The sequence below is a fragment of the Pedobacter fastidiosus genome (genome assembly GCF_014306625.1).
GTDB lineage: Bacteria > Bacteroidota > Bacteroidia > Sphingobacteriales > Sphingobacteriaceae > Pedobacter > Pedobacter fastidiosus.
The window spans coordinates 1-57,671 of the sequence record NZ_JACRYL010000025.1 but is presented as its reverse complement, the minus strand read 5'-3'; the positions used below and the strand labels follow the sequence as shown (position 1 = coordinate 57,671).

The window sequence follows — 57,671 nt, the reverse complement described above, 5'->3', positions numbered from 1 at the left end:
AATGCAGGAGATGCATATCAGATGATTAAGCTTTTATCTGATTACGGCGTAGAACCCCAAGCCATAGAACAACCTTTGGATATTACCATTCCTGAAAATAAAATGATGCTAGCATTTTATCTGGCTGCTCCGGAGGTGGAGAATGATAGAAGGGCACTCAATACGTTTCACGGCATGAGAAGGGCAAGAAAGGAAGGGCGATGGATGGGGCCCGCACCAATCGGCTATGCAAATAAAGTGACAGAGGAGGGCAGAAAATATATCTGTCCGGTCGAACCACAAGCCTCTCTGATGAGGTGGGTCTATGAAGAATTATCGACGGGCAAGTGGTACATAGATCAAATTTGGAAAGAAGCATTTGATAAGGGGTTAAAAACTGGGCGGAAGAATTTTTGGCAGGTGATACGCAATCCTATCTATTGCGGTAGGATCCCGATTGCTAAATTTAAAGATGAAGAGGCGCATACAGTAAAAGGTCAACATGAGGGAATAGTCTCTGAAGCTATTTTTTATAAAGCCATGGATGTTCTGGATGGACGTAACAAACCTAAGAAAACAACGATTGCTTCTTTAGAAATGTTGCCATTGAGGGGCTTTCTAATTTGCCCAAAATGCGGTTACATGCTTTCTGGAAGTGCCTCTAAAGGGTCCAAAAAGCATTATCACTATTACCACTGCTTTTCCAAATGTGGAATAAGATATAATGCGGAAAAAGTTAAGGGCCTCTTTATTAAAGAATTAGAAAAATACTCTATCGATCCAGTCCTTAACGAAGCTTATTGCACGATTTTAAAACAAGTTTACCAGGCGATTGCTGGAGAAGATAACGACCAGATATGGAATGTGAAAAAACAATTGGAAGAGTTTAATCTAAGAATCACAAAAGCAAGAGATAAGATGCTTAATGATGTAATTCTTGATTTCGAATACAGAAAAATAAAATCTGAATGTGAGAAAAATATATCAATTTTAGAAGGAAAATTAATTGATTTATCTCGTGGAAAAGAGAATGTCGGCGATTTAATTGGAAAAGCAACCAAAATGATAACTAACCTGTCAGAAACCTATTTAAACGCAGATTCTGAAGGAAAACGGCGAATAATTAGTTCGATTTACCCTCAAAATCTCACTTTTGATGGGGTACAACATCGAACTATTCGAATGAATGAGGCAATCCGCGTTCTAGGTGCTTTAAAGACGGTTTTCGAGGGCAAAAAAAAGGGGCAAATCAAACAAAAATTTGATTTGCCCACTATGGTAGCGGGGAATGGGACCGAACTTCGGAACTGCCAGAGAAATAGCTTCACTTAGTTATTTGTTCACCCTGCCCACCGTTTTATAGTCATTAGTTTGTTCTTAGGTTTTTTGCTCTTGCTAAGCTCCATCAAGATTCATTTCCTCAGGCCTGGGTTAAGGTGCATATATGCGCAATAGAAAACTCAGGCTTAAGCTTTAGACCGGCTAATCAAGCAGTGTCCAGGTTTTTCGGGCCTGTACCTGCTGAACGACCTGTTGCTCGGCGACCACAATATTTTCCTTGCGCTGGCCAATGTACTCCAGGCCACTGAGTTTGTTCCACAGCGCTGCCAGTACTTTTATGAACTCACTGGCCATAACCATACTGTTGTTGATTTGTTTATGGTCGTAAACCAGTTCGATGGTTTTGGCCAAAAGTTCTTCAAAGTTGCCGGGGGTTACGTCTTTCCATTCATAGAAATATTTCAGTAGTTCCTCCCTTTCGCGGGGATCAATAAGTTTGATCGCTGTAAAAAAAATATGTGCCAAACTGGAAAAATACCCTATTAAAATAACCGGCGATTCGCGGTGTGCCAGATTTCTATAGGCATAAAACAAGCCTGCAATATAATCTGCAATCTTCTCAGAGATGGAGCGAATGTTTTTTCCCAAAGGCGTAACGTTATCCCGACCGCCTGTTTTATCAATAATTTTAAAAGCAGATAACTGCAATTCATTCAATAGAACACTGAAAGATTCGTAGTATCTTATTAATGCTGGATGACTTGTTATCGTTGTGCTAGGTGGAATATAGTTGTTGTTTATGCTCAACCTGCCATTTTCATAATACACCTGGCCAATGGTGAGGAAATAGCTGTCTACGGTATTTGAACCGAGCTCACTCTCCGGCAAAACGGAAATAGAATAAGATTTGGCTAACTCTGGATATCTGATCGGATTTTCCTCTGGATTAGGTGTGCCAGCAGGTATGCGGTTAAATGGATTAACAACCAGTAAAATAAGATAGTTTTTAGGTTCTGACTGCCCAAAGTAATGATTGTGTACCAATGAATCCATATTGTCAGACTGCTCTATATCGATATGGCAACCCTCAGGGGTAACCGCGTTACAATATTTTACCCTAACTTCAATATGGTTGGTTGCTTTTTCTAAAATCTCGATGTCGTGCGAACTTTTGTAACCCGCAAATGGAGGCAGAAATCCATAATTGTAGTTGTTTATATTCAGTGAAACCGCATTCCTAACAAAATCCTGTAGGTAGAGGTCGCTCAATGTAAAATGGTCACTGGAAAGCTTCATGCCATTAACCCAATTAATGGATTTATATTTGAGTGGCTTGATCATGGTTGTGTTTTTAATTATAGATTAGACAAAGATAGCACTTTCTCCTACTTCGTTAGGCTTATTCGCATTTTCTGATACGCGTTTTGCGTAAATGGTCATTTTTTCGGTAATGCCGTTTTCTATGATGTCGAGATCTGGATCTATGAAAATATTACGTTTGAAAAATGAAGTTCTGATAAAGAAGATCCACTTATAATTGTCCTGATCGCTGCCTTTGAATTCGACAGGACTTCTGGCGAATTTTAGGTTATAATCATCAATAAACTTATGAAACCAAATTCCAAAATTCATGTTTTCCACAGCTTTGACCTTCACCTTGAGCGGCTCAGGATCGGTGCTTTTCTTGTATAATTCGAGTTCCAGCACCAATAATCTGTTGAAGTCTACATGATCCATATTGATCTCGAGCGGGGTTTCTGGATACTTCCAGATCTTGAAGATTTCTGATGGTATGCCCAATAGGGAAACATAGGCCCACCAAAAAATAAGCGGCACGAAAAAGCAGGCAATACTGCCCGCTCCAAACCATCCAAAATGGACCGAACTTAACCAGTTGAAAGCAAGCTGGAACAAATAAACGGCCAAAATGGCGGAAACTAAAGTGGAGAAAAAGATAAAAACCTTGCGTTCAAGCAAATCTTTTGCATAATATTTTGTGAGCAGATATACGAATGTTGTGCCCATTAAAATATAGAAGATACAACAGATGATGTAACCCCATGGCATAAAATTAAAGTTGAGAAAACCCAAAAAACCCGGAATTGCCAAAATTATGCCGATCAGCAGAACACTTACGATCAGTTTTTTGTTGCTCAAAAACTGGTTTTTCTTGTTTAGAACGGAGAGTACGGCTGAAGATACCAGAAAGATCAGTGGGAATAAGAGGTAGCGGATAAAAAATGATTGAACGTCCATTAATTTCATTGATGAGATATATTGCAAATATAGTATCTTTAATATTTGATTATAATCCTTATTTTGCTTGAAAATAAAATTTAATCTATAACAAAAATGTAAGCTTAAAGTTTAAATGAAAAAAGAAATTTTGATTAATAACGAACTCTTTACAGATTATAAGGCAACAGCAAAGGCAGCCGATTTAATTGAGCGCAATGTAATTGATGCGGATCAGATTGAGGTTGTTCCCATCGGGCCGGACAAGCGGGCATTTGCAAAAGATATCGAAACCTCCAAAATTTACTATTCAGAAAACAGAAGGCATAACCGCATACGGATAGATACCAATAGGGAGGGTTTATATGACATGCTTCCCGAAGGTCTTTTTCATAGGCCGCCTACGGGCAGCGCTGGCATGGATGAGGAATCGATGATCAAGGACATAAGGGAAAGAAGAGAAGAGGAAAAACAGGCTAGATTGTTTTTTACACCCTTTGATGCCGAGATCAACCATGTTAGGATTATGACTGAGCTTTATGAAAATAAACTCGACAAAAAAACCACCTATTCGGATTTAAGCCGGATATTCGAATTTGGATGGGAAGAATTTAACCTTCTGAATAAAGAGCAGAGTATTATATGGATGCATCTTTTGCCTGAAATCCAGCAAAAAAGAAATGATATCGATTTTGCCTCAAATGTACTTAAAGCGCTGTTCAACTTGCCAATTGCTGTGGTAAACGCCACCGCTCAGCTTACAGGTATTAAAATTGAAGATAGCATGCAGATGAACCTGGGAAGGAGTGCTTTGGGCATTGATACCATTATTGGGGATAGATTTATGCCTGAGCATGAGTCTTTTAACATTAACATCGGGCCAAATTCTCCCGAAGAACTAATTAAATTTATTCCCGGTGAAAAAAACAGGGAAATCTTGGATATGGCTGTCAGCTATCTATTCCCTGTTGATGCGGAGCTTAATGTGGAGCTTTTAACCGCACCCGATTTTCAGGAAACACTGTTGAGCGAAATAGGGGGCAGTGCCTTCCTAGGTTATACGGCTTACATCTAAGGATCTATTCAAGCTATCCCGTTAGCCCATTAAATAAACAGAATCCTTTAACATCATTCGATAGTGCACGTTCATTGTACTGCGCAACTTTAGTTTGGACAGGGTGAGGGCTAATAATTCAGTCCAATCTGCTCTGGTCAGCTTAAGATTATCTGCTGGTTCAATGACAATATCCGTTGTTTTGATAAACCCCGCATTTGGCTTGTTATCCATCATAATACCTTTGACAAGTGTGATGCTTTTAAGCTTTTGGCCGAGTTCGTAACGACAAAAATTAGTTACGTCCGCTTTACTTATTACACGATCTGCCGTGGTTAATCCATATTTATAAGCTTGTACCCTGTTGGCCGCATTCAGCTTTGACCGACCTCCTTTAGACTGGCTCAGCAGAAAGATACTTTCTGGATTAACCTTGTTGTTGCCATAAACGACTAGGCGGCTGCCCGCATTGATGTGGTTGGCTTCTTCTGCCTGTGTAACCCAGATGTCCAAAAATAAAATATCAGCATCATCGATCGGCCTCAATACAATATAGCTTGGCAAATCTTTGATGTCCTTTAGTGCAGATCGGTTTTTTTGTTCGATCAGTGCAATGTTCTGTTCAAGATTTTTAAGCATTGTGTTTAAAAAATCAGGGCCGTATACAGAAAAAGCCGCTTTCTCATCTCTTAGCAGTTCAAATAGATAATCTACCAGTTCTTTGGCATTTCTGGTGTCGAAACGTTCTGTTCCTCCATACCGTATGGAGAAAGACCCATCGCCTTTTTCGTTCTCGTTGGTATAGGGAATTTCATTATAGCTTTTTCCCTTATTGTCTTTAAGATTTTCTACAGCAAGCATTTGGTCAAATGCCTCTGTTTTTATCGGCACTACATTATTCATTGTTTTAAGCCGATGCTTGATCTGACTTAGTCTTTTATTGACAACCGGAAATGCATTGATGTGAATGTGAAGCTCATTTAGCATTTCCTGAGTGATGGCTGCAGGGAAAATCACCTTCAACCATTTTATTTCTCCGCCAATACGATCCAGATCGGCCTGTTGAAAAAGATCGGAAAAGTCATAAGGCATTTCCTTATGCTCACCGATATTAAAATCGTTCAAATCGGCAAGGGTAATAAATCTGTTGCTGTAAAACTGCAGCACGTCGGCCTTGATCAGGTTTAAAAGTTGCTTATGATGAAATGGCGCCTCAATTTTGCCTGTCAGAGGCTCGTCCATAAATCTTTCGGTGTAAGCTACAAGTTCATTATCCTTGTAAAACCATTTCCCCAAAGCTAAAAGATCATAGGTATTTTCGGGAACGGAATAATTTTTCCAATCGAAAAACAGACTGAGCTTGTTGAAGTCCATCCAGTTTTTTATCCCTTCAAATCCGATATAAATCGTATTCTGAGCGATTGAAAACCCGGGAAGCGTATTTAGAGCAGGCTGTCTGCCGAACTTTTCTACGGCAAAAAGGTTTGTTCCGGTGGCTATGTATTTCACCGATGCATTAAGCACCTTTACTGCGTGCAATGGGCTGAAAAAAATGTCTGTTTTCTTTACGATATCGTTCTCCAGCTGCAAATCTTTCTTAAAGGCAAATTGATGATAAGGCGAAAGATAATCCTCATCTTCTGTCGGTCTGGCGTGCATTATGGCATGGGCAGGTAATGACGAGGTCAAATGATCGGGTGCAAGGATACGACTGATCTTGTCGAAGATTCTATTTTCGAGATTTTTTACATCATTTGCCACATTGAAGAGTTCGTTACTGAGGGCTTCAATGATCAGTTTCACTAATGGATCGAAATCATTGCTGTCTTTGATGTTCCAGAAATCTTCTGCATTCTTTAATATTCTATTGCGGATCTCATCTTTTGATGAATAAAATACTGGTTTCATGTGTAGTGTATTTGGGGCGTTTTATTTATGTTGATAAGGGACTGAGGAATAAAGCGGTATTGAAAAAATATTTTTCACCTGTGGTTTTTATTAGTGCCCTAACACTGATGTCTACCTTTTTTTTGATCTCCGTAATCTTGCGTAAGGGATAGACGTTTTCTACTTCTGTTATGTGTATATGTACTGATGTACCGTAGATTCGGAACTCATGATCCGTAATGGACTTTAGAAGCGATTTACGGAATTTTTCCTCCCAAATGCTCTCACTTACAATTAATTCAAAATCCAGGTCCCATATTTCGCATCCGAAATTGTTATGGTACCGATGTTCACCATATCGTGTGAAAATTATAAGCTCAATGTGATTCGAGATTGATTTTCCCAGATCAGTTGCCTGAAGACCAGCACCCGAAAGAACGGAGTTTAATCTGAAGGGTTTGTTGAAAAATTTTTCAGACATAGAGGTTTGGCTTAAAGTTTGATAAAAGTAATTTAAATAAATCGTTTAAGTAACCAAACAACGAATATTAAAAATTGTTATTGTAGAATGTTGATTTGACACGGTTGTGTGGTTTTAGTGAGGTTGATTGTCGAATTAATTATTAGACCAGTACTATGTGAACCATTACAACCTATGAAACCCATTAACGCCATCGAAATTAGAAGTTCCTATATTAGGTTCATCTTGAACTTTGTTTTTTTAACGCTTTTCTCCCTTGTCTGCATCTATCTCTTTTTTGCAGCTTCTGACTTTGAATATACCCTGCTCGATAAAAAAGTAAAAGAAAGCGAAAAACTTTCTTACTTGAGAAAGGACATCAACACCAATTTTGATCTCATTCTGGTCCGATTTAAGGAACTCGCCCAATATCGTGACTATAATGCCAATGAGATGAGCAAACAGGGCATTTTGCTCAATGATATCCAAACTTCCAATAACAGGATCAAAGATCTTATCTCCAAAAAACCGGAGGTTAGTGCCAGCTTCGATCTGTATGAAAAAATAAACAATAACGTGGGTGCGATGGCCGATTTACAGGATTCACTTATAAAATCCAGAGGCGATATCCAAAGATATAAAGAACAGATTAATGATTGCCAACGTGCAAATCAATCTGCGGCCAATAAGATAAGGAATGGCAGATATGGCCGATAATTAAGCATTATGATAAAATTAAGTATAAAAGAAAGGCGTGAACAGTTCATGTTTTTTGTGGCGCTATTTATTTTAACCATCGGGCTTTTAAGCTTTGGGATTTTCTACAGTGGCCAGTCGCGTTACGAGATTTCAAAAGCGGACCTTGAGGTGAAGATTAACGAGAATGAAGCTTTCGAGAATATGGTTAAGGAAACGATGCCTACAGTTGATACCACTTTCAAACAGATTACCCGTTATAACCCAAACGTACAGGCAGTTTTTTTGAAAAATGATATTCAACTTTCGCTGGGTTCGATCCGAGCCGCGTTTGACCGTAAAGCATCCGATTCCCGATATAAGATTTTTGTGCAAACTGCACAGTTGTACGACCGGCTATTTTACGATAGGCAGGAACAAAACAGAAACATTTCAGATATAGAGTTGCATAAAAGACAACTGGACGACTGCATTACCAACAGGCGCCAGTTACAGCAAACAATTTCTGCAAGATAAAACCCAAAAACCCATCAAAAACGCTACCTATGTCCGAAACCAACACCAAGCAGATCAGCTCAAATTCGCAGGGATATGTTATACTTTACATCCTATTGGCTGTACTGCTGTTAACAGGTCTTATTTTTTTGTTTAAAAGTTCATTGTTCGAAAAACGTGCAATTGATGCAAGGATTCTCAAAGACGAAATTTATTTAAATGAAAATCTGGTATTTACAGACAATACCCCCAAAGCCTCAAAATGGCTGTGGGAATTTGGCAATGGTGCAAAAGCCACTACAAAAACAGGGGCTTACCACTACACCAAACCCGATACCTACATTGTGCGCTTGACTGTTGATGGCGAACTCCGCCAGGAATTCCCAATAACGGTAAGAGACACGGTCAAGGCAGCCGCTGTAGACAGTGTGCTAACCATTAGTGGCCCAACTGCTGGACTGGTCAACGAAGAAATCAGACTTGAAGGCGATGGGGAAGGCAAAGATTTTGAATGGTCATTTGGCGAGACCGGCCGGGTGGATGTTAAAGGAAAAACAGCTTTGTATACATATCGGGCACCGGGAAAATATGTTGTACGCCTCCGATCAGATAAAAGCAGGAAACCTGCCTATCTAACGGTTTTGATTACCGATCCAAATGCCGAGATCGTGGAAGATCTGGTTGCACCCGGAGATGGGGAAAGAAAAACGATCGATGATATCAGAGCCAGGTTACAGGCAATAGCCAACGGTGCCGATTTTAATTCAAATTATTATTACCTTATCCGCAAGTACATGTGCAACAACGAGAAGGTAACTGTCAATGTAGAAATGAACGGTAAGAAAAAACAGACCGATATATATTCATACTGCATGGGGCTGACATTTGGAGGCGAAATTGCTGTAGATGAAGCGCAGTTAACCATCAAGCCAAACTCAAGCTGTGCCAGTTTACTGAACATTAAGCAGCATTCGGGAGCTGCTCAACCTGCTGCGGCAACTTCGGCAGAAACACCGGCAAAAACAAGATAGATTAACATTTCAACCTAATTCTAAAGCTCATCTACACTTACTATGAAAAAATATTATGCGTTAACCATCCTGTTTTTGGGAATATCGTCTGCCTTTGCTCAGTCGCCCGCTTCATTTGGGAAAAAAGTTAAATATATGCCCAGGTCTTACGAAAGGCCGGCAGAAACCATCAACATTAATGAGAACACCAGCAGCAGCAGCTTGCCCTGGATTGTATTCTCAGATCGTGAGGATAATTACACCACAACCTCGCCCGGTGGAAGCCTGATGATGAAAAAAATTAGCTTTATGGAGCCATTTTATGTCTCAAAGGAAGAAAACGGCTATCTAAAGCTGATCAAATACAAAGCTGGAATGATCAGGGGAAGAAAGATCAACGATAAAAAAAGCGCAATTAGCTATGGATGGATTTCAAAATCCAAGTTGCTTCTTTGGCAACGGGCTTTCTCCAACCAAAAAACAGGTTATGCAGAAAAGGCGATTGGAATTGTTAACGGAAAAAATCCGCTCACCGAGCCAAAGTTTTATTTTGACACGACAGATTCCATTCTAGTTTACAGCACGCCCGAACTTAAAGACAGAAGAACCAAGGTAAGACTTCATGAGATTGCGTATATTTACAAAAAATCTGAGGATGAAAAAAAATACCTGATCGGTTCCGACGACCAGTTATTTGCAGATTCTGCCCGGAAAAGTGTTTATGGATGGGTCTCGGCCGAAACCATACACAGTTGGGGAGACCGGTTATACATCACCTCGATCAGACCTGGCAATTACGATCTTGATGATTCAACAGCTACAGCCATAAAGAATGGAATGCAAAAAGGAACTCCATTTGTTGTTGACCCATTATTACCGGCAGAAAATGTGATTTTGAGAAGCCTCCCTGTGATTTCAGAAAACGAAGGCAATTTAGCTGTAGGTGTTGCTACTGATGTATATAATAAAACAGACAATAAAATACTGACCATTAATGGGTCTGCACTTTCTTATCAGGATTATCTAGCGCTCCGTAAAAATAAAACGAAGATCAATGTGGTTTTTGTGGTTGACGGCGGAAGTTCGATGACCAAATATTTTTCGGGTATGACCAATACGATCGCCTCATTTGAAAACATTATGGGCGATTTTGGAAAGGGTACCAGAGTAAGTTACGGAGGAGTAGTTTACAGAGGTGATGAGGGTTGTCCGATAAAAGGAATTCTGTCCAGTCCGATCCAGAATGATTACCGTCAGCTGATGACCTTTTTATCAAACGAGGCCAAAAATACCGTTAAGTGCAATGGCGTGATTGCCGAAGAGCCTGTATTTAGTGCAGTTAAGGCAGGATTGAATCTTTTTAAGGCAAAGAAGAATGAAACCAATCTTCTTATTCTGGTAGGCAGTACCGGAAATGCCGGAGGTACCAATAATTACCTTATCAATGAATTGAGCGAGCAGGTAGCGCTTGCGGATGCCAGAATCTTAGCCTTGCAGGTCTACAGCGATTATAATCCGGCTTTCAACGATTTTGTAATCCAGTCCCGAAAACTAGTGTCTGAATCTGCCATTCGCGCTGCGGAGTACAGAAAAAACACAATGGTAAAGGGCGAGGGGCTAAAAAGCTTTCAACCTTACAATACAAGCCTTCAAGATTCGATTTCCTATTACCTAGATTATCCCAATAATAGTTTGATTCAGGGTGGGGTGGTTTTCCCAACTAAGGGAACGGTAAACTCAAACCAGAGTATGACCATTTCGCTACGCCGTTTTGTCAAAGAGACCAATTTAGATATTTACAACCAGATCAGCTCATTGGACAGTGCATTCCGCTTAACAGGTATTTCACGCAAAAATCTTTCTGAGCATGTAGAGAGTTTGCTGCCTCAGCCTGTAGGTGCCGAAGTGGCTGACCGTATGCCTCACAATTCATTCAAATATTACAGTACTGCAAGTCTCCCCGCTGGCCTGATCATCAAAAATCGATCGGTACTTCAATATGCAATCGTGCTCAACAACATGGAATATAGGCAGATTACAGATGTGTTTTCAATCATGCTTGGGCAGAATCTGCAGGCCGATCAATCTTCTTTCCGGGGTAAGCTGGTTAAAAATTATGTGAGGTTGCCAAAACAGCTTCTGGGCATGAGGGTATCATCGAGCGAAATTAGATCGATGAGCCTGGCCAATTATTTAAAGTTGGTTACCGGACTTCCCTTGAACAATGAGTTTCTTAGCCAATATACGGTTGGTGATCTGAATAACGCATCAAAAATGCCTTTGGACCAGTTCGAAAACTACATCAAATTGCTTGGTCAGTCTGTCCAGCAGATCAAAAGAGCCACTCAGATCGAGCAACAATTTGTTTCTAATGGCAAGTTGTATTACTACATCACCGAAGAGAACTTTAATCCGGCAGTTACACCGAAAATAAATTAGGCACATGGCAGTTACAAATTTAAGCGAATCGGTAAAGATCGCACTGCATATTGCCCAGTCATTGGCAAAAGAGTACAGGAACGAAATGTTTTCCGCTGCGCATCTACTCAAAGGGCTCATGCATAAGGATGTGGGCTTAAGGTCTTTCATTACCTCCATCGGTAAGGATGAGGAATACATCAGCGAATGGGCTGAGGTTAGGATCGATGAACAGCAAAAAGCTTCGGGTTATAGCGACACTGTTACCGGTGCACCTGAAATTGCCGTCATTTTTGAAGAGGCAGACAACGTACGCATCAAACTCGGCCTGGATCTGATCACGCCGATATGCGTGCTGACCGCACTGGCAAAACCCGGCATTGGTTTTCAGGTAGATCAGTTAAAATCTTTTCCAATAAGGGAAAAGGAGATTTTAGAGCTGTACGTAAAGGATGAAGAAATTGCCAGAGCAGTTGCTCCAGAACAGCATTCAGCTGATGGCGGACACAAAACGACAGGCAACGCACTCTATAAATATTGTGTGGACAGGCTGCAGATGGTCAGGGACGGCAAAACCGATCCGATAATCGGACGTGACAGGGAAACCAGGATGATGATGGAAATTCTCTGCCGCAGAACCAAGCCAAACGTAATCCTTACGGGTGATGCTGGAGTAGGGAAAACTGCTCTAGTGGATGGTTTCGCAATCGATGTAGTTAACCAGGCGGTACCGGACAGCCTTAAATCCGTTCAGCTTTTTGAACTTGATCTGGGATCATTAATCGCTGGCGCATCCTATAAGGGGGAAATTGAAGACCGGTTGAAAAATATTATAAAGGAAATCAAACAGTTCGACAAGGCAGTGCTTTTTATCGATGAGATCCATACCCTGTTGGATAGCAAAGGCCCGTTGGGCGCTGGTATTGGCAACTTGTTGAAACCCGAGCTCGCGAGAGGGGAAATAACGGTAATCGGTGCAACAACAATCGATGAATACCGCAAGATTATTGAGCCGGAACAGGCATTCAGCAGACGCTTTGAAGTGCTTCAGGTCAATGAGCCAAATGAGGAGAGCACCATCAAAATGCTGCAAAAGCTGGCCGTGAAATACGAAGCCCACCATGGGCTGAGCATTGAGCCGGAGGCACTGGACGAATGCGTACGTTTGGCAAAGCGTTACATGAAAGATAGAAGGCTTCCAGATTCTGCATTTGACCTTTTAGACCGCACAATGGCGGCTATGAAAATGATGAACGATACTTCCGATCTGGTTATAGAAAGCTTAGAGGCTGATCTTGAAGTGCTGAAAACAGATGGATCGGAGAAAGATCAGTTCGGGGATTACAAATGGCTTTACTCACTGGTACAGAACAAACTCAGCCCAGTGCTGCTTGGAAGGTTAACGGATGAAACGCAAACCGATGCATTCGAAACCGCCGAAGAATATCATAGCTATATTCAACAGAGTCTCGCTGAACTCAAAACCTTTGCACTGGAAAAAAGTGACTGCATCACCAAACAGGACATTGCTTCGATTGTGGCCTATAAAACAGGCATTCCAATGGGTAAATTGCAGGCTGGGGAGAAGGAGAAGTTGCTAAACATGGAGCAATATCTAAAAAAACGTGTAGTTGGTCAGGATCAAGCTTTAAAAGCCGTTTCGGATGCCATTCTGGAATCACGCAGCGGGCTCAACAAAAAAGGGCAACCCATTGGATCGTTTTTTTTACTGGGACCAACCGGAACCGGTAAGACCGAACTGGCGAAATCGATTGCGGAGTTTTTGTTCAACGATGAAAAAGCCATGATCAGGTTTGATATGTCGGAATTCAAGGAAGAGCACAGTGCTGCTCTTTTATATGGTGCCCCCCCCGGTTATGTGGGCTATGAAGAAGGAGGATTGCTGGTGAACAAAATCAGGCAGCAACCTTATTCTGTTCTATTGTTCGATGAAATCGAAAAGGCACACCCTTCCGTCTTCGATACTTTCCTGCAGATTCTCGATGAGGGCCATATGCACGACCGGTTGGGCAAAGAAGGTGATTTCAGCAACTCACTTATTCTTTTCACCTCCAACATCGGAAGTGAATGGATTGCAGAACAGATCGGAAAAGGTATTGTCCCAGTTTCCAATCAGCTCATGGAAGTAATGTCCGGACATTTCCGTCCCGAGTTTCTGGCCAGAATCTCCGAAATCGTTCCATTTGCCCCGATCAATGAAAGCAACGTTGTAAGGATTTTCGAAATCCAGCTCAACAGCCTGATCCAGTCTCTGAGCAGATTGGGTATCGAATTCGAAATCGCGGACGATGCCAAGAAAATGATTGCATTGGATGGGTTTACACCAAAGTACGGTGCAAGACAGTTATCGGCCATCATCCGGAATTTACTGCGACGGCCCATCTCCAAATACATCATTTCGGGAGCACTCAAAAAAGGCTCGAAGATAAAGGTTGGCATAGAATCGGGTTCGGATCAACTGAAATGGCAAATCATTCAGCCAGAAATTGCAACATTGGAACAAAAATTGAGTTAAAACGTTAACTACTATATTTATAAGACTAAAATAACCCAAAACCTAAAACAGCATATTATGTTTAATTATGAAATTGGCGGCAACGAGCGAAAAATCGATACCTCAGAAGCCTTTGCAGAAATTGCCCACAACAAAACGCTATTTGTACAGAAATTGACTGAAAACGAACCCATCAAGCCAGAAAAGGTAGAGGGTCTAAAAACAGTAAGAGAGGTCTTCGGACATTATAAACCAAATGTTAAAGTAGCTTTCGAAAAGGAGGACGGATCTACCGTTGGAGAAACCATCAGCTTTAATGATCTAAGTGATTTTGGAGTAAAAAATATCATCAACCAAAGTGCCTACCTAACCAATGTAAACATTGAGCGTGAGATGTCCCTTAATGTAATCAAGCAACTGAAATCCAATAAGACCTTAAAGGCTACACTGGACGATGAAGAAACCAAGTCTGCATTCATCAGCGCTCTGAAGAATTTCGTAGATGAATTGGAGCAAAATAAATAATTAAACGCCTAGAAAGATGTCAAATCCCCAAGAACTAAAATCAGACCAAAATACTTCCCAAACTGGCTTCAAACCAGCTGAGGGCAAAAACATAGACAAAACATCCCTTAAGGACAATCTGGAAAAACTGGCAAGAGTTGGCGGTTTCGACCTGCTCGAAGCGACCGTAGATGGTCTTCAGAACCTTAATCCTGAAAGAAAAGCCAGAAAGCAGATCTTTTTGACTGGAGATGAAAAAAAGAAGGAGCGAGAAGAGCTTAAAAAGAAAATTCAGCTTTGGATCGATGTGCTCGAATCTTCTACATCAGTTGCCGATATGGTCGAAAAAAGCACACAAAAACTCACTTCTGCCGAAGAAAACCTGAACAAAAATATTGGTACTGCTTTAGAGAGTACTAGAGATTTGGAACAGGCTTACCGGTCCGTTCACTTATTTTATAAAAACACAGAATCCGATAAGCTCAAAAACGTGGTGCTCTTAAATGCCTCTATGGATCAGATCAAAGATTTGGACAATCCACGGTTTATCGAATATGTTGATGATGAGCTAAAACAGAATTATGACCGCTTGGATCTTCGCAATAACTATTCTCTAATGGTTGTTCCCGGTTATATGGGATCAAACAAAGTGCTGGAAAGATGGGGTAAGATTGCGCACAACAATAAAGCGATGCTGGTGACCGATTTTGCAGATCTCGATCAACCTGATGATGTACTTGACTTGTTCACCGCTGCAAACTTTACCGGAGCTGATGCTTTTAGATCAAATGTAATCATGACCTGCAACTGGTTGGTGGGGCGTGGAAAAGTGGCCGAAGTTGGTGAAGAGGATGATTTGACGGTTCCGGGATCAGCAGCACTTGCCGGTAAAATGTACTACACGCTCATGTCGCAGGTTACTGCTGGCAAGAAACATGGTGCAATAAACGAAGTAGACGGAGTTAAATTTGACCTAAAGAAAAGTGAGATCTCTCATCTGGAAAGGGTTGGTCTGGTACCAATGGTAAATGAATACGGCAAGGTGATGGCCTTCTCTGCGAAAACCCTTTTCAATGGTGACAATGTTGGACTGCAGACCTATTCGGTGGTTCGCGTATTTGATTACATTACCAAAGTACTTTTCGATTTCCTAAACAGAAGAGCGTTCGAAAACTGGACTTCCCAAACTGAAAAGGACTTGAGAGGACAGATCGTTAAGTTTTTAGACGGTATACAGGGTGCTGACCGTCTGATCGAACGGTTTAAGATTATGCGATTCGAGCGTGATGAACAGCAAAAAGACAGAATTCACCTGGATATCAACATCACACCTTATTTTCCGGCAAAAAGTTTTGTGGTTAAACTGGATGGTCATAAAGGGGAGGACGAGAGTACAACTTGGGCCTCAGAATACAATCAGCAATAAAGCGCATATTCTACTTATAAAACAAAAACCTGACCGTACCGGTCAGGTTTTTTTAGTTCTATATACTTTGAGTTAACAAAATCTTTATAGTTTTGTAACACATCTACCGCCTCAAAAGCTAATACCAAACAATAATGAAGCAAGTACTTATCCTGAATGGGGATATAGAAAAGACGGTATCCACAGGTTTTTTGATCAATGCATACAGAAGTGGCGCAGAAAGTGCTGGAGCAACTGTGCGGGAAATAGCCATTATCGATTTGATTTTCAATCCAAACAGGCTTTTCAACAACAGACAGATTGCAGAACTTGAACCTGATCTTCAAAAAGCCTTGAATGCCATTAGGCAAAGCAATCATGTTGTACTTTTTTGTCCGGTATATGTAGACCATATTCCAACAAAGATCAAAGGTTTTTTTGACCGTTTGTTCATGCCGGACCAGATTTTCAGTACGCAGCAACAGAACATCAACAATAATTTCAGTGGCAAATCCGGTCGGATTGTCTCCATCCTCGATGAGGCGACATTTAAGGACTGGAAAGCCAATAAGAAAACGACGTATCTCTCCATAAAAAAAAATACCTTCGAAAAATGCCGGATCAGTCCGGTGCTGACCAATACCATCGGCGAACTGCATTCCCTTGAAAACCATTACAGCCAGAAGTGGGTAACGAAGATGGAAAAATTTGGACTGCAGTTGATCTAGATCAGATGTCTGTTTTGTGGAGCTAGCACTGTAGTAAAAAGCGACACTCTGCCCGTGTTTTCCACACATTCCAAAAAGCTCTCTTTTAATCAAATGGATAATATATTTTTTTTTGAAAAAATAAACTGTGCTTATCCGCCAGAATATGCTTTGTGATTTTATTCTGGCAGGTTTTTACCTATGGATAAGCTTAATAGTCTATGGTTGTTTTGCTTTATCTACCTGTGGCTCCTGATATTTGGCTTGATATTTGGTTTAACTTCTACGAGCAGCGGAGGCTGCAAAAATCCAATTTTTAACCTTTAAATTTTAAAACTATGGCTTTCAAAGCTAGATTAAATTTTTCGGGCAAGGAGTACGATGTACTTCACTGCGCCTATGCGTTAAACCGCGATGTAGATGCTAAGGGAAGACCTTCTTCCGGAGTCTACGGTGGCACCATCGATGTTGAGATAGAATCGACAGAAGATACCTCAATAATTGAGGCGATGGTAAACAATCAATACAAACCCATTACCGGAACCCTTCTGATCAAGAAATCTGAGGAAGATGCCAAAATGAAAGAGGTCAGTTTTGAGGATGGCTACATTGTTAAATATTCTGAAGGAATAAACATTGTGGGCGATCATCCCATGACACTCAAGTTTCAGATCTCTGCGAGAGAGCTAAAACTTGGAAATGCAGTACATGTTAACGATTGGCCGAAGGCATAATCGGGTAACAGAGATGTAGAAGTCGGTTTAGCGACCTATATTCCTCAGACTGTAAAAACTTCAAAATTATAATTCTTTCAATCTTTAAAAAAAATTATCATGGCATTTAAAACCAGATTAACAATGGGCTCAAAAGAATTTGATGTCCTACAATGCAGCTTTTCATTAAACAGAGACGTAGACGCAAAAGGCCGTCCATCATCAGGTGTATACGGTGGTACAATCAACATAGAAATCGAATCTACAGAAGATACATCTGTAATCGAATCAATGGTGAACAATCAATATAAGCCACAGTCTGGAACGATTGTCTTCAAAAAAGGCGAAGAGGATTCCAAGATGAAGGAACTGAGCTTCGAAGATGGTTATATTATTCAGTATAACGAGGGTATAGCGGTAAACGATAATACTCCAATGACATTGAGTTTTGTTGTATCTGCTCGCTCGCTAAAACTTGGCAATGCGCATCATGAAAACGATTGGCCAAAAGCATAGTTATCAACATAATTAAACTGAAGCGACCGGTTTATATCGGTCGCTTTTAGTTCAGTCATTTTTTATCTACCTAAAAACTCTAAAATTAATGCTTCATGCCTGTGGCCATCTCCACAATGCAATCTCAACTAAAGCTCAATTATGCCCAACCAATACAAATATATTGTAGTAAAAACCGATTACCGCCACGGTAAGATGTTTGGTTCGGCAGCCACACAAAAAATTAGTCATTACACGCCACTTATAAAAATAAATTCGTTTTATTGAGAAGGGCATGCATTAAAACTCGCTAACCAGATTTAGCTTAGGGTAATTTTGTGATCAAGATTAATCAATATGGAAAAGAAACTTACTACAGAAATCAATATAGAGGATAAAGCAATTACCCATTTTGCTTCCTTCACCCTCAAGCAAGCTTTTAACGAACATCACTATTTTGAACTGCGTTTTAACCACGACCAAATGGGAGCGCCTGGACTGATCAGTTTGGATAATAGCCGTGATTTTGTGGGCAAAACCCTAACCGCGTCTTTCGGACACTCCCCTGAAGGGATGCAGAACTTTGTAGGACTGGTTTCGAAAGTAGAGTTATCTCAAAGTCATGGTTATCATGGTGTTTTAATTGTGAGTGGTTATAGTCCAACTATTCTAATTGATCGCGGACCAGACCTTGGTTCTTATTTAGATAAAGATCTGAATGAGATTGTAAAATTGGCCACGAAAGATACACCGGCCAACGATCTAAAAGTGGTAGCCAATGCCTCCAGAACTTCACCCATCGATTATATAATCCAATATAGGGAAAGCGATTTTGCGTTTCTAAACAGGCTTTCGGCAGAATATCATGAGTGGTTTTTCTACGATGGTAAGCAACTTAATTTTGGTAAGCCCGAACAGCAGGCAGATATCTCTCTTTTTTATGGGCGGGATGTGCATGAAATGCAGTACGCTATGGAAATTGCCCCAATCAAAAATAAAAGATTTTCTTATAACCCTAAGCAGAACGAAATGCTGCTTAGCGAAAGTACGGGAAAAGTGGAGGGTACGCCTGATCTGAGCCATGCGATAAAAGCTTCAAATCTGACCTACAGCAAGACCTTTAACCAGCCTTCGCTGATTAGGGTAGACAATAGTAACGACATCAAAGAACTGGTAGATAATGAGGAGAAGGCAAATACCAGTGAGTTATTGAAAGTAACCGCAAAAGGTGATAACGCTGCGCTCCGCATTGGTGATATTGCCGAGATTACGATGAGCCTGCGGAAAGAACTGTCCTTTACCTCTGAGAGTTTGGGTAAATTTCTGATCACGAGCATCCATCACTATATAGATGAAAATGGTAAATACCACAATACTTTTGAAGGTAAAATATCGACTACAGAGCGCTTGTTGGTTAAAAAATTCGAAAAGCCACAGTCTGATATGCAACTGGCTGATGTGATTGATAATAATGATCCACAGGGACAGGGCCGTATAAAAGTGAAGTTTAAGTGGGAGTGTCTTACTAACGATGTGACTGAATGGTTGCGTGTGGTGAGCCCAAGTGCTGGTAATGGTGAAAGGGGAACCAACCGCGGATATTTTGCTGTACCCGAAATTGATGATCAGGTGATGATTGCCTTTGAAGAAGGAAACATCGCCCGTCCAGTGGTTATGGGAAGCGTTTACCACAGTTCTAGTGTAGATAGCAGTCCGTTGATTAAAAACCACCTTAAGAGTATCATCACCCGAAGCGGGCATTTACTGGAGTTTGATGATAGCGAAGGCACACAAGGGATCAAACTGACCGATATACACCAGAATATTATCTACATAGATACCAAAGGCAATAATATTACCATTACTGCTCTGGAGAACATGACTTTGAACTGCAAAAACATGCAAATTAATGTTGGAGAAAATATGGATGTTCAGGTGGGACAGAATCAATCGACCAATGCAGGTAAGGATATTGCCGCTACGGCCGGTAATAATTATTCCTTAAGTGCTGTTGGCGATGTTTCTGAAACATCCAACAACCGAACCGAACTTGTGACAAAAGATTTTAAAAGAACAGCCGACACCTCAAACGAAATTGCCTCAGAAATCAGCATGTTTAGTGCAAAGGAAAATATGACCATGCAAAGCGGCAAAATTGTAGAACTTAACAGTGCAGAAAAATCCAATCTATTCTAGCCATGGCAATCATAAAACAGGCAAAGAACATCAAGATAGAGGTGGTACAAAAATACGAACTGCGTGTTGGCGTTAAATTGGAAAAGATTGCTCAGGTAATGAATGTCGAAGCGACTTCGCAAAATCTATCATTGGCCAGTGGAAAGAAAATTGTATCAAGTGGTAATAAATCATGAAGTTTAAAAGAAACAGGTATGTATTGCTGTCGTTCATTTTATTGGCGATAATAAGTTGCAAAGGACAAAAAATGGAAGAGAAATTTGAGTGGACAGGTACAGTTTCTGCACCAGAAGAGTACCCAGTAGAGGTTTATAAAGGAGCTATAATAGCCAACGATTTTACTTATGGCTTTGATGCCATTTGGGGAACACAAAACACTGGATGGGGAAACGATGGGGGCATTATGAGCGTATCTACCAAACAAATGGAGGCACCCGATTCCCTTAATTTTACCTGGCTCTCGCTAATTGAAAAGAAATTTTATACAGGGACATGGAAATTGGATAAAAATAAAATCAGCAGGTTATTTAAAGAAGGTTTCATTAATACGATGAACAACAAAAAAGAAACCTATACCTTGATCAAAGTTGGCCTAGCCCCAAAAGGAAGGGTTGTGGTCTGGCTGAGCGGGGCTGGTTTCCAAACAGAGGTTGGGGCATTTCAGGCACGTGATACTACTATTACCGCAGAACAAGCCTACGATAATGCTAAGTATATGTTCAAGCCCAATTACATTCAGCTTACGCTTGCTGATGATATGGTACTGAAACCCGAAATCAAAAACCGCATTAGCCAATATGGTGCTCCAAATATGGATATTTACGAAACATACCGTAAGCGATACGATTGGCGGCCAGAGCTTATCCTGCCTGATGAAGGAAAGGCAAGTACATTATTTTATAATTATTTAAATGGAGAACAGGAAAACAGATCAGGAGATGAACTCTTGTCAAATGAGTATGCTTTAAGAGCGGTACCCAATTACATTACTTTGATCTGGAAGGACAAATCGGGAAAAAAAAATGGATTGGATATCAGGCCATTTAGCGAAAAAGAAATCCTTTCTGCTTTCGAAAAACTGGGCAACCTCAGTCCAATCGATCTGGTGATCAAATTAAATGACAGCAAAACTGCCGCTCAGGTATCGTTAAAAAATAAGGATGAAGAAATAAAACTGATCAACAGTAAAATTAAGATCAGCGAAAATCTGGATTAATATGACTAGCGTACAATTGGGTGCATATACCCCTAAAAATAATTTAACTGAATACCTCGATATTAATTTGGGTATATTCTTCGATGGTACAAAAAACAGTAAGACAAATACCAACGAAAGACTTTCCAATACAGCTGCATTTCAAAAGAACGGAAAGGACGATGACGAAAGCAGTTATTACAACGACTGGTCTAACGTAGCCAGGCTTTGGGATAATTATGATAAAAGCACCAGTTTGTATGTTGAGGGCATTGGTACGGAAGATAAAAAATCAGATAGCACGATTGGATATGCTTTTGGTTCGGGAGATACAGGGATAAGGGGTAAAGTAAGAATTGCCTGCGAAAAAATTGTATCAGAAAAATTGAGCCGCATAATAATGGCCAATAGCAGCAAAAAATTAAGGAGTATAACTTTCGATGTTTTTGGCTTTAGCAGAGGTGCTGCTGCTGCTAGAAATTTCGTGTATGAAATCGGAAAATCGGCATATAAGCCCAGCATTATTGTAGAACCCAGATCTGGATCGGTATCTAAATTCGATTCTGATGGAAAATCAATAGGTGCTGAAGTATTGCCAGCCTGTGGCCATTTGGGGCTGATGTGTGAAAGGGCGGGGTTCAAAATAACTCCCAATCAAATTAAAGTCAGGTTTTTGGGTATTTTTGATACAGTGTCCTCTTACTCCAAATACATTAGCGCAATGCCGAATTTCAACGATGTGGAAGAACTTCACCTCAACGAAATAGGAAAGGCACAAACCGTAATCCATTTCGTGGCAGAAAATGAACACCGCCAGAACTTCTCGCTCACCAGAGTAAATATGGGTAAAGAGAAGTCCTTTCCCGGTGTGCATAGTGATGTAGGCGGAAGTTACGATACTGGACCTGAGGTAAAAGAAGAACTGGAAACCACATGGACCAATAGGAATAACCTCGAACCATTCAAACGAAAGTTAATAGAGCAGGCTTGGTTTAAAGAAGAAGAACTTGAAATTACCGGTGGCTTTGCTTATTTCGCCTTAAAAGGTTCTCGCAAAATGATTAAAAAAGAGTATAGCTATATTCCATTGCATTTTATGGCCGAATATGCTAAAATGGCCAATAACCCAATCAATACCACTAAAGTTGAAGAAACAAAATATAGCATTTCTGATGATGCACTTTTGGTGCGGGTAAAAGGTTATTTAAAAGATTATGTAATGGGCAACGGACAGCCTTATACTTTTAAGCCGCTTGGTGATTTGGACCGGAAATATGCAGGTGCAAAAATGCCGCAGCAGAAATATGCCGATTATCAAAAGGAAAAACAACAACAACAGGATCTGCGCATACTGAGGAACAAATATTTACATTGGTCGGCCCGTAAAGAAGGTATCGGAATGGATCCAAATGCTGATGGCAAAAGGGTTACTTATTAATGCATTTGTTTTATGGGAAAAGGAAATAATCTGTCAGACTCTTTATCACCAGGTAAAATTAAACTTAACCTTGATCATGCCATAGATTTTGTGCCAAAGCCGAGATCAAACAGAAGTTATGGCGTTACCATCAATTATTATGGCAAAGGCAATGAAGAGGCTACAAAAAGGTTAGATTATCAGGTCCAACTGCAGGTGAACCAATTTAGAGATGAAAATAAAGTCTGGCAGTTATGTTTTGACAAAACGGATCTTTTTATAGACAGGCATGAGCCTGATTTTGTTGGTGAACAACTGGCCAATATGGCCATGGGTGCGATATATCCCTTAAAGGTTGATGTGAATTCTAGGAGCGAAATATTTAGAGGAATTGTTAATCATGGAGAAATCCTAAACCGCTGGAAACAGATAGCCGAAAAGATCTCTGATAAGTATGAAGGTAATTATGCCGAGCTATATTTAGAAAAGATGGGGAAAAAGATATCAGATAGGTTTGAGCTTGAAGTTGCCTTAAAAGCAGATATGTTCTGGAACGTCTTTTTTCATTCCCAGTACCTCAAATATGATGTTAACTTATCTCAGCCAGGTAGATTGTATTTTCCCGTTATCGCCTATCAGAACGTGGCTTTCGAAGGTATTCAAACCATTGAGCCCAACTATACCGATTATGGAACTTTCAAGGTGAATTTTGCCTCAGAAGGTGAGCTTACCGAAGCGCAAAAAATACAGATGGGGCAGAAAGGGACGTTAAAAATGAAACTAAATGCGGCATTTGATTTAGATCAGAATGGAGGTTTGCTCAAACATGCCCGAGTAGACTGGAATTTATATAACAGGGAAAATGGCAAAGAAATAAGCATAAAACGCATAGCATTTTCTGCATATGAAATTGAAAGCAGCATCCCAACAACAGATCAACAGTTGTTAATCAAAGAAGGAAATAACGGTTTTCCCGTTGAAAAGAAAAAGGGATTTTGGGCAAGGGTACTGGGTTAAACAAAGTAGAAGAGAAATGTCACAGAAAGAAATCATTGTACAAGGTGCCACCTGCCAATGCCAGTTTGGTTCCACAACCGATAAATTGAAGGTACTTACCCAGCAAAAGCATTATGTGAACGATAAGGATGGGGCACAAAAATTAATTGCCTCTCATGTAGATATCGGGATGACTTTTGAAAAAAACACTTTTGGGCAATGTAAACTTCAGCCAACGCCAGGTGGTTTTAAGCCCTGTATGCCCGCCCTAACTGAATGGAAGGGCATGTATAAAGACATGGTTTTAATTAACAACGGGCAGGTTTTGGTAGAAGATAGTAAAGGTGTTTGTACCATTAGCGGTTCACCCTGTATCCTTTTTACCAAAACTGGGCAAAAAGGGCAGCCCTCACAACAGAATATTGATAATGCCGATGAAGAGCAACAATCACAGATTAATCCATTGGTGAATATGAAAGAGCTTGATAAGGCTGATTTTTACGAATTTTTAAATACCGAGTAATCATGTCAGATAATACAGAAGATACAAGAGGCTTACAGCACTGTTACTGGAGGGAAAACGGCAAGCTTTATTCGCTTTCAAAGGGAATGGGTATATACTTACAAACCGAAAATAAGAATGAGTTTGTTGTTGACGAAAGATGTGTGGGCGGAAAAACAACCAATCCGAAGCATACTATTGAAAATGCCAGATGGGCGTTCATATATGATGTGTTTTTTCAAAGTCTGGAAAAAGCAAAATCCGGCGAAATTACCGATAATCTCTGGGGCCCATTAAGTGGGGGAACGCTTCCCGTTACTAAATATGGACTAGGGCTCAAGTATAAAGTGGGGAGCACTTTTTTGTTTAATCCTTCGGGTTATAGCTATTATTACGGCTTTAAACAACGGGTAGAACTTTTCAGTGAAAGTCCGGGTACCGGCTTTTATTTTTATGTGATACCGGTAACCAAATCAAACATCTGTTATGCCTACTTTAATAAAAGTGAAGATGTAAAGCGTTATGGCGATTTTGCAAACCTCGAAATCATGCTGCACGGCTATAACCTGGATAAGAAAAACAAATATCGCGGAAAAGTATACCTATTGGAAGAAGACAAAGCGAAAGGTTTAACCGGTACAGATGATTTTAAAAAAAATAACCTGTGGAAAGAACCAAAGGTTTTTGCTGTATCCCAGGATGCTGGAAGTTCAAGCAATTGCAACATCTATTATAAAACTTCTTTTCCGATAGAAGTTGCCTGGAAAAAGGACCAAAAAGAAAATAAAAAATTTACCGTCGTACTGGAAATATATAAATATCACACCGAACCCGGATTAATATACGGTACAAACGAAAAAGAAGAACGGGTAGTTTTCAGGAACTTTGCCGATGAGCCTACCACCGATCTGGTTACATATGATGCTAAAGTATTAGGGCTAAAGGATATCGACAATAAATCGTCTATTTCAAGCCGCTTTATCGTATCTGAAGAGTTGATGACCGACTTTTTGGACAGGATTGAAGAAAAAAAAGTAAATCAGATACAGTATATTGGTGATATCAGGTATACCAGAAAGGAATTCGATCCCTGCGGTTATTCAAAAATCGTTATCAAAGATGACGGAGATAAAGAAAGAAGTGCTTTTACCTGCTTTGATGAGGATCTTTTAACCACAGGGGGCGACAAAACCGGTCAGCCGTTTTCTATCATTGCCGGAGAAAAGAGAAAAGATGTATCCATTACGGTAGAAAACCTGCATAATAAAAATGTACCGTGCAATGGCCTGCTGCTTCCCAGCGGACAAAAGCATGATTCCCCTAACCATGTATTCTTATTGGATAGGGCCATTACGGCAGAAAAAACAGATAAAGGCTATGCTACTGTTAAAGATCCTACGCAAGAGAATGATACCGATGTAATTCCGGATAAAAACAAGGCGCCTTCTGAGGACGTATCGGAAGTACAGGTTTTACAAAGTGAATTTAAAGGTGATAACCAGATTGTTTTAAAGCTCAATTATATTTATAATAAAGTTTGGCTGGAAAGGAGTTTGGGGGATAACGCAGCTTCTGAATTTATGTGGATGTTCAACTATTTCTGGTTGAGCGATTCGTTGGCGCAAAGTTATTACCTCCCGGTGAGCACCTGCAGATACCCGAACCAGATTGCAAAAATAAACGTGTATCCAGATATGGAGTGGGAGTTTAGTTTAAAGCTGTCTTCCGATACACCAGAGGTTTATTCGCACACAAATATGCCTGCCGGTGTTACTTCAAGGCAGAACAGGATAAAAACTTTGGCCGCTTCCAACAACCGCAGGTATTTAAATGGTGAAGTATCATTCGATCTCGCTATTAAGGCAAAATCAGGTGATTTTACTAGGGAAATATCAGGCGGATATGCGGCAAAAATAGAACCTTTTTTAAGGGCTTTAATCAAGGTAAAAGAAACATTGGATGATATAACCGGTGTTACCAAAGCCAAAAATGGAATGGCGGCAAAACTGGCTTCAAAACTGCCGATAAAAATGTTGCCCATTACTTTCCAGATGGATTACCCCGTAATATCGATTGCGGGAACCTGGAAACTTGAACCGGACAAGGAAAAAATATATAATGTAAGGAGAACGGGGACCATATCCCTTGGTTTTACCCCATTGATAAAAGGAACTGGTAAACTTGATCTGATCGCCTGTGCCGAATTTATCCCTGCTGCCGGGCAGGTCATCAAAGCAATACGTACCGCTGCCGATGTTGCAGGAATAGAAATCTGGTTTAACCTCCTTGCGTTCGGACAGATAGATTTAAAGGCAAATATTACATTGGGACAAGAGTATGGTACGGAACCCTTAGAGGCCAGTACTACGGTCGGCATCGGGGCTGAATTAGGGATCAAAGCGGCAGCAGACGTTCCAAAGATCAGTTTTAACTCACGCCCTTCGGGCGAAGGTTTTGGCGTCGAATTCGAAGCCTCTGCAAGGGGCGAAACCTCACTTATCTTTTCTGGTAAAACGGGTGCAAGCAACGAAGGCATGTATATTGAAGCTGGCATAGGATTTGGAGGACTTTTGGTTTATGTAACTGCAAAGGCAAAAATATGGAGGGCAAAGGTTGGGGTGGACAATGAAGCCCACGAATTGGTAGAGCCTAAACCAGATATGCTTAAGGGACGTTATTACTATATCAAAAACAAATAAATGGGCAGAAAAATTATAGTCGGCATTTCCATTTTAATTCAATTCTTGAATATTGGATGTCAGGCACAAAATGAAAAAAAAACAATGGAACAAATTATTAGCGATATCAAATCCCAGGTAAAAACATATAGCGAAACACCTGTTTATACTGTTCAGATGAATAAACAGGGTTGCAAAATGGTGTTGGAAATGCAGGATAACGTAGATTACAGGATGGTGGAGAACAATGGCGAAAGTATGATGCTGCCTCTTAATGCAATGATTACCAAGAGCGGTCCACAAACGGCCATTGTTAAAATTTATCCAAAAGATGGGGAAGAATTTATATCTAAATATGCACATGTTAAACTGACTTTTTATCACGCACCCAATAAAAACAGCAGGTTGTCCGAGTATAAAAAAATAACAGAATTTGAACTTCCTGCCGGATTGGAGGAAAAAAAACTTCCTTATTACGAAACCAAGATCCAGTTTGCGGCCACGGTACCTTTCGATTACAGTAAAGAACTGGTCGAAGCAAAAGACCTAAAAACTGTTCCCAACATTGAACAAAAGGCAGTGCAAAAATATAATGAGATACGCAATGCCTGCGAAAACCTTGATTCATTGGCGTACAATAAATATTTGGTGCACTCTTCAGCCTTGGTTTACAATACAACATACACCAGTACGGAGCAGATCGAAGAAAAGGAAACTTCTGGTGGTTTGCTTGCCCTTGTTGATCCGCAGGTAAAGAAAAGATCGTTTACGCCCATCCAGAACTATTCGGTTCAGTATTATGCGAACGGAAAAATAGTTGCTTTATGGCAAAAAAACCATCACCCTATTTTACATTTAAAAGGTGAGGTTGCTTCCTCTAAAGAAGGCTCGGAAGCGAAGCCGTTTGAAGCTGGAGATCCGATTTTTCTGTACCTGCCTAAGAATGCGGAAGGACTGCAGGTTTGGTAGCAAATATTATGACTAAATTTATGTCAGTTAAAAAAGAACTGCACAGGTAGTTCTTTTTTATGAACAAGCTATGATAGCCAAAAGAATTTCAATTGCACTATTTTGCTATTTCCTTTTTTTTAGGCTCTATGCTGTATGTGCTTTATTTTATTCCTTCATCATTCAGGCATCTAACGAAAACCTGATCAGAAAAACAAACGATGGTTTTCAGCTCACCATTTTCCAGTTAGAGTTTTATTTTTTCCTGATCGTCATTTACGGTTTCCGGCCATCGCGCTTTAATAAAACAATTATTAAAAGTTACCGTGTGGATGAACCTAAAAAACTTTCAAAAAAGGCTTTTTTTTGGACCGTATATTTTGGAGTGCTGCTTGTTGTTTTTGGAATTCCGTTCATGATATTTAAGAGTGCTTTAGCAGGTGTTCTTGACATCCTTACCGGAGCCAATCAGTATATTCTCGAAAATACAGGCTTATTGTTCATGTCGGTCATTTTTCTGGTACTTAATGTGCTGGGTTTTTACTATAATTCTACAGGCGCATTTGGTCATGCTAAAATTCAGTTTTTCAGGTCTTTATTTGCGCTTCTGCTAACCGTACCATTTGCCGTATTCTTATACCTGATTTCGATGCTGTTCCATACAAATGCCAGCGTATTGATTATCCTCTGCTTGGCATTTAACCTTTCTTTTCTCTGGTTAAGTATAAGTGGGTACTGGAAGAGTAGAAAATTAGTGGGTGACAGATAATAAGAAAAGCAATTCACTATGAAGTTGAAGTTATGGAAAAAACGGGTAGTGGGTATTTGGAAGATGAACTAGGAATAAAGAATTCCCCCAAATTTAGTTTAATTACAAAAAACGATACCTTCGAAATATTTGAGTCATACAGTAATTCAGGTTGCATGGCAGTTTTTGTTTTATTACTATTTGTTCTTTGTAGATAAGGTTTTATTAATGGTGTTTATTCTAACTCTTGGCATTAGTGCAATCGGCTATGTTTGGAGGTATCAGTGGATAAACCAATGCATTTGGCCTCATCTGGCCAATTTGCTAATATTCAGGTATGCAGCTATTTACAATAAATTTATTTCCGGTGAAACGGGGTTAATCTACTCTGGTTTATCCACTAAAGAATTGGAACGCAAAAAATATGCGATCTTTAAGCATCAGAGTCAGAAAGACAGAGCCGTTTCCCCTGGGGATGACTCTAGAGAATTTTGGCAACGTGCTGAAGATCGTAACCGTGAAACTGCAAAAGCTTACGATGAATTGGGCTTAGCAGAATATGAAGCAATGAAGGCTTTTGTTCACTGGAAGTTCCAGGATTAATCGAACTGAGTTTAAAGTCCGGTTTGAAATGCCCCTGCTTGGTGATCTCATACCAATGTTTATGTCATAACCTCTGGACACCTCCGCAATGGTGGTTTTTTATAGCATCCCATATTTAGTGCTCCAGAAAGTTGCTCACATTCTGGAGCGCTAAGGTAAATATTGCAGTTTTTGGGAACTTCGATGGCAGTTTGTTTGCTTTTACAGCAAACAAACTCCATTAAGTGGAGGACTTCTACAATATTTCTGTGTTATGATTAGAGAACTTGAACTGCCAAAGAATGATTTATTGGATACGTGGGAGCTTAGCGAAAAGTCATATGTTTTAAAGGAATTAGACTCAAAGCGAGAAAATATCGGTGATCAGCTGTTGAGTGAGATCTTCGATAAAACTTTCAGTCATAGCGATAAGAATTTTCGGGCAATTTATGTATATTGATGGGTGGAGTGTATTATCTTAGTCTTCATAGCAATATGCAGGAAAACCCTTTTTGGGGTATCGACCTTCAGAGCCATCCGGTCAGGAAGACATTAAAAGAACCCTCAAAGCAATTCTTGAGCTGGCATACACTTAATCCATTGATAAACAAACCGCATATGAAGTAACGTTGCATCAAGAATGTTTTTGTATTAAAGAAATAATTTCGAACATAATGTCCTTTATCTCGATTTGAAAAAAAGTGTCGCAAAAAGTTATGGATCAATCTGTAAGTAAAGTTAACACAGTACCGTTCGTTTTGTGAGACAAAGTTCGGAGTTTCGTGTGTTTTGACGTAAAAATGCCCCCAAAGGTGTCTAACTTTTTGGGGGCATTGTACATTTGAAATACTTATTTTAATTTATTTCAAAAACGATTTCAAATATTTCTCCGCAGAAGTCCATTCGATTTCTCCAAATTTTTGATTGTCGAGCTTCGTATGTTGAGTAGTATACATTGAGTACATATATTGTGCCTGTTGCCATTTGGCGTATAATTCCTGCTCACCTGATGGATTTTCTTCCCGCTGCTTTTTGATATTTGTGGAAAATTCATCTAGCTCAGAAAGTTTTTGCATGGTAAAATCCTGTTCGTTGATTTTCTTAACTTTTTCTTTCAATATTTTAGGACTGATTTGAAAACTGGCAATGTGCAAATCTCTTGGACTTTCATCCTGCAAAGCTACTGAGGCCGTAAACGCTGCCGTGTTTTCCATTGTTGTGAAATCAAGTTTCCAATCGGCTTTCTCTCCCCAATAGGCAATAGATTTATTCTTAAGATTTAAAATCGGGGTGTTATATTTCAGAATATCCGCAAAGGCACCGTTAAAAATTGAAGTTGCCTGTATGCCCTTGCTGTCAATATATTCTCTAAAAGCTCGTCTGAGATCGAAGTTTCGATTTTTTCCAGCCGTTAGTGGCTGATAATCCGTACAAAAATCAGATGGAATTACCCGATTCACCCCAGCAGCAACGGCACCATCTAAAAGTTGTTTTTGAGTATCGATAATAACATCGGCAAGTCCGGCGAGAGCAGAAACCACACAGTGTACTCCTTGGCAAGCGTTTTGAATCTCTGAAGTATTATTGAAATCAACCTCAATCACATTAGCGCCTATTTGAGTAAGTGGCGTTAACTTTTGGGCATCACTTTGATTTCTTACCAAAGCAGTCACTTTTGCGCCTTGGCTCACCAACGCTTTGCAAATCATTAAACCCAGATTTCCGGTAGCACCTGCCACCAAAATATTTTTTTCCATTTTTATTTATTTAAGGCTTTAAAAAGTTGTAGATGGCTTCAATCACTTGGTCTGGATTTTCTTCGAACATATAGTGACCACCGCTGGAGAGTTCTAATAACTGGCTGTTCCGGCAGAGGTAAGGCATCGCCATCTTCATAAATTGATAACTGACATTGCTGCCAATTCCTAAAACAGGCATTTCAAGCTTTTGATAGGTTTTGGAATCCTCGATATCCTGTCCAAATGCCTGATACCAAGCATTTGAAGCCCTTATACTTTCTGCATCGTTGTATGCTTCAGCATAGATATTACGTTCCTTATCAGAAATTTTCGTTTCATCTATCATAACATAATCAAACACATAATCAACAAGAAACCGAAAACGGCCTTCCAAAATCTTTTCGGGTAAACTTTTTACCTGATTAAAACCCATCCACCAGGCATAAGGCATATTGCCATTCATTTTTTGACCAAAAGTTCCGGGCGTCGGCAAGAGTGGCATCTGCAACATTCCCTCGTTGGGATGCAAACCGTCGGCAACAATAAGTTTTTCCACAACTCCGGGATGATTGAAGGCTAGGCTCATCGCAACCATTCCGCCAATATCGTGACCAATGATGGTTACTTTTTTTAAGTCCAGCGAGTGGATTAATTGTTTGATGTATTCCGCCATCGTCTTTTTATCATAGCCATTTTCCGGTCTTTCAGAAGTTCCCATTCCTCTGATATCTACCACAATTACACGATGCTTTTTTGAAAATTCAGTAGCAATGTTTTGGTAAGAATACCAGGTTTGCGGCCAGCCTGGCAAACAGATTATGGTTTTTCCAGCACCGCCATCTACATAATGTATACGGATACCATTTACTTCTATGTAATGATTGTCAAATCCCGGAAAATCCTTGATAAGTTGTTCGTCTGAAATTTTTTGTTGTGCTGCTGTGGGAGTTGATGTCATATTTGATTTTCTTTAATTGATACATCAAATGTACGGCTACCATTTGCCGGCAAAACTACCAAAAGGTAGAAAATGTATTAACCGATATTTTTCCTGATGCGGCTCAAGGCATTTGGCGTGATGCCCAAAATGGTGGCAAGCTGTTTTACGGGAATTTTCTGTACGAGTTCTGAGTTTTTTAGGAATTGTAAATATCGTTCTTGCGCAGTTAAAGTCTGAAAATTAAGTAATTGATTTACCATTCTGGAGGTAGTGCCTTCCCAAATTTTTCGTCCAAATTCTTCCCAGCTACTTAGGTGTGCATAAAGAAAATCCATATCTTTTTTATCGATAATGATGAGTTCTGTCTTTTCAATAGCCTCAATATTAAACCTGGTAGGTTTTTGAGGGTGAAGACTTGAAATTTCTGTAAAAAAATCATCTTTAAAACAAACCCAAGTGGTATTCTCCTGACCCTCAGTTTCGTAATAAAACCGCAAACCGCCAGAAACGATAAAGTAATACTGATTGGCAACCTGCCCGCATTTTAGCAAAAGTTTACCCTTTGGCACCACTTTCTGCCTGCATTTTGATTTTACAAGTAGCAGGTCCTGGTCATCGATAGCCACTACATTTTTTACAAATCTGACGAACTGATTGATTTCCATTTTTATATAAACTTAAAAAGTTAGTTTGAGCCGTACAAATTTAATTAAACTGAAATAGAAGCATTCGCATTATAGAAATAAATTCTCCTCAAAACCGAAGATTTTTAGTGCCTATTTATCCAATTACTTTTTATGCGGGTAAAATTTAATCTTGGGCGTGTCCTTTGCAAAAGATAATTCGCTGTCAAAAAAAATGTCAATTGGAGATCGGCGCCATCAGTTTTTATATTTTCTTTGCTGAAGCTCCTAAAATAAATACCGCTACTATTACTAACCTTGAGCGTTTTTTATTTTTATCGGTGACTGTTTTTCTATGGAAATAGGCTTTTATTTCTGGAACAAATCTTACAGAGAGCACTGTGAAGGTATGTAACAGGGATTTGGTCTTTTTATTGACTATGTGTGATATTCTGGTAGTTCCTATGGTTGATATACCGGATTGTCTTTTGAATGTTTCCACACCTGCATAGCTGGCAAACTTTTTAGGAGAAGTGAAATTTTTGAATTCATTTGTGGATAGGATAATATTCAATTCAGTGAGTTCTCCAATTCAGGGTATAGACATAATGATGCTTGTTTGATTTTTTAACAGCTCACCTGAAGACTAAACTTATGTTATTCGCTTCTAGATAACTAAAATATCACCTTTAATAGCAGCTATACTTTTTGCACAGAGCATGGTGGTTTGATGAGAAAGCGCTTTTGTGATAAACGCTTTCTCCTCTTTTAATGGAACTTTGAGTCTAATCTAAATTAAATTCAGTCGTTCTGTTAGGGATAGAACTTGAATGTATATTGACAATTAAATTTTTTGCTACCAATCTGTTGTTTTTTATTTCTTTGATGAAACCAGTTTATTGGTTTTAAGTCCTTTTTCTTTAGCGTATTTCTGTAATTCAGCCGCACTTTGGGCAGCTCTATCGCTTGATAAAATATCAGCTCCATTATCAACTAATTTAGCATAAAAGCCATCTCCCTGCACGACTGCTCGCTTGTCCAAGTTTCCCATTGTACCCAAAATGCACCAAATTCCTTTGGCATGCAGATAATCATAAACTTCTTTTTCTGGTTCTGAAGTACCCACGAAAGCAACAATTCTGTTGTTTGGAATTCCGAGTTGGTTCAATCTTTCTAAATCAGCCACCGTTCTTATTGAAGCGGAAATCATTAAATCTGGCGCCAACTGATAAACCTCGCCGGCCTGAGTAGCACTGTAGGTAATGATGATGCTATACGATTCAGCCTTATTCCGTCTAACAGCTTCTATCATTTTTTTATATGGAACGCCTCTTTTTACATCCAATGTAAAAATCACCTTATCTTTCCCCCAAACCAAAACTTCATCCAAGGTGGGGATGTGGAAAGTGGTTAGGCTGCCTTCGTTGTCTTTTAGTAAAACTTGTTTTAACTCTTCAAGACTTTTTTCTTTAACAAGACCTGTGCTGTTTGAAGTTCTTTCCAACCGGTCGTCGTGCATCATCACGAGCATAGAATCTTTGGTTAATGATGCATCACATTCGATGATTGACGGATGTAATTTTACACTATTGGCAAAAGTTTCTATCGCATTTTCTGGAAATCCGGGAACTGGTCCGCCGCGGTGGCAGCTCACCAATGGATACCTTGAGGGAGTCCATACCATAAATTGCTGCAGCTCTTTTACATCTTTAAACTTTAAATCATATTTTTGACCATATCCTGTAATGCTGATGAGTACCGTAAATGCAATTAATATCAGTTTTTTCATTTTAGTTGTTTTTTAAAATCGGTTGAAGAACTTCGGGCTTTCCATCTATCTTCTCCTGATATGTTAAACCAAGGATGTTGGCAATGAGTGGATAAATGTTTACATTTTCAAATGAAGGAATTTCCAAGTTATTTTTAAATGCAGGTCCCCAAGCCATAAAGGTAGCATGCATATCCTTAACAACGTTAGGGTCAAAGCCATGATATCCTGCGCCAGGCTTCCTGCTCGAAAAAACTTTTGGCCAGGTGGGGATAAGTAGTATATCTCCAATTCTATTCATCTTGTCATCATTGGCGCTGTAATGGAAATGTTCTGGCATTTCGCTTTTCAGGTACGCTTTGTAATCCTTTTCTTCCCGTTTGAGTTGTTCGTATAATGATTTTACATCTGCTTTATTCTTCGCATGAATATCCATCATCGTTCCAGAAGAAGCAATGATGTACTTCGCGGTATCTATCGCTTTTGGTGTCGCAATCGGGTTTTCTCTATCTACTGCCGTCATACCATGATCGGAAACGAAAATGTAATTGACTGGCAGTTTGGTTGACTGAACTGCTTTTGTTAATTCAAAAATGATGCTGTCCACTTCCTTCACGACGTGGTCGGCTTCTTCGGAATCTGGCCCGAAGCTATGACCGGCATGGTCTGGTTCCGAAAGATAAAAAGTAATCAGATGTGGCCTTGTATCCTCAGGCATCATTAACCATTCTTTTACTTTGGCAATGCGTTGAGCAACCGGAATTTTCTCATTGTAATCATAATAGTAACTCGGCCGAAGACCTTTTATTTCCGCTTCCGAACCAACCCAAAACATACTGGCTGCAATCATTTGCTGCTGTTCTGCAAGCACCCATAGTGGCGTTCCTCCATACCATTTTCCATCTTTAACTTTGTTTTTAGCACTCATTGAATACCTTTCATTTGTTTTTTCATCCAGAAAGCTGTTGTTAACAAGGCCGTGATGTGAAGGATATAAGCCGGTAACCAGGCTATAGTGATTTGGAAAGGTAACTGAAGGAAAAGATGGAATCATCGAAGCCGCTTTAACTCCCTTTTTACCCATATCCAGTAAATGGTTTGCTTGATATTTCTTTGCGTAATCCCAGCGAAAGCCATCTGCAGATATAAGAATTACGTATGGTTTTTTCTGTTGTTCAAGTGAGTTTTTTCTTTGTGAGGTATGTTGTGCTGTATCCGATTGCGCACTAGCCGTTAATGCACCAATAAGTATGAATAGGAAAATGAAACCTTTAATTTGTGGCTTAAATTTTAACATTATTAGGTTATTTATATATTTCGTTTATAAGTGCTGCTAATCTCAAGCCTGCTTGTGCGAGTCTTTGCTTTATTATCTCTGAGTGTTTAGGATAATAATCATAATCGAATTCTGGGTTTTGGGCAGCTTCAACATATAACTGGGCAGTAATTTGGTAAGATTCAAAAGCCCATTTTGTCGGTTCATCTTTTTGCCAATCCCGGGCTTCTTTCTTGTTGATGGTATCGCATTCTGTAGCAAGCTCATTGTAACTCAAACCAGCATAATCAATCAGTCCACTATCCCAAAGTCCGTGAAGATTTCCTTCTTTACGCATGAGTTTAATTTTAATTCCATTACCACCAGAATCTTCTGAATGTCCGGTGTGCATTGGCTGATGGATATCTCCAACCAAATGTGCCAGAAATTTAAGTGCAAATACCTTATCCTGTTTAGATTTTGATGGATCCTTTAAATCTGCAATACAATTGATAATTGCTTTATAGATGTTTGGTTTATCCATGGTTTTTAGTTGCATGGTGAAATCTTCGTAGCTTAATCCTTCAGGAAGATTTACATAATGCCAGGGTGCAGTATATGCAAATTGTTTATAAGATCTGATTTCATCAGGATAGGTACTAACCATGGCCAGGTTTTCACTACCTAAAAGGTCTTTTACAGCCGCACTTGCTCTTTTGCTTAAATGATTTTGGGCAATTTTTCCAATAGCACGGTGACCAACTACGCCCCATGACATAAATAGAATGGCAAATGAGAGGCTGAGAATAGGAATAATAATTTTTTTTAACATCGTTGAGAATTAAGCAGGGGAGGCAATGCCTCCCCTTGGTAGTTTAATTAAAAATATAACGGAAACCAAATTGCATGGTGTAAGTGGAAGCAAATCCTACAACATCACGAGTGGTGTTAACAATTGGGAAATTTCTGTCTGTTTGAATGCGGAAAGTTGGTTTGGTTGTTCCTCCTGGTGTAAGCGCTGCTACATTGGTTGGTACCAAAACTGAAGTTGTTCCAAAATTGCGTTGAACACCCCAATCCCGGTTTAATAAGTTACCGAAATTGGTTACATCAAAGTTGAATTGAATGGTGTTACGTTTTTTGCCAATGTTGGTGAAAATATCCTGTTGGAATCTGAAATCAAACTGTCCGTTAAAAGGTGTTATTACAGCGTTTCGCTCTGCATATTGCCCTTTTCTACCTCGAAGATATTTATCCTGATCGATATACCTGAAAAACAAATCGCTCTGTTGTTTTGGGGTGAACGTTGTAGCGTCTGTACCTGTACCTACAGTAAGTGCTACAAAGGTTATCTCGCTTGGATCTTTAGGTACATAAATTAAATCGCCTGTCACACCATCACGGTTAATGTCGGTAGAATACGTGTATGAACTTCTTCCATTTGCAACATCATAAACCAAAGTGAATTGCGTACCCAAATGTTTGAAAAATTCTTTACGGTAATACACTGAGGCAATAATTCTATCCGGAGAAACAAAACCTGAATACCCAAGGGTTGGGTTGTTTGCGCCATCTACCGTACTTGTTGCTTGCCAAGAAGACAAGGTTTGGTCACCTCCACCTTCATAAAGGCTTTTGGCTGCACTTTTTACATAGGAAATTGTTGCACCGAAACCGTTTGTGAAACGTTTGCTTAATGTTCCACTTAATGAATAATAATATCCTTTATCAGAATTACCCAGAACAATTACGTTAAATGCATCTGGCTGCCGAACTGAAGAACCACCCGGTATCACTGTTCCATTTGGAACTGCCTGTCCGTTTAATATCGGGTTGATAAATTTATCTGTGGCTGCATTTGGATAAATTAACCTGTTATCTGGGTAACCTGAAACATTTAATGGCTTAGGATCAACAAGGTTGGCATTTCTAAATAACAAGGTTCTTAAATCTTTGTTATATATACCTTCAACTGAACCTACAATACCGTATGGAAGTTTAAAATCAACCGCCAAACTTGTTTTAAATGCAGCCGGCATTTTAAGGTTTTTATCCATTACTGTAATTGGGTTAGGAAGAACAGTTCCAGCGGTTGGTACAACTGCCGGACGGTATGCGCCGATGTTTGGATTGAACGGACCTGGGGTGTTATTTTGTCCTGAATAAGTTTCGGTAATCTGAAGCATACCCGCATCGCCTGCTTGCGCAACAATCCAAACATTTGGAATTCTGCCGACAAATATACCTGCACCACCCCTTAACTGGATGGAGCGGTCGCCTTTTATATCCCAGTTAAAACCAAATCGTGGAGAGATTGAAACACGAGACTTAGGTAAATTACCAGTGTTTAAACGCTCTCCATCTTTAAATATCAAGGCTGAAACTAAAGGATGTTCTACAAGTACTTTAGGATAAGTAGCTAATTCCAAACGAATACCTCCTGTTAACCTTAACCGTTCTGTTACAGAGATTTCATCCTGTGCATATCCTGAAAACTGCCAGAATTTATATGTTGGGAAAGCCTGTTCATAGTTTGGTGAAAGGGAATAGGTTTGTGCAAATTCAATCGGTTTTGCTCCGTTTTTAAAGTCATCAAAGGAATTGAATGTATAGTAACTGGTTCCAAATCGCTGAAAACCGTTTTTAGTAATGCTGTAATCTCCCTGAATACCAGCGGTAATGTTATGTTTACCAGCTGACCAGCTCATATAGTCGTTTAGCGAATACACCTGAACGTCCCTCAAATTCCCATACGTAAATGGCTCATATCCAAAGGTTGTAAAAGGTGTTGGAGGTGAATTTCCATCCGCTTTAAGGATATCCACCAAAGGGAATACATCGCTATCTGAACTTCTCGGGTCGTTCTGATTGGTGTATGATAATCGTAATGTATTAGCAAAGCGATTAAACAATTTGCTGTTTAACTCCGCAGTGATTGAATATAAATTGCTTTCCTGATAATAGTTTGAATTTTTAAAAGCAAGAGCAGTATTTCCGGTACGGGAACCACCACCAGGAAAAGCACCCAGCGGACTTCTTGAAGTACTCACAAAGGAAGGGCTTTTTGTTTTTACATAACTACCGCGAATGTTAAAACGGTTATTATCATTGATGTTCCAGTCTAAACGCCCAAGTAAATTAGTACGCTGAAATTCTGAACCATAGCCTTGATAAATTCCCGGGTCATATCCATAGGTGGTTTTCAGGTAATTACTGATTTCATCCAGCTCAGCAATTGTTGGGCGAACTACGTTCGGTATTCCTGAATTATACGGAGCTTCAGGTGTTGCCGCAACTCTGGTTTGCCCTGGGCTTACCCTATCTTCACGCTCTGCGTTCAAAAAGAAAAAGAGTTTATTTTTAATGATTGGGCCACCGATTCTCGCACCATAAGTTTTATAGGTTTGTTCGGTTGGGTCTGCCAGTTCCGGATAATTGCTAACCCTTTTACCAATCTGGTTTTGGTTTCTAAAATAAGTGTAAGCAGAACCAGAAAAATCATTCGTACCTGAACGTGTTACCGCATTTATTGAAGCACCAATAAAACCTGTTTGCTTAACATCGTAAGGCGTAAGGTTTACCGAAATTTCTTCTAGTGCATCAATAGATACCGGATTACCATTTCCCGGGAGGTTATTTCCTATACCGAAATTGTTGTTAAAATCTGCTCCATCAATTGTTACATTATTTTGGCGTGAATTACCACCGCCAATTGCTGAACCATTTGCCTGCGGCGTTAAACGGATAAGGTCGAACAGGCTTCTGTTTAGGGTTGGAAGCGCATTAATTTCGTTTTTATTCAAGTTGGTGGAGGTTCCGGTTCGGTTGGCATTAAGCACAGAGTTTTTACCCAGTCCTTTAATGTTTACCTCATTCAAATCCTTTCCGGCGCCACCCATACTCAGGTTTAGAATATAAGTATCCCCAAGTGGGATATTTAAATTTTCAATTGTTTTGGCATCCATACCTACATAGCTTACTACAACTTTATAAGGACCACCTGGCCTCATATTGTTGATAGTGAACCGTCCCTCTTCATTTGTAGTCATTACGTAAGAAGTTCCTGAAGGGGTGTGGGTTGCCCGTATGGTAACACCAGGAAGCGTGTTTTGTTGCTCTTTGATTGTTCCTGATAAAGTTCCTGTTGTGACCTGTGCTTTTATGGCACTGAGGGAAAAGATAAATAATAGACAAGTAATAATTAGTTTCATATCTGATTTTTTTATGAATATTAACCACTATAGTTAATAGGGAGGCAAAGTTCATCCTGCATATTAAAGCCTATGTTAGCGCTAGGTTAACATAAATTTTGAAAAGCGTATTAACCTTGTTACGAGCTTGGCTTATTGTAAAATGAACATTCAGTTAATAATAAATTAATGTTACTAAATCGTAACAGAATGACTGATGCGTGTTACATAAAATGATGGTGAGTGGCATCAGACAAATCTTTTTTGAGAGGAAAACATGTTGAGTGTTAATGTAGAGATTTAGAAGAATGGGATATTCTTTTGTCTTTCAAATCGAGTAGATTAGTTTACTTTTTTTTAACATACAGAAAAAAGTAGGTTTAGAAACTGAGGCGCATATTTTACATAGTTTTGCTCAACTAATCAATCGGGGCAGGTCCGAAAAATATTTATGGGCGTTAAGGGAATCAACAAAAAATCACATCAAAATCTTATTGAAGCATTAGACAGGCTGGAAGAAATACAACGCAACAACGGACTTCCCTCTGATGCACAGCAAATAGCCTTGTTCAAGGATGAATTAAATCAATTGTTAGAACACTACGAAGCTATTTTGGAAGAAGTTATCATGCAGGTTGCAACTTATGACCGCCTGGCGATGCAGATTAAACTTCAGTTTGTTAATCGGAAGCTTCGGACACTGAAAAATATTGTTCCAAAAGGAACTGAATCTTTTTCGAAACTTAAAAAATGCATTTCATTATTAAACGCCTGTTAATTTAACACAAATCAAATTTGATAATCGTTCTTGATAGCGCTAAGCCAAATCGTAACAAAACTGTTTTGCAATGAAGTGTTAATATTGGCTTAATAACAAGAAGACTAATTTTGTCCAGCTAATGATAACCCATCAAAAAACGGACAAACAACTTCTGGAAGAACTTGGCTTGGGAGATGAAAATGCTTTCGCTCATCTCTTTGACAGGCATTGGGGAACCTTGTTTGCTTTTGTAAGCAGGATGATTGGCGAGGATGAACAGGCAAAAGACATTGTACAAAACACTTTTATTGTGGTTTGGAAAAATAAACATCAGCTCCTAATCAGCGATAGCTTAATGCCTTATCTTTACAAAGTGGCTAAAAATGAGACGATCTCTCTTTTTAGAAAAAACAAAGTAAGATTTGATGGAATGGATACCTTGGCCCAGGATCTGCATTCAGTAGACAATCCAGAAAACCTATTGATCACTAAAGAACTAGAGTCCACCATTGAAATCGAGGTGGTCAAAATGCCCATCAGCATGAAAAAATGCTTTCAGTTGAGCAGGTATGAAAATAAATCCGTTCGCGATATTGCAGAAGAACTTTCCCTATCTGAGCAAACTGTAAAAAATAATATTTCTGAAGCCTTGAGCAGACTGCGCAAGCGGGTAAAGTTAACGTAATGGTAACCTTTTCTTAAAGTACTTTATCTTCACCTGTGCGCTTTAAGGGTGCATGAAATTAAATGTACAAAAATTTCTTTCGGATAAGTTAAGTAAATTCCAGCATCAACAACTTGGGGAAGAGCAGACCAGGCTGATCAACGACTGGTTTGATGAAAAAGAAGCTGCTGAAGACAAACCCCAGGTTTTATTGAGTGAGCCTTCCAAATCTGAACTGAGAAATCAGCTCTTTAGCGAAATAGTCAAGGTTATTGGGAAAGAAAATGCCAGGCATTGGTATCAATATGGATGGCTCAAGATTGCTGCACTTTTATTTGCAATCAGCACGATATCTCTTATTTTATTCATCCGAAAGGATTCTTTAAATCCTAATCAGGTAGCTTACCAAATTTACCAGACCCATAACGGCGAGGTCAAAAAAATTAGTCTGCCTGATGGATCTTTTGTATGGATGAATGCGGCAACACTTATTAAAGTTCCACAGAGATTTATATCACTCAAAATCCGAGAAATTAATTTAGAACACGGAGAGGCTTTCTTTCAGGTTAAGCGAAATACCCTTAAACCTTTTCAGATTAAGACAGGAAAATTCCTGACTACCGTTCTAGGCACATCATTCAATATCCGAAGCTATCCTGGTGAGAAAAACTATCAGGTAGCTGTAAGTACAGGAAAGGTAAAGGTAGAGAAAACAGAGGCAGACAGCGACAGGATGCTTAGCTCCGGCCTTGTAAAGGGAGAAATTCTTGAATTTAATGAACAGATAAATCAGAAGGTTATTAAAAGGGGAAATACAGATAATTTAATGGCATGGACCACTGGCAAATATCTCTATCTGGAGGACATGGATCTTCTCCAGATTGGGAAAGCACTTGAGAGACGCTATGGATTTCGGGTTGAAGTCCGCACAGGTAGGGAAGAAAAAAATAAATATACGATCGCTTTTGGTCAGGTGGGTATAGCAGGAGCGGCACAGCAATTAGCCCTGGAAACGGGCATAAATTACCAGTTAACAAATCAATTACTTATCATAAAAACAGGCAAATGAACTGACAAAAAAAAATAAAACCGGATTTCTACTGGCATAGAAACCCGGTCTGGAAAGCCCTGAAGCAGTGCAATCCATTATTAATCAATTTCGAAAAATCAATTAAAGCAATTAAATATGCAACATTATTACCAGTTTTTTAAAAAAAAGCGAATAAATCTTTCGCTTTTAACTATACTAAATGTATTTACTCTTCTTTTACTCACGAGTGTGAGTTTCCAAACATTCGCCCAATCAACCGACGCATCCATATCGGGAAAGGTTGTTGATGAGAAAGGAACTGCCATTCCCGGAGCATCAGTAGTGGTTCGTAATGAGTCTACTGGATTTAGAGCAGTAGTTTCTACCAACAAAGATGGACTATATAACCTTATTCAGTTGCCTCTTGGCAAGCCCTATACCGTAACGGTAACTTATGTTGGGTATCCAAAACAGATTAAATCGGATCTTTCATTGAACCAGGGAGATAATATCGTGGCTAACTTCCGTATGCAGGAATCGAATGCCCAATTGGACGATGTCGTAGTAAATGCAAATTCACTAACTAAGCGTATTGATAGACTGGGTTCTAGTACTGCGATAACCGCCCAAAGTATTCAGCAGTTACCTACGCAGAACAGGAATTTTAACAACCTTTCGGCTTTGGCTCCAACCACCAACGGAACCAATATAAGCGGTCAGCGTGCCTCTTCTACCAATTATGTAATTGATGGGGCGAGTGCCAGAAATAACCTAACTTCAGGTGCTATTGGCAGCGGTCCTTATTCATTATCACTCGAAGCTATCCGTGAATTTGAGGTTGCAACGAATGTATATGATGTTAGCCGGGGCAGAGAGGGTGGAGGTACAGTGAGTGCGGTAACCAAATCCGGAACAAATACCCTAACCGGTTCGGTGTTTGATTATTATAGGTCTGATTTTCTGGCCAGTCCATACGATATCCGTGGAAATAAACGCACACAAAAGTTTACCACAAACCAGTATGGTTTTAGTTTGGGCGGAGCCATTATCAAAGATAAACTGCACTTCTTCACAGCCCTTGACCGTCAGGATGAAACGATGCCTTTCTTCATTGCAGACATTCAAAGTAAAGATGATGAGGTTTCGCTTGGCATAAGCAAAGGTGCTCTGGATAGTGTTGTAAATATCGGACGGGCTAAATATGGATTAGGAAGCGGACCACAGACAGGTGAATTCAAACGTAAAACGCTTGCCAATACCTTCTTTGCCCGGATAGACTGGCAGATTAATGATAAGCACCGGTTAACCATCCGTAACAATTACAGCGATTGGTTAAATCCGATAAGTAATAGCGATAACTCAAACATTAACCTTTTTGAGGTTTGGGGCGATTTTAAATCAAGGGAAAATACGACTCTTGTTGCCTTACGTTCACAGTTTAGTCCAACTTTTCTTAACGAATTTAAACTTCAGTACCAATCTGCCACCCGTAACTATGTACCCAATAGCGAATTGCCCGCAGCTAATATCCCCAGGGCAATTGTAACGGTAAGATCGACCTTACCAAACGGAACTTTGGGAAGCAGAACCGTGCAACTGGGTGGGCAACGCTTCTATCCTGAAAATAATCTGGAAAACCAGTTGCAATTAATTAACACCTCTTACCTGACAATAGATAAATATAAGTTCACTTTCGGTACTGATAATACCTTAACTTATATGGATACGTACATATCAAGCGAACAGAATGGTAGATTTATCTTTAACAGCTTAACGGATTTTAACAACCTGAATGCTTCGAGATATGCAAGGGAAGCACCAATCAATGGTACACCTTCTGTGCAGCAGTATATTCTAAATGCATCTCTATTTGGACAGGTAGAGTTTGACCTAAGTAAAAACATCAATGCAATGTTTGGTTTGCGTTATGATGTAACCAGTTTTTTAACGCAGGCAGATTATAATCCGGTTGTTGAACGTACCTTAGGTCTTAGAACAGATGGCAAAATTACCGATGCAGGTAAAATTCAACCGCGTCTTCAATTAACCTGGGATATAAACGGAGAGAAAAAAGATATCATACGCTTAGGTGGAGGGCTTTTCTCTGCTTATCCGGTTAACTATGCGCAGGTTAATAACATACAGAACAGTGGGACTAAAGTTGCTTCAATAGATGTTTCCAGACCAGCATCAGGTACGAGTCTGGTTCCGGTACCTGATTTTCCGGCTTATCGCAGAGACCCGTCTTCTGCACCGGGCATCATATCTGGCGTTCCTTATGTCTCAACAATCAACTTAAATGATCCTAACCTCAAAATGCCTTCAATTTTTAAAGGGAATTTGAGTTACAACAAAATTATTGGTGACCGTTTAAGATTAGGCATAAACTTATTGTATTCATACACCAAAAACAATTACGTTTATTTAGATAGAAATCTTGTTGATAAACCATACTTCACCTTAGCCAATGAGGAGAATCGTGGTGTTTTCGTTCCTGCTGCCTCAATCACTGCATCAGGTATTACAAATAATGTTCTTGGTAGAAAAACCAATGAAGTAGGCCGCGTACTAATGTTGACCAATGGAGCGGAACTAAAGCAGAAAGCTTTGATTCTTGATGCAAGTTTCCGTTACCTTAAAGACGGTTACATGAACGTGAGTTATACTTTAAATGATGCTAAGGATAACTCTTCTTACAATGGAAACGTAGCCAATACATCAACCTTCAGACCTGTGAAATCGGATCCAAGGGATTTAACAGCTGCGTATTATTCAGATAACCAGTATCGTACCAAGCTTGTAGTTTATGGCACTACACCAACATGGAAAGGTTTCTCTTTGGGTGCAACCTTTAGGGGAATTGGTGGCACCCGTTATTCAATGACGGTAGATGCCGACCTAAATGGTGACTTTGTTGGAGGTCCTGGCGATGATAATGACCTTGCATTCGTATTCGACCCTAATAGCCCTACGACAAGTGCTGCAAATAAAGCCTCGATGGAGAAAGTTTTGGCAAACCCAGATAATAGAGCTAAAGAATACATTCTTAAAAGTTTGGGCAAAATTGCTGATCGTAACGGAGGAATAAATCCATTTGCAGGAACCTTTGATATCAGACTGCAAAAAGATATTAAAACCTATAAAAATCAGAAGCTAACCTTGAGTTTTGATGCCTTCAATTTTGCCAACTTACTCAATAAGAAGTGGGGAGTAAACTATAATCTAGGTAATCAAACATTGCTTTTAGTAACAAGGTTTGACCAGGCAAAACAACAATATGAATACCGTGTAAATGAGAATGTGGGGGTAACCCAGGCAGCTGGTACCCCATACCAAATACAACTTGGCGCAAGATATTCCTTTTAAAATGAAAAAAAATATAATGGATAACCGTAGAGATTTTATAAAAAAGGCAGCGCTCCTATCAGGAGCTGCTGCCTTAACCGGTATATTGCCCCCGGCAATACAAAAGGCACTTGCTATAGACCCAGCTTTGGGCAGTACCTTTTATGATGCAGAACATATCGTTTTTCTAATGCAGGAAAACCGATCTTTTGATCATGCTTTTGGTATGATGCAAGGTGTGAGAGGTTTTAATGATCCAAGAGCAATAACCCTTGCAAATAAAAATAAGGTCTGGTTACAGTCAAATAAGGATGGTGAAACCTATGCGCCATGGCACCTGAACATTAAAGAGACTAAAATTGCATGGATGGGTTCTACTCCGCACAACTGGACCGATCAGAGCGATGCAAGAAATGGTGGTAAATACGACAAATGGCTTGATGTAAAAAAGCCATATAAGGCCACTTATGCCCATATGCCTTTAACGATAGGTTACTGTAAGCGGGAAGATTTCCCCTTCTACTATTCCCTGGCAGATGCATTTACGGTTTGTGACCAGAATTTTTGCTCCGTTATTGCAGGAACACATCCTAACCGTTTTTACTGGATGAGTGGAACGGTAAGGGAAAGTAACAAACCTGAAGGTGTAGCGCATTTATGGAACAATAACAACTATGATAAGCCAACACTAAATTGGAAAACTTATCCGGAGCGTTTAGAGGAACATGGTGTTTCTTGGAAAATTTATCAGAACGAACTCACTATGGGCTTCGGTTTAAATGGTGAAGAAAGCTCGTGGCTGAGTAATTTTGGTACAAACGTTATGGAATATTTTGAGCAGTACAACGTTCGTTTACATCCTGGTGCGATAGATAATCTGAGGGAAAAGAAGGAAATGTTATTAAAGCAGATTGCAGATTCTGCTAAACAAGAACTAACTGAACAGGAACGTACAAAAGTAGAAGCGATAAAGAAGCTGCTAGTGAAAACTGAAGAGGAAATGAAGCTTTACACCATGGAAAACCATGCAGCTTTATCCAATCAGGCGAAAAACCTTAATGCAAAAGCATTCGGCATAAATTCAAATGATCCTGATTTTCATAAGCTAAGTGCTTTACAATATGATGAAAATGGGGTAGAGCGGGAGCTTAATATTCCTAAAGGAGATATTCTTCATCAGTTTCGCAGTGATGTAGATGCAGGTACGCTACCCACAGTTTCCTGGCTGATGACCCCGGCCAATTTTTCTGATCATCCCGGAGTACCCTGGTTTGGTTCATGGTTTGTGAGTGAAGTAATGGATATACTTACTAAAAATCCCGAACAGTGGAAAAAGACAATATTCATCATGACTTATGACGAAAACGATGGATATTTTGACCATGTTCCGCCTTTTGTTCCACCACACCCTTTTAGGGAAAATGCCGGAAAAGTTTCAGATGGGATAGATACCTTAATGGACTACGCTGCTAAAGATCAACAGACCAATCCATCTACAAAAGATAGTAATATACGTGAAAGCCAGATTGGCCTTGGATATCGTGTTCCGATGGTTATAGTTTCACCATGGACACGTGGCGGTTATGTATGTTCAGAAGTATTTGACCATACCTCTTCTTTACAGTTTTTGGAGAATTTCATAGAAAAAAAATACAATAAAAAGGTTGTAGAGGAAAATATCAGCCCCTGGAGACGAACGATTTGCGGAGATTTAACCTCTGTATTCAGACCATATAACGGAGAAAAGATTAAACAACCTGCATTAATGGAGAAAAAGCCATTTATGCAGACAATTTATTCTGCTAAGTTTAAGGAACTCCCTGATAACTATAGGAAATTAAGTCAGAAAGAAATTAACGACATCAATACCGATCACCGTACTTCGCCGTATTTTCCCCAACAGGAAAAAGGAATCAGGGCAGCCTGTGCCTTGCCCTATGAACTTTATGTCAATGGCATGTTAAAGGGCGATAAATTTGAACTTCAACTCGGTGCTGCTAATACTACTTTTGGTAAAAAAGCTGCTGGTTCGGCTTTTACCGTATATGGAGAAAACCCATTTAAAGGAGAAGCTTTAAAAGTTTGGGATTACACTGTAAAAGCTGGAGATGAGCTGAGGGATGAATTTACACTTGCAGACTTTTCCGGCGGTCGTTATCATTTGAAAGTTCATGGTCCCAATGGATTTTTTAGGGAGTTTGTCGGCGATAGACAGAATCCTGAATTAACCGTATTATGTTCCTATGAGCAGAAAGCTGGTAACATGACGGGTAACCTTATACTAACAATGAACAATACAGGCATAAAGACAATCGAGGTATTGGTTAAGGATTTAGCCTATAAATCCGGAAACAAGGTGATTAAGATTGCTGGCCAAACCAAATTGACTCAATTAATTGATTTGACCAAGAGTTATAACTGGTATGATTTGAGTGTTAGTGTTAAAGCGAAAGATCAATATATTGAACGCTTTGCAGGGCGGGTTGAAACCGGCAGTATTGGTAAAACAGATCCCTTAATGGGCGGAATGGTGTAGCTGTTCATGTTTTAACAAATGAGGCTACTGTTATTCTTTTTGGTATTTCTTTCTATTGGTTGCCTTGCGCAGACCACAAGGACAATTTTGTCTGGAAGGCTTAAAGATGAATCTGGTAGTGCGGTTATAGGTGTATCTATAACCCTCACGCATGTGCCTACCAATACCGTTTACGGATGTGCAAGTAATATAGCAGGTGGCTACCTGATGGCTGACATCAGATCAGGTGGCCCTTACCTGCTAGAAATCAAATCGGTTGGCTTCAAGCCCTATCGTTTAGCTGATTTTTTTCTGAAAATCGATGAAGACAGGGTAATTGACATTATCCTGAAGGAAGAGGTTACGGTATTAAATGACCTATTGGTTGCAATTCCCAGAAAGAGTAATGTACTTAAAGCGATATCTACAACTGGCTTATTAAATATTGCAAAGGATCAAATAAGCATGTTGCCAACGATAAAAAGAGGTATTGCTGATTTTACACGGCTTAGCCCTTTAAGCTTTGGAGCAGCTATTGCCGGTGGTAATTACCGCCAGAACTTTCTCACAATAGATGGATCGGAATTCAACAATAATTTCGGTGTTGGAGATAATCTTCCTGGGAATGGTGCACAACCCATTGCCTTAGACGCAATCTCAGAGATATCGGTTAATCCTGCGCCTTACAGTTCTATCTGGGAATCAGGTTTTATTGGAGGGGCAATCAATATTGTAAGTCGTTCGGGTAGTAATCACACCGAGGCCTCTGCATATTCCTTTTTTCGTAATCAGAATACTCAAGGGTATTCAATAGGTTCACAAAAGTTAGATAAACATGCGTTCAATTACTCTTTGAATGGGTTTAGAATAGGCGGACCAATATTAAAAAATAAGCTTTTCTATTTTATAAGCTATGAACAGGAGCGAGAGGTTTATCAGCCTCAGGTATTTAAGGCCGCTACAGATTTACAGCCTTATGGCAGCCGTCCTAATATTGCTAGGCCTACATCGGCAGAACTGGATAACATAAGTGATTATCTATTTCGAACTTATGGTTATCAGGCAGGTTCATATCAGGATTATGATTTCATAAATAAAAACTATAAGTTTTTAATTCGTGCCGATTGGAATATTGCAAAAAATAATACGGTGAGTTTTCGCTATAATAAGCTTAATAGTAACAAGCCTGAACTACTCAATGGGTCGAGAAGCCCGCTTGTTCCTTTTGCTGCCAGTTCAGGGAGAAGGGGCATCAATGCCTTGCCATTTTCCAATACGAATTTTGAAACCCGATCTGATTTTTATTCCCTTTCAGTAGAGTGGGATAGCAGATTGTCAGCATCCCTTAGCAATATGCTGCGGACTTCTTACACTGGACAATTTGAAAAGCGTAATGCAAATAGTGAACCGTTTCCTTTTGTTGATATATTAAAAGATGGAATCCCATTTACCTCATTTGGTTACGAGCCCTTTTCTTATAACAATAAAAGAAAAGTAGATCTGTTTTCGATAACAGATATTGTTCATTGGAAACCAGGAAAAAATAGCTGGGAATTTGGTTTTCAGACTGATTATATCAATACAGAAAATAGTTACATGCCCTTTGGCTCTGGTTACTATACTTTTTCTTCCTGGGATGATTTTGTATCATCAAAGAAACCCATAGACTACGCAATCACTTATCCAACTGAAAAATCCGAACCTTTACCCGCTTATAGTTTTAACTATCTGAACATTGCGCTTTTCATGCAACATGCTGTAGTGCTCGGTTCCAAAGCATCACTTACTGCCGGACTAAGAGGTGACCTATCCGTTTTTCCGAAATCAATTCCCGAAAATTTAGCAATTTCTAAACTTGTTTTCAATGGTGGCAAACAAATAAGCACCTCAAAATTACCCACATCTGCATTGCTATTAGCGCCCAGATTGTCCTTTAAATATGATTTTTTTGATAATCACTCACTATCGCTGAGAATCGGCAGCGGAATATTTACTGGTCGTATCCCTTTTGTATGGGTAATTAGTCAGGCCAGGTATTCTGGAGTAAAACAGATAAGCCAGACATGGCAAGGACAAACAAATACACCCTTTGCTTTTAATCCCGCATATGGAGATCAGATTAATATTAATACAAAAGATGTTTTGCCATCGGTAGTTAGCGTACTTTCGGATGATTTTAAAATGCCTCAAAGCTGGAAGTCAGGTATCGGTTTTGATACGCAATTACCTGGCGGGTTTAAAGCAACGTTGGAAACGTTTTACAATCGGGACATTAGAAGTATTCTTTTCCAGGACTTAAATCTTGTTCAGCCTGCACATCTAAACCTATCAGGTTATCCTGATCAAAGGCTTGTATATCCTCAAAAAAACACAGATAAATTTATTAACCCACTCAATGCTTCAGGGCTGCCCGATAGTAAAGGAAATAGTGCACTTAATGTGGTCTCAATTTCAAATGCATCCGGAGGATATTATTTTTCGGCATTAGCAGCAGTTAGTAAGAAATTTAGAAATGAGCTAAGTTTGTCGTTTTTTTACGTAAAAGCTTTTGCTAAAAGTTATAATGATGGTGATGGCGACCAAACACTTTCAGCCCTTAATGCTACTCCTTCAGTTAACGGAATAAATAGCCCAGAACTTAGTTATGCTGGTTATGTGGTTCCCGATAGAATTGTTTTTACCCTTACTTATCCTTTAAAACTCACAAAAAGAGTTGGGCTTAATTTAGGCATAGTTTACCAGGGAAGTTCAGAAGGGAGATTTTCTTATACTTATGGAAGGGATTTAGTTGGAGACGGAACTAATCGGTCTTTGATATATGTACCTAAAGATGCAACAGAAATAAGTTTTGAGCCTTTAACACTTACTCAAAACGGTAGAATAACTACCTACAGCGCTGAACAACAAAGCGGTCTGTTTTTTGCATACATTAATCAGGATAAATATCTTCGAACTAGGAAAGGAAATTATGCAGAAAGAAATGGTGCACTTTTCCCATGGAGACATCAGCTGGACCTGAGAGTTGCCACTCAGGTTAAAGTCGGTACTAATAATACCAGTCACAGCATTGAAATTGGAGTTGATATCATTAATGCAGGAAATCTGCTAAACCACAATTGGGGTTTAAGGAAATTGGTAAATAGCTCTGCTATTTTAGTTCCTGTTAATCTTGATAAAGTCTCTTCCGGTGGAGATGTAAAACCAAAATTTAATATAAGCAGTATTGGGGGAGCGCCAGTTTCCCAAACTTTCAGGAATGATATTAGCCTCAATTCGACTTATAGTTTGCAAATAGGTATTCGGTATTTTTTTGAATAGTTTAATACTTGCTATTTTTTAATGCAAAGCCAGTTAAAATATCTGATGTTCCTTACACCGGACCCTTTTATCAATATCAAAGGGTGACTGGGGTAATTAAATCCAATAAAATCATGACTATAATAGGTTCATTTTGTTTGGTAACATCTAAAAGAGCGATTGATGATAGCTCGTTGATAATCAAAAACAGTACAGTCTGGTAAGATAAATAGGTTGATTGAGTATTGATTTATGGTCCCGGACAAACGTTTCATTTTTCTGCTATTCAGAGAAACGAAATGCTAGTAATTTTGCAGCAATAATTATAATGCTATTTTTTAAGGATTTAATATTAAGAAAATATTACCCGCTTAGCTTTGCCTGAAGAATTAGAACAGAATGGAAAGACGATTAGCATTAAAAAATTTAGGCGGACTTTTACTCCTCCCATCATTGGGTATTGAGGAAACATCACCTTCAAAAAAGCCCGTACTCAGGATTGCGCACATTACAGATGTACACCTTAAAAATGAGTTTGGAGCACCCGGCAAATTCATTAAATGCCTGCACCATCTTCAGTCTCAGTCGCAAAAGGTAGATCTCATCCTTAATGGGGGAGACGTGGTATTTGATATGAATAAAGAAAATATCAAAACCATTAATAGTCAATGGCGTTTGGTTAACGATACTATGAAGAATGAATCCGATATTCCAATTCGTTATTGCCTGGGAAACCATGATATTTGGTGGGCGGAAGATAGTCAAAGAGACGTTTTTTATGGAAAGAAGTATTCAATGGATCAGTTGGGTCTGGCCAAACCATACTATAGCTTTGTACAGGCAGGATGGAAGTTTTTAATTTTGGACAGCGTTCATCTGGATATTGATAAGGGTTGGTATATCGGAAAACTAGGTGATGCACAGTTTGAATGGTTGGAACGGGAACTGGCATCTACGCATGAAGATACACCTATATTAGCAATGTCTCACATTCCAATTCTTACTGCTTTGTTAATGATTGAAGATAATATTGTAAACAAATGGACAATGCTCGGCGGAGATATGCATACCGATACCGCTAAAATTATTAATCTTTTTTACAAATATCCTAATGTAAAACTCTGTTTGAGTGGTCATTTACACATGCGGGATAAGGTGGTTTACAATAAAATCCCTTATCTCTGCAATGGTGCAGTTTCTGGGGCATGGTGGGAAGGGCAGCCGAGGGAGACGCCAATGCTATTAACTTAGTGGATTAAGTATTTGTAAATCAAATTATTATGACTATATTTAAGTATTAAAACAGCAATATTAAGATGAGTATAATTTCTAGAAACCAAATAGGGGAGCAACATAAAGTGGCTCCTAAAAAAAACATTTGATTTCATTCAGGATCCAAATAGTTTTTCTCAATATCTTAAAGAGCCGATCTTTTTTACGCGTAAGCGATGTTTAAGCTTTCCAGTAGTTGCCTCTACCATATTAAATTTGTTTAAAGAATCGGTAGAGTATAATATTTCCACAATTTTGCCTGATTTATCATCAAAAGTGGTAACAGGTGCAGCTTTTTCCAAGGCTCGATATAAAATATCCCTTTCCTTTTTTAAAGATCTGAACAAAATAGTGTCGGATTATCACAAACAGCATCCCTCACAACTTTGGAGAGGGTATCAATTAATCGCAGGTGATGGATCTACTGTTGGGCTGCCACCCTCCAGTCAGATGAAAGATTTTTTTGGAATCTATTCGGAAAAAGGTGGTAGTATTAAGAGTTGCATGGCACAGATCTTTATGTTCTATGATGTTTTTAGTGGGGCAATTCTATCAAAAAGAATATCGAAGATGGAGCATACCGAAAAAACACTTTTTAATTCATGCCTTGGAGAACTGCCTTCCAGTAAATCCATAGTTATTTTAGACCGGGGATTCGGATATTTTCACATTTTTAAAAAACTCTGCATTTTAAACCAGGATTTCTGTATCCGGATAAGCAGTGCTCAGTCCTGTTTCGCAAAACGGATAATTCAGGAAATTTCAAATGACCTTATAACTGAGTGGGATCCCAGTCTAAAAGAAATAGGCTCCTGCATAAAGTATGGACTAGATACTAAAAAAATTATGGCCAGGGTTACCAAAATCGAATTAAGAACGGGAGAGATCGAAGTACTTGTATCTTCCTTATCGGATATCAAGGATGTTTGCCAAGTGAACATCAAAGCCCTTTATGGGCTAAGATGGCCAGTAGAAGAAGGCTTTAAAAAACTAAAACCAAAGATGAAACTAGAGCAGTTTGGCTCTAGAAAACCTGATGGCATATTCCAGGAATTTGAAGCACATATTTTTATGATAAATCTGATTGCTCTATTTGGCATACAGGCACAGCAGGAAATAGACAAGGACAAAAAAACAAGATTGAAATACAAATACAATTGGCAAAATGCTTTCAGGTTTGTTAGAAAAGTAATTATTCAAATACTAAATACAGTGAACCCCGAAGATATAATTCAACCTCTGATTAAACTAATAGCATCTTCTAAAATCCCAATAAAACCAGATAGAAGCTTTGCCAGAATAACATTTAAAAAAAGAAAAAACAGACTGCAGCAGACATATAAATAGCTTAAGTTAATAGCATTGAGGGAGACGCCTCCAGGATACGGTATTGTTGATTTATATTCAGATGGAAGCTTTGAGGAAAGCTACCTTACTTATTGATTCTAAAAAAAACATTTCATGTAGAAAGCCCCAGATATCCATCGAGGGCTTTCCTGTATTAACTAACCTAATTAAATACTAATCAAATATTTATAGCACAAATTTAAGTGAATATGGTTGTCAAAATGTTAATTTAGCATTAATTATTTCCCCTTAAAACTACGTCCTCCTGAATTAATCACTTATAATTTTTGAGACATCGAAAATCCAATCTACCCCAAATTCATAATAGCAGGCTAGTTAAATGATTTAATGCAAATCGGAAAAACCATTGCCAAGTGACCCCTTCTCGCCAAAAATATTGATTTCATAACACCTTACTATTTAACATACAAATAATCTAAAATTGGTGCAACGGGGTCAATCGATTGTGGTTTATCCAGATAGGCACGAGTCATCATTAATTAAACTTTATAGAAATAGAGCATTTGATGAGCTTAAGAACATAAGAGCGAGTTGGGCTTTCGGTGATGACTCAGGTAAGCTCTGGAATAGACGCCAATTACTTAGCTGTGGAGCATATGCAATAATCAAAGTCGACACTGCGGAACTTATCAGCAATTCTTCGTTTTATGAAGTTGAGGTAAATCAGTTGTTTACAAATGACTTAACTAATAATTACAGGGTGGCTCGCATCTTGTACAGTTGGGAAAATAGTATACACTTGGATCCTCCAACATTAAGCTTAAGAGATGATCCTCGAGGAAAGTTGACATTTTTAGATGGGAGACATCGTACGAAAGTTTCTTATTTACTAGGTTTTACGAAGATTCCTCTCTCTGTGGAGCTAATAGATATTGAGGCAGTCCGTACCATCATTACCCTTAATGAATATTGATGCATTTCTTTAGTGCCAAATGGATGGTAAGAGGAAATATTTAAGATACTTTACTGCACCGACCCTCTCTCAAATTCGAAGGTTAGTCGCTTCTTTATATGCAACAGCAGTTTATTTCTTTTTATTGATGTTAAGCCTTAACGTAACCGGAAAATTAAACTCTTATATGAAGATTGATTTGCAAGCCATACCACTAGCTTATAGTATTGCCAGATGTCAGGATGCTTAAGGAAATGGTGGTAGGGACGAACAGTGGGGGCATTGTATCTGGATATGATCTCTATAGGTGATTTTATTGAGAATGGTGAAAAGAGCGGTGTTGTGTTCAGGGTTTTCATCAACAAATATAGAATGTTTGCCAGTTATATATGGACGAACCAAAATGTTTGATCCCATCTCGCCAACTTAGTGATTACTTCAATTATCTAGGAATTAATAAGATATAGGTTTGGTGTTTTTGGTGAGATGGGGTCAATGGGATCCGGTTTATCCATTGACTATACAAACCCTGCCACTAATTTTTAACCTAAAAATGGTCATTGTTCATTATCAAAAACTCATCATCAAAAACCTAAAATTGATTTTGATTAATGAAATGGGTTTATGATAATTATGAAAACATCAAATAGGTTTTTATGCCGTTGGGTTCTCTTTTAGATTTGCCAATTTAGATTATCATTAAACGAGGGAATTTTGATATATAAAAAGAACTTTACTTATTCTTTCTTAACCAAGAGATAGCCTTTTTTACTTTTTCATCCTTTTTAAGGAATTCAAAATTATCACCATTTGAGACTAAGATATCTGGATTAATATTTTTAGGATAAACCTTGCCATTTCTATCAGAGGCATAATCAACAGCCAAATTGAGACCCGAGTATTCATTTAATTTAAATCCTAAATTAGTCGTAGTATAACCTCCAGTTGGCTCGCCAATTAGAATTGATTTATTCCTACCAATCGTAGTTATCGCTGTCATCTCTCCTGAACTTGCTGTATTACCACTAATTAAAATTGCGATAGGAGCGTCCTTTTTAATGGGATGTCCCTCATACTTTACAGGTGACACTTTCACTGAGTCTACATAAAAGGTTCCATTTTTTATTATCCAATCACCATCAGGCTGATGACTAGGGGTAATAAACCCGCCTACTCTGCCTTCGCCAAGAAATTCGGTTAAACCGGCAATCATTGGATACATATTTCCACCAGTATTAATTCTTAGATCAATGATCCATCCCTTGATATTCATGTCATTAATTTTGGCAATAGCAGTTTTGATCTCTCTGCTAATGCTATCCATACGTTGACCTCTAAAATCATTGTTTCCAGGGATCAAAATGTACCCAATTTTTTTTCCAATCTTTTCAGAACGAACAGATGAATACCTTTTAGTAGCTACCTTTATTGTGTTGTTGACTTTTGCTCCATCAGTTTTGTTCCAGCTGTACGTTTTGTTTTTATATTTCAAGCTGCCATGATGATCATCAATTTGCTCAAAAATATAAGGATATATGGCTAAAATGTCTTCATAACGCTTTGCTCCCGAAGCCTTGTCGTAAACGTTCTCCCGTAATATTTTCCAATTAACATTTTTACTATTTAATGCATTGGCCTCAATAATATTCATGCTTTTATCTAAGTAGGCCTTAACACTATCAACGATCACTGGCGAATGACTTTGCGCTCTTATAATGCATGGAAAAAAAATGAGTACTATTAGAAGGAATCTGTTCATATAATGAAGACGTTAGAGATATACAATGGGTTGCACAATAGAATAAATTGCCGAGCTGTCATTTGCAATTAACATCTTAAATTTAATGCCTTGAATCTAATAATAATTAGCAAAAACTTTTATCAAAAAACGGTCTATTTTTGATAAACATGATTTTGTTTATTTGTTTTCAAATGGAACATTCATGAAGTTTTTACTGTTGATAACTTGTTAATAAATTACTAATAATTTTAGTAATTTTGTTTCGGTAAGTTTTGAGATATGATTAGAGAATTAGAGATAGCAAAGAATGAAGTGCTGGAAACACTGGATAATCCAGGCAAGGTATCTGGTTTTATTTCACCAGCTGAGGATTATAAACAGCGCAGACTTCATATCGCCCAGCGCATCGTTACAGACCCGACCAATACTTTTTATTTTGAGGCTGATGATGAGATGCAATATTTCGGAATTATGAAAGGTAGCATTATTATCGTCGATAAGTCTGTTCAGGTGGCATCCGGAAGGTTAATCGTTTGCTGCGTAGATAATGAATGGCTCACCCGGAAACTCATCATACAGGGAAATAACACATTTCTATGTATCAATGATAGCATGGATGCCTGTATGAATATTACCAGGCGAAACATCACTGTTTTTGGTGCGGTTACCTGGACCTGTTTACCTCATTCGCTGCAGCATGTTCGCACTGTCCAATTGTAATAATTTTTACGCAAGTTGTCACCGCCTTTTTGAACCCAAATACAACGGCGTTCCGGTCGTCGTGCTCAGTAATAACGACGGATGCGTAATTGCAAGAAGCAACGAAGCAAAGGCCTGTGGCATTGCTATGGGTGCACCCTTTTTTAAAATCAGGGAGGAAATCAAAAAGCATAACGTAGAGGTATTTAGCAGCCATTATACGCTTTATGGAGATATCAGTGCCAGGGTAATGACCAATCTGGCCAGGTTTACACCTGATGTTGAAGTTTACAGCATAGATGAATGTTTTTTGGGCCTTTGGGCGTTCATTGTGTGCTTCCCCGAAATTGGTCCGATTAAAAATAGAAAAAAGACACTATTGAGCCCCTCCCCAAAAACTAGCCATTTAAAACTAGAGAATCGGGCGTTAAATTTAAGGTTTCAATGAACTCATTCG

The 57,671-nt window shown here is 39.2% G+C and carries 44 protein-coding genes and 1 pseudogene (1 of these 45 running past the window's edge); 32 read left to right on the top strand and 13 right to left on the bottom strand.

Going from position 1 to position 57,671, the window contains the following annotated elements:
* Nucleotides 1-1,311, top strand: the 3' portion of a protein-coding gene (locus H7U22_RS20180; protein WP_187073148.1) for a recombinase family protein. Its footprint begins 255 nt before the window's first position; the window shows 1,311 of its 1,566 coding nt (coding positions 256-1,566); its start codon lies off the left edge, out of view; the stop codon is at nucleotides 1,309-1,311.
* A 150-nt stretch (nucleotides 1,312-1,461) separates the two neighbouring features.
* Here the strand turns inward: H7U22_RS20180 and H7U22_RS20175 are convergent, their stop codons facing one another.
* Nucleotides 1,462-2,601: a hypothetical protein gene (locus H7U22_RS20175; protein WP_187073147.1), complete on the bottom strand. Its 1,140-nt coding sequence runs from the start codon at nucleotides 2,599-2,601 to the stop codon at nucleotides 1,462-1,464.
* Between the two features lie 21 nt (nucleotides 2,602-2,622).
* The gene (locus tag H7U22_RS20170) at nucleotides 2,623-3,516 is read right to left on the bottom strand and encodes a TssN family type VI secretion system protein (protein ID WP_187073146.1); all 894 of its coding nucleotides are present in this window, start codon (nucleotides 3,514-3,516) and stop codon (nucleotides 2,623-2,625) included.
* Between the two features lie 115 nt (nucleotides 3,517-3,631).
* Between H7U22_RS20170 and H7U22_RS20165 the strand changes: the two genes are divergently transcribed.
* On the top strand, nucleotides 3,632-4,570 hold the full coding sequence (locus H7U22_RS20165; protein WP_187073145.1) for a type VI secretion system baseplate subunit TssG: 939 nt from the start codon (nucleotides 3,632-3,634) through the stop codon (nucleotides 4,568-4,570).
* A gap of 21 nt (nucleotides 4,571-4,591) precedes the next feature.
* Here H7U22_RS20165 and H7U22_RS20160 read toward each other — a convergent pair whose 3' ends face one another.
* Nucleotides 4,592-6,457: a type VI secretion system baseplate subunit TssF gene (locus H7U22_RS20160; protein ID WP_187073144.1), complete on the bottom strand. Its 1,866-nt coding sequence runs from the start codon at nucleotides 6,455-6,457 to the stop codon at nucleotides 4,592-4,594.
* A 25-nt stretch (nucleotides 6,458-6,482) separates the two neighbouring features.
* On the bottom strand, nucleotides 6,483-6,917 hold the full coding sequence (locus H7U22_RS20155; RefSeq protein ID WP_187073143.1) for a GPW/gp25 family protein: 435 nt from the start codon (nucleotides 6,915-6,917) through the stop codon (nucleotides 6,483-6,485).
* Between the two features lie 174 nt (nucleotides 6,918-7,091).
* Here H7U22_RS20155 and tssO point away from each other — a divergent pair, with 174 nt between their 5' ends.
* From tssO to H7U22_RS20055, 20 genes and pseudogenes are all read left to right on the top strand, one after another.
* Nucleotides 7,092-7,613, top strand: a complete 522-nt coding sequence (gene tssO, locus H7U22_RS20150) for a type VI secretion system TssO (protein ID WP_187073142.1) — start codon at nucleotides 7,092-7,094, stop codon at nucleotides 7,611-7,613.
* Between the two features lie 9 nt (nucleotides 7,614-7,622).
* A complete protein-coding gene (locus H7U22_RS20145) occupies nucleotides 7,623-8,108 on the top strand; it encodes a type VI secretion system transmembrane protein TssO (protein ID WP_187073141.1) in 486 nt (161 codons plus the stop codon).
* Nucleotides 8,109-8,137: 29 nt separating this feature from the next.
* The gene (locus H7U22_RS20140) at nucleotides 8,138-9,118 is read left to right on the top strand and encodes a PKD domain-containing protein (RefSeq protein WP_187073140.1); all 981 of its coding nucleotides are present in this window, start codon (nucleotides 8,138-8,140) and stop codon (nucleotides 9,116-9,118) included.
* 42 nt (nucleotides 9,119-9,160) lie between these two features.
* Nucleotides 9,161-11,536 carry a type VI secretion system protein TssR gene (tssR, locus tag H7U22_RS20135; protein ID WP_187073139.1) on the top strand — a complete coding sequence of 792 codons (2,376 nt, stop codon included), beginning with the start codon at nucleotides 9,161-9,163 and terminating at the stop codon, nucleotides 11,534-11,536.
* A gap of 4 nt (nucleotides 11,537-11,540) precedes the next feature.
* On the top strand, nucleotides 11,541-14,051 hold the full coding sequence (locus H7U22_RS20130) for an ATP-dependent Clp protease ATP-binding subunit (RefSeq protein ID WP_187073138.1): 2,511 nt from the start codon (nucleotides 11,541-11,543) through the stop codon (nucleotides 14,049-14,051).
* A 57-nt stretch (nucleotides 14,052-14,108) separates the two neighbouring features.
* A complete protein-coding gene (locus H7U22_RS20125) occupies nucleotides 14,109-14,555 on the top strand; it encodes a hypothetical protein (RefSeq protein ID WP_187073137.1) in 447 nt (148 codons plus the stop codon).
* 16 nt (nucleotides 14,556-14,571) lie between these two features.
* On the top strand, nucleotides 14,572-15,960 hold the full coding sequence (locus H7U22_RS20120; RefSeq protein ID WP_187073136.1) for a DUF5458 family protein: 1,389 nt from the start codon (nucleotides 14,572-14,574) through the stop codon (nucleotides 15,958-15,960).
* Nucleotides 15,961-16,094: 134 nt separating this feature from the next.
* Nucleotides 16,095-16,667: an NAD(P)H-dependent oxidoreductase gene (locus H7U22_RS20115; protein WP_187073135.1), complete on the top strand. Its 573-nt coding sequence runs from the start codon at nucleotides 16,095-16,097 to the stop codon at nucleotides 16,665-16,667.
* A 317-nt stretch (nucleotides 16,668-16,984) separates the two neighbouring features.
* A complete protein-coding gene (gene tssD, locus H7U22_RS20110) occupies nucleotides 16,985-17,380 on the top strand; it encodes a type VI secretion system tube protein TssD (protein WP_187073134.1) in 396 nt (131 codons plus the stop codon).
* Between the two features lie 99 nt (nucleotides 17,381-17,479).
* The gene (tssD, locus tag H7U22_RS20105) at nucleotides 17,480-17,875 is read left to right on the top strand and encodes a type VI secretion system tube protein TssD (protein ID WP_187073133.1); all 396 of its coding nucleotides are present in this window, start codon (nucleotides 17,480-17,482) and stop codon (nucleotides 17,873-17,875) included.
* Between the two features lie 336 nt (nucleotides 17,876-18,211).
* A complete protein-coding gene (locus H7U22_RS20100; RefSeq protein WP_187073132.1) occupies nucleotides 18,212-20,050 on the top strand; it encodes a type VI secretion system Vgr family protein in 1,839 nt (612 codons plus the stop codon).
* 2 nt (nucleotides 20,051-20,052) lie between these two features.
* A complete protein-coding gene (locus H7U22_RS20095) occupies nucleotides 20,053-20,226 on the top strand; it encodes a hypothetical protein (protein ID WP_187073131.1) in 174 nt (57 codons plus the stop codon).
* 71 nt (nucleotides 20,227-20,297) lie between these two features.
* A complete protein-coding gene (locus tag H7U22_RS20090; RefSeq protein ID WP_222621915.1) occupies nucleotides 20,298-21,266 on the top strand; it encodes a DUF2931 family protein in 969 nt (322 codons plus the stop codon).
* Nucleotide 21,267: 1 nt separating this feature from the next.
* On the top strand, nucleotides 21,268-22,683 hold the full coding sequence (locus H7U22_RS20085) for a T6SS phospholipase effector Tle1-like catalytic domain-containing protein (protein WP_187073129.1): 1,416 nt from the start codon (nucleotides 21,268-21,270) through the stop codon (nucleotides 22,681-22,683).
* Nucleotides 22,684-22,695: 12 nt separating this feature from the next.
* Entirely contained in the window at nucleotides 22,696-23,679 is a 984-nt protein-coding gene (locus tag H7U22_RS20080; protein ID WP_187073128.1) for a hypothetical protein, read from the top strand.
* Between the two features lie 16 nt (nucleotides 23,680-23,695).
* Entirely contained in the window at nucleotides 23,696-24,181 is a 486-nt protein-coding gene (locus H7U22_RS20075) for a DUF4280 domain-containing protein (protein ID WP_187073127.1), read from the top strand.
* A 2-nt stretch (nucleotides 24,182-24,183) separates the two neighbouring features.
* Nucleotides 24,184-26,859: a hypothetical protein gene (locus tag H7U22_RS20070; RefSeq protein ID WP_187073126.1), complete on the top strand. Its 2,676-nt coding sequence runs from the start codon at nucleotides 24,184-24,186 to the stop codon at nucleotides 26,857-26,859.
* Nucleotides 26,860-26,943: 84 nt separating this feature from the next.
* Entirely contained in the window at nucleotides 26,944-27,807 is an 864-nt protein-coding gene (locus H7U22_RS20065) for a hypothetical protein (protein WP_222621914.1), read from the top strand.
* 70 nt (nucleotides 27,808-27,877) lie between these two features.
* Nucleotides 27,878-28,555, top strand: a complete 678-nt coding sequence (locus tag H7U22_RS20060) for a hypothetical protein (RefSeq protein ID WP_187073124.1) — start codon at nucleotides 27,878-27,880, stop codon at nucleotides 28,553-28,555.
* Between the two features lie 372 nt (nucleotides 28,556-28,927).
* Nucleotides 28,928-29,137: pseudogene (locus tag H7U22_RS20055) on the top strand (glucosamine-6-phosphate deaminase); the annotation flags it as partial.
* Nucleotides 29,138-29,976: 839 nt separating this feature from the next.
* Here H7U22_RS20055 and H7U22_RS20050 read toward each other — a convergent pair.
* The 8 genes from H7U22_RS20050 to H7U22_RS20015 all read right to left on the bottom strand — a co-directional run bounded on the left by H7U22_RS20050 (nucleotide 29,977) and on the right by H7U22_RS20015 (nucleotide 39,652).
* Nucleotides 29,977-30,873: an SDR family NAD(P)-dependent oxidoreductase gene (locus tag H7U22_RS20050; RefSeq protein ID WP_187073123.1), complete on the bottom strand. Its 897-nt coding sequence runs from the start codon at nucleotides 30,871-30,873 to the stop codon at nucleotides 29,977-29,979.
* 10 nt (nucleotides 30,874-30,883) lie between these two features.
* Nucleotides 30,884-31,813, bottom strand: a complete 930-nt coding sequence (locus H7U22_RS20045; RefSeq protein ID WP_187073122.1) for an alpha/beta fold hydrolase — start codon at nucleotides 31,811-31,813, stop codon at nucleotides 30,884-30,886.
* Between the two features lie 77 nt (nucleotides 31,814-31,890).
* Complete coding sequence (locus tag H7U22_RS20040) at nucleotides 31,891-32,460, bottom strand: Crp/Fnr family transcriptional regulator (RefSeq protein ID WP_222621913.1); 570 nt, start codon at nucleotides 32,458-32,460, stop codon at nucleotides 31,891-31,893.
* Between the two features lie 223 nt (nucleotides 32,461-32,683).
* Entirely contained in the window at nucleotides 32,684-33,010 is a 327-nt protein-coding gene (locus tag H7U22_RS20035) for an IS110 family transposase (protein WP_317173013.1), read from the bottom strand.
* A 282-nt stretch (nucleotides 33,011-33,292) separates the two neighbouring features.
* Complete coding sequence (locus H7U22_RS20030) at nucleotides 33,293-34,207, bottom strand: glycerophosphodiester phosphodiesterase family protein (RefSeq protein ID WP_187073120.1); 915 nt, start codon at nucleotides 34,205-34,207, stop codon at nucleotides 33,293-33,295.
* A 1-nt stretch (nucleotide 34,208) separates the two neighbouring features.
* Entirely contained in the window at nucleotides 34,209-35,483 is a 1,275-nt protein-coding gene (locus tag H7U22_RS20025) for an alkaline phosphatase family protein (protein WP_187073119.1), read from the bottom strand.
* A gap of 7 nt (nucleotides 35,484-35,490) precedes the next feature.
* Nucleotides 35,491-36,273 carry a S1/P1 nuclease gene (locus H7U22_RS20020; protein WP_187073118.1) on the bottom strand — a complete coding sequence of 261 codons (783 nt, stop codon included), beginning with the start codon at nucleotides 36,271-36,273 and terminating at the stop codon, nucleotides 35,491-35,493.
* A 43-nt stretch (nucleotides 36,274-36,316) separates the two neighbouring features.
* A complete protein-coding gene (locus tag H7U22_RS20015; RefSeq protein ID WP_187073117.1) occupies nucleotides 36,317-39,652 on the bottom strand; it encodes a TonB-dependent receptor in 3,336 nt (1,111 codons plus the stop codon).
* A 430-nt stretch (nucleotides 39,653-40,082) separates the two neighbouring features.
* On the opposite strand from H7U22_RS20015, the gene H7U22_RS20010 reads away from it, so the two are divergent.
* The 8 genes from H7U22_RS20010 (at nucleotide 40,083) to H7U22_RS19975 (ending at nucleotide 53,861) form a co-directional block, all read left to right on the top strand.
* Nucleotides 40,083-40,409 carry a hypothetical protein gene (locus H7U22_RS20010; protein WP_187073116.1) on the top strand — a complete coding sequence of 109 codons (327 nt, stop codon included), beginning with the start codon at nucleotides 40,083-40,085 and terminating at the stop codon, nucleotides 40,407-40,409.
* 121 nt (nucleotides 40,410-40,530) lie between these two features.
* The gene (locus H7U22_RS20005) at nucleotides 40,531-41,076 is read left to right on the top strand and encodes an RNA polymerase sigma factor (protein ID WP_187073115.1); all 546 of its coding nucleotides are present in this window, start codon (nucleotides 40,531-40,533) and stop codon (nucleotides 41,074-41,076) included.
* A gap of 52 nt (nucleotides 41,077-41,128) precedes the next feature.
* The gene (locus tag H7U22_RS20000; protein ID WP_187073114.1) at nucleotides 41,129-42,124 is read left to right on the top strand and encodes a FecR family protein; all 996 of its coding nucleotides are present in this window, start codon (nucleotides 41,129-41,131) and stop codon (nucleotides 42,122-42,124) included.
* A 117-nt stretch (nucleotides 42,125-42,241) separates the two neighbouring features.
* Entirely contained in the window at nucleotides 42,242-45,451 is a 3,210-nt protein-coding gene (locus tag H7U22_RS19995; protein WP_187073113.1) for a TonB-dependent receptor, read from the top strand.
* A 1-nt stretch (nucleotide 45,452) separates the two neighbouring features.
* Nucleotides 45,453-47,966 carry a phosphocholine-specific phospholipase C gene (locus H7U22_RS19990; RefSeq protein ID WP_248284816.1) on the top strand — a complete coding sequence of 838 codons (2,514 nt, stop codon included), beginning with the start codon at nucleotides 45,453-45,455 and terminating at the stop codon, nucleotides 47,964-47,966.
* 18 nt (nucleotides 47,967-47,984) lie between these two features.
* Nucleotides 47,985-51,263 (top strand): TonB-dependent receptor, encoded by a 3,279-nt coding sequence (locus tag H7U22_RS19985; RefSeq protein ID WP_187073112.1) that lies wholly within the window; start codon nucleotides 47,985-47,987, stop codon nucleotides 51,261-51,263.
* 378 nt (nucleotides 51,264-51,641) lie between these two features.
* Nucleotides 51,642-52,493 carry a metallophosphoesterase family protein gene (locus H7U22_RS19980; protein WP_187073111.1) on the top strand — a complete coding sequence of 284 codons (852 nt, stop codon included), beginning with the start codon at nucleotides 51,642-51,644 and terminating at the stop codon, nucleotides 52,491-52,493.
* A 102-nt stretch (nucleotides 52,494-52,595) separates the two neighbouring features.
* Nucleotides 52,596-53,861 carry an IS4 family transposase gene (locus H7U22_RS19975; RefSeq protein WP_187073153.1) on the top strand — a complete coding sequence of 422 codons (1,266 nt, stop codon included), beginning with the start codon at nucleotides 52,596-52,598 and terminating at the stop codon, nucleotides 53,859-53,861.
* A gap of 1,646 nt (nucleotides 53,862-55,507) precedes the next feature.
* Here H7U22_RS19975 and H7U22_RS19970 read toward each other — a convergent pair.
* A complete protein-coding gene (locus H7U22_RS19970; RefSeq protein WP_187073110.1) occupies nucleotides 55,508-56,425 on the bottom strand; it encodes a S41 family peptidase in 918 nt (305 codons plus the stop codon).
* A 369-nt stretch (nucleotides 56,426-56,794) separates the two neighbouring features.
* Here H7U22_RS19970 and H7U22_RS19965 point away from each other — a divergent pair, with 369 nt between their 5' ends.
* Both H7U22_RS19965 and H7U22_RS23505 read left to right on the top strand, forming a co-directional pair.
* The gene (locus tag H7U22_RS19965) at nucleotides 56,795-57,235 is read left to right on the top strand and encodes a LexA family protein (RefSeq protein WP_187073109.1); all 441 of its coding nucleotides are present in this window, start codon (nucleotides 56,795-56,797) and stop codon (nucleotides 57,233-57,235) included.
* Nucleotides 57,213-57,662 (top strand): Y-family DNA polymerase, encoded by a 450-nt coding sequence (locus tag H7U22_RS23505; protein ID WP_187073108.1) that lies wholly within the window; start codon nucleotides 57,213-57,215, stop codon nucleotides 57,660-57,662. The genes H7U22_RS19965 and H7U22_RS23505 overlap by 23 nt, the downstream gene beginning before the upstream one ends.
* Nucleotides 57,663-57,671 lie beyond the last annotated feature (9 nt).

Bases quoted from the DNA above. Each gene is read 5' to 3' on its own strand.
- H7U22_RS19965 (WP_187073109.1), top strand. From the start codon at position 56,795: ATGATTAGAGAATTAGAGATAGCAAAGAATGAAGTGCTGGAAACACTG.
- H7U22_RS19970 (WP_187073110.1), bottom strand. From the start codon at position 56,425: ATGAATATTATTGAGGCCAATGCATTAAATAGTAAAAATGTTAATTGG.
- H7U22_RS19985 (WP_187073112.1), top strand. From the start codon at position 47,985: ATGAGGCTACTGTTATTCTTTTTGGTATTTCTTTCTATTGGTTGCCTT.
- H7U22_RS19980 (WP_187073111.1), top strand. From the start codon at position 51,642: ATGGAAAGACGATTAGCATTAAAAAATTTAGGCGGACTTTTACTCCTC.
- H7U22_RS19990 (WP_248284816.1), top strand. From the start codon at position 45,453: ATGAAAAAAAATATAATGGATAACCGTAGAGATTTTATAAAAAAGGCA.
- H7U22_RS20005 (WP_187073115.1), top strand. From the start codon at position 40,531: ATGATAACCCATCAAAAAACGGACAAACAACTTCTGGAAGAACTTGGC.
- H7U22_RS20020 (WP_187073118.1), bottom strand. From the start codon at position 36,273: ATGTTAAAAAAAATTATTATTCCTATTCTCAGCCTCTCATTTGCCATT.
- H7U22_RS20015 (WP_187073117.1), bottom strand. From the start codon at position 39,652: ATGAAACTAATTATTACTTGTCTATTATTTATCTTTTCCCTCAGTGCC.
- H7U22_RS20030 (WP_187073120.1), bottom strand. From the start codon at position 34,207: ATGAAAAAACTGATATTAATTGCATTTACGGTACTCATCAGCATTACA.
- H7U22_RS20120 (WP_187073136.1), top strand. From the start codon at position 14,572: ATGTCAAATCCCCAAGAACTAAAATCAGACCAAAATACTTCCCAAACT.
- H7U22_RS20165 (WP_187073145.1), top strand. From the start codon at position 3,632: ATGAAAAAAGAAATTTTGATTAATAACGAACTCTTTACAGATTATAAG.
- H7U22_RS20170 (WP_187073146.1), bottom strand. From the start codon at position 3,516: ATGGACGTTCAATCATTTTTTATCCGCTACCTCTTATTCCCACTGATC.
- H7U22_RS20040 (WP_222621913.1), bottom strand. From the start codon at position 32,460: ATGGAAATCAATCAGTTCGTCAGATTTGTAAAAAATGTAGTGGCTATC.
- H7U22_RS20090 (WP_222621915.1), top strand. From the start codon at position 20,298: ATGGAAGAGAAATTTGAGTGGACAGGTACAGTTTCTGCACCAGAAGAG.
- H7U22_RS20080 (WP_187073128.1), top strand. From the start codon at position 22,696: ATGGGAAAAGGAAATAATCTGTCAGACTCTTTATCACCAGGTAAAATT.
- H7U22_RS20125 (WP_187073137.1), top strand. From the start codon at position 14,109: ATGTTTAATTATGAAATTGGCGGCAACGAGCGAAAAATCGATACCTCA.
- H7U22_RS20175 (WP_187073147.1), bottom strand. From the start codon at position 2,601: ATGATCAAGCCACTCAAATATAAATCCATTAATTGGGTTAATGGCATG.
- tssR (WP_187073139.1), top strand. From the start codon at position 9,161: ATGAAAAAATATTATGCGTTAACCATCCTGTTTTTGGGAATATCGTCT.
- tssD (WP_187073133.1), top strand. From the start codon at position 17,480: ATGGCATTTAAAACCAGATTAACAATGGGCTCAAAAGAATTTGATGTC.
- H7U22_RS20115 (WP_187073135.1), top strand. From the start codon at position 16,095: ATGAAGCAAGTACTTATCCTGAATGGGGATATAGAAAAGACGGTATCC.
- tssD (WP_187073134.1), top strand. From the start codon at position 16,985: ATGGCTTTCAAAGCTAGATTAAATTTTTCGGGCAAGGAGTACGATGTA.
- H7U22_RS20160 (WP_187073144.1), bottom strand. From the start codon at position 6,457: ATGAAACCAGTATTTTATTCATCAAAAGATGAGATCCGCAATAGAATA.
- H7U22_RS20045 (WP_187073122.1), bottom strand. From the start codon at position 31,813: ATGACATCAACTCCCACAGCAGCACAACAAAAAATTTCAGACGAACAA.
- H7U22_RS20070 (WP_187073126.1), top strand. From the start codon at position 24,184: ATGTCAGATAATACAGAAGATACAAGAGGCTTACAGCACTGTTACTGG.
- H7U22_RS20155 (WP_187073143.1), bottom strand. From the start codon at position 6,917: ATGTCTGAAAAATTTTTCAACAAACCCTTCAGATTAAACTCCGTTCTT.
- H7U22_RS20100 (WP_187073132.1), top strand. From the start codon at position 18,212: ATGGAAAAGAAACTTACTACAGAAATCAATATAGAGGATAAAGCAATT.
- H7U22_RS20050 (WP_187073123.1), bottom strand. From the start codon at position 30,873: ATGGAAAAAAATATTTTGGTGGCAGGTGCTACCGGAAATCTGGGTTTA.
- tssO (WP_187073142.1), top strand. From the start codon at position 7,092: ATGAAACCCATTAACGCCATCGAAATTAGAAGTTCCTATATTAGGTTC.
- H7U22_RS20065 (WP_222621914.1), top strand. From the start codon at position 26,944: ATGGAACAAATTATTAGCGATATCAAATCCCAGGTAAAAACATATAGC.
- H7U22_RS23505 (WP_187073108.1), top strand. From the start codon at position 57,213: ATGTTCGCACTGTCCAATTGTAATAATTTTTACGCAAGTTGTCACCGC.
- H7U22_RS20060 (WP_187073124.1), top strand. From the start codon at position 27,878: ATGATAGCCAAAAGAATTTCAATTGCACTATTTTGCTATTTCCTTTTT.
- H7U22_RS20025 (WP_187073119.1), bottom strand. From the start codon at position 35,483: ATGTTAAAATTTAAGCCACAAATTAAAGGTTTCATTTTCCTATTCATA.
- H7U22_RS20075 (WP_187073127.1), top strand. From the start codon at position 23,696: ATGTCACAGAAAGAAATCATTGTACAAGGTGCCACCTGCCAATGCCAG.
- H7U22_RS20000 (WP_187073114.1), top strand. From the start codon at position 41,129: ATGAAATTAAATGTACAAAAATTTCTTTCGGATAAGTTAAGTAAATTC.
- H7U22_RS19995 (WP_187073113.1), top strand. From the start codon at position 42,242: ATGCAACATTATTACCAGTTTTTTAAAAAAAAGCGAATAAATCTTTCG.
- H7U22_RS20140 (WP_187073140.1), top strand. From the start codon at position 8,138: ATGTCCGAAACCAACACCAAGCAGATCAGCTCAAATTCGCAGGGATAT.
- H7U22_RS20095 (WP_187073131.1), top strand. From the start codon at position 20,053: ATGGCAATCATAAAACAGGCAAAGAACATCAAGATAGAGGTGGTACAA.
- H7U22_RS20010 (WP_187073116.1), top strand. From the start codon at position 40,083: ATGGGCGTTAAGGGAATCAACAAAAAATCACATCAAAATCTTATTGAA.
- H7U22_RS20130 (WP_187073138.1), top strand. From the start codon at position 11,541: ATGGCAGTTACAAATTTAAGCGAATCGGTAAAGATCGCACTGCATATT.
- H7U22_RS20085 (WP_187073129.1), top strand. From the start codon at position 21,268: ATGACTAGCGTACAATTGGGTGCATATACCCCTAAAAATAATTTAACT.
- H7U22_RS20145 (WP_187073141.1), top strand. From the start codon at position 7,623: ATGATAAAATTAAGTATAAAAGAAAGGCGTGAACAGTTCATGTTTTTT.